This window comes from Gilliamella sp. ESL0441 (assembly GCF_019469185.1).
Taxonomy (GTDB): domain Bacteria; phylum Pseudomonadota; class Gammaproteobacteria; order Enterobacterales; family Orbaceae; genus Gilliamella.
Window position 1 is genome coordinate 748,252 of record NZ_CP048264.1, and the last position, 57,671, is coordinate 805,922.

General features: G+C 33.2%; 44 protein-coding genes and 1 pseudogene (1 of these 45 running past the window's edge). 25 read left to right on the forward strand and 20 right to left on the reverse strand.

Features of this window, described 5'->3' with window-relative positions; translation table 11 throughout:
* From GYM75_RS03315 to GYM75_RS03330, 4 genes are all read right to left on the reverse strand, one after another.
* Positions 1–622 carry the 5' portion of a glycosyltransferase family 2 protein gene (locus GYM75_RS03315; RefSeq protein ID WP_220216749.1) on the reverse strand. It extends 452 nt beyond the left edge of the window, so 622 of the gene's 1,074 nt are visible here — the first part of the coding sequence; its start codon is at positions 620–622; the stop codon falls past the left edge of the window.
* 16 nt (positions 623–638) lie between these two features.
* Positions 639–1,616: a glycosyltransferase family 8 protein gene (locus tag GYM75_RS03320; RefSeq protein WP_220216750.1), complete on the reverse strand. Its 978-nt coding sequence runs from the start codon at positions 1,614–1,616 to the stop codon at positions 639–641.
* Positions 1,617–1,698: 82 nt separating this feature from the next.
* Positions 1,699–2,634, reverse strand: a complete 936-nt coding sequence (locus GYM75_RS03325) for a capsular polysaccharide synthesis protein (protein WP_220216751.1) — start codon at positions 2,632–2,634, stop codon at positions 1,699–1,701.
* A gap of 826 nt (positions 2,635–3,460) precedes the next feature.
* Positions 3,461–4,411: a glycosyltransferase family 8 protein gene (locus GYM75_RS03330; protein WP_220216752.1), complete on the reverse strand. Its 951-nt coding sequence runs from the start codon at positions 4,409–4,411 to the stop codon at positions 3,461–3,463.
* A 169-nt stretch (positions 4,412–4,580) separates the two neighbouring features.
* Here GYM75_RS03330 and GYM75_RS03335 point away from each other — a divergent pair, with 169 nt between their 5' ends.
* From GYM75_RS03335 to tsaB, 4 genes are all read left to right on the forward strand, one after another.
* Positions 4,581–5,561: a glycosyltransferase family 8 protein gene (locus tag GYM75_RS03335; RefSeq protein WP_220216753.1), complete on the forward strand. Its 981-nt coding sequence runs from the start codon at positions 4,581–4,583 to the stop codon at positions 5,559–5,561.
* Positions 5,562–5,575: 14 nt separating this feature from the next.
* Positions 5,576–6,553, forward strand: a complete 978-nt coding sequence (locus tag GYM75_RS03340; protein ID WP_220216754.1) for a glycosyltransferase family 8 protein — start codon at positions 5,576–5,578, stop codon at positions 6,551–6,553.
* 312 nt (positions 6,554–6,865) lie between these two features.
* The gene (locus GYM75_RS03345) at positions 6,866–8,770 is read left to right on the forward strand and encodes an ATP-dependent DNA helicase (RefSeq protein WP_220216755.1); all 1,905 of its coding nucleotides are present in this window, start codon (positions 6,866–6,868) and stop codon (positions 8,768–8,770) included.
* Positions 8,771–8,800: 30 nt separating this feature from the next.
* Positions 8,801–9,484, forward strand: coding sequence for a tRNA (adenosine(37)-N6)-threonylcarbamoyltransferase complex dimerization subunit type 1 TsaB (gene tsaB / locus GYM75_RS03350; RefSeq protein WP_220216756.1), 684 nt, complete (start codon positions 8,801–8,803; stop codon positions 9,482–9,484).
* A 62-nt stretch (positions 9,485–9,546) separates the two neighbouring features.
* On the opposite strand, the gene GYM75_RS03355 is transcribed toward tsaB, so the two are convergent.
* Positions 9,547–9,813 carry a GrxA family glutaredoxin gene (locus tag GYM75_RS03355; RefSeq protein WP_220216757.1) on the reverse strand — a complete coding sequence of 89 codons (267 nt, stop codon included), beginning with the start codon at positions 9,811–9,813 and terminating at the stop codon, positions 9,547–9,549.
* 373 nt (positions 9,814–10,186) lie between these two features.
* On the opposite strand from GYM75_RS03355, the gene GYM75_RS03360 reads away from it, so the two are divergent.
* The 4 genes from GYM75_RS03360 (at position 10,187) to GYM75_RS03375 (ending at position 13,109) form a co-directional block, all read left to right on the forward strand.
* A complete protein-coding gene (locus GYM75_RS03360; protein WP_220216758.1) occupies positions 10,187–10,876 on the forward strand; it encodes a hypothetical protein in 690 nt (229 codons plus the stop codon).
* A 68-nt stretch (positions 10,877–10,944) separates the two neighbouring features.
* The gene (gene folD / locus GYM75_RS03365; protein WP_220216759.1) at positions 10,945–11,796 is read left to right on the forward strand and encodes a bifunctional methylenetetrahydrofolate dehydrogenase/methenyltetrahydrofolate cyclohydrolase FolD; all 852 of its coding nucleotides are present in this window, start codon (positions 10,945–10,947) and stop codon (positions 11,794–11,796) included.
* Between the two features lie 76 nt (positions 11,797–11,872).
* Positions 11,873–12,364 carry a peptidylprolyl isomerase B gene (ppiB, locus tag GYM75_RS03370; RefSeq protein WP_220216760.1) on the forward strand — a complete coding sequence of 164 codons (492 nt, stop codon included), beginning with the start codon at positions 11,873–11,875 and terminating at the stop codon, positions 12,362–12,364.
* Positions 12,348–13,109 carry a UDP-2,3-diacylglucosamine diphosphatase gene (locus GYM75_RS03375; RefSeq protein ID WP_220216761.1) on the forward strand — a complete coding sequence of 254 codons (762 nt, stop codon included), beginning with the start codon at positions 12,348–12,350 and terminating at the stop codon, positions 13,107–13,109. Before ppiB ends, GYM75_RS03375 begins: the two co-directional genes overlap by 17 nt.
* On the opposite strand, the gene modC is transcribed toward GYM75_RS03375, so the two are convergent.
* The 3 genes from modC to modA are packed head-to-tail and all read right to left on the reverse strand — an operon-like array spanning position 13,088 to position 15,241.
* Positions 13,088–13,768 carry a molybdenum ABC transporter ATP-binding protein gene (gene modC / locus GYM75_RS03380; protein WP_220216762.1) on the reverse strand — a complete coding sequence of 227 codons (681 nt, stop codon included), beginning with the start codon at positions 13,766–13,768 and terminating at the stop codon, positions 13,088–13,090. The genes GYM75_RS03375 and modC overlap by 22 nt on opposite strands.
* Positions 13,769–13,774: 6 nt before the next feature.
* Complete coding sequence (modB, locus tag GYM75_RS03385) at positions 13,775–14,464, reverse strand: molybdate ABC transporter permease subunit (protein ID WP_220216763.1); 690 nt, start codon at positions 14,462–14,464, stop codon at positions 13,775–13,777.
* A 12-nt stretch (positions 14,465–14,476) separates the two neighbouring features.
* Complete coding sequence (modA, locus tag GYM75_RS03390; RefSeq protein ID WP_220216764.1) at positions 14,477–15,241, reverse strand: molybdate ABC transporter substrate-binding protein; 765 nt, start codon at positions 15,239–15,241, stop codon at positions 14,477–14,479.
* Positions 15,242–15,346: 105 nt separating this feature from the next.
* On the opposite strand from modA, the gene GYM75_RS03395 reads away from it, so the two are divergent.
* From GYM75_RS03395 to amtB, 9 genes are all read left to right on the forward strand, one after another.
* Positions 15,347–16,354 carry a TOBE domain-containing protein gene (locus GYM75_RS03395; protein ID WP_220216765.1) on the forward strand — a complete coding sequence of 336 codons (1,008 nt, stop codon included), beginning with the start codon at positions 15,347–15,349 and terminating at the stop codon, positions 16,352–16,354.
* 10 nt (positions 16,355–16,364) lie between these two features.
* Complete coding sequence (gene modF / locus GYM75_RS03400) at positions 16,365–17,837, forward strand: molybdate ABC transporter ATP-binding protein ModF (RefSeq protein WP_370632139.1); 1,473 nt, start codon at positions 16,365–16,367, stop codon at positions 17,835–17,837.
* A 395-nt stretch (positions 17,838–18,232) separates the two neighbouring features.
* Positions 18,233–20,236, forward strand: coding sequence for an excinuclease ABC subunit UvrB (gene uvrB, locus GYM75_RS03405; protein WP_220216767.1), 2,004 nt, complete (start codon positions 18,233–18,235; stop codon positions 20,234–20,236).
* 25 nt (positions 20,237–20,261) lie between these two features.
* On the forward strand, positions 20,262–20,612 hold the full coding sequence (locus tag GYM75_RS03410; RefSeq protein ID WP_220217278.1) for a RidA family protein: 351 nt from the start codon (positions 20,262–20,264) through the stop codon (positions 20,610–20,612).
* A gap of 143 nt (positions 20,613–20,755) precedes the next feature.
* The gene (gene purE, locus GYM75_RS03415; protein WP_220216768.1) at positions 20,756–21,256 is read left to right on the forward strand and encodes a 5-(carboxyamino)imidazole ribonucleotide mutase; all 501 of its coding nucleotides are present in this window, start codon (positions 20,756–20,758) and stop codon (positions 21,254–21,256) included.
* 7 nt (positions 21,257–21,263) lie between these two features.
* The gene (purK, locus tag GYM75_RS03420; RefSeq protein WP_370632156.1) at positions 21,264–22,328 is read left to right on the forward strand and encodes a 5-(carboxyamino)imidazole ribonucleotide synthase; all 1,065 of its coding nucleotides are present in this window, start codon (positions 21,264–21,266) and stop codon (positions 22,326–22,328) included.
* Between the two features lie 18 nt (positions 22,329–22,346).
* A complete protein-coding gene (gene dgt / locus GYM75_RS03425; protein WP_363317410.1) occupies positions 22,347–23,840 on the forward strand; it encodes a dGTPase in 1,494 nt (497 codons plus the stop codon).
* A gap of 263 nt (positions 23,841–24,103) precedes the next feature.
* Entirely contained in the window at positions 24,104–24,442 is a 339-nt protein-coding gene (gene glnK / locus GYM75_RS03430) for a P-II family nitrogen regulator (RefSeq protein WP_220216771.1), read from the forward strand.
* A gap of 14 nt (positions 24,443–24,456) precedes the next feature.
* The gene (gene amtB, locus GYM75_RS03435) at positions 24,457–25,737 is read left to right on the forward strand and encodes an ammonium transporter AmtB (RefSeq protein WP_220216772.1); all 1,281 of its coding nucleotides are present in this window, start codon (positions 24,457–24,459) and stop codon (positions 25,735–25,737) included.
* Between the two features lie 110 nt (positions 25,738–25,847).
* Here amtB and GYM75_RS03440 read toward each other — a convergent pair whose 3' ends face one another.
* Positions 25,848–26,327 (reverse strand): hypothetical protein, encoded by a 480-nt coding sequence (locus GYM75_RS03440; RefSeq protein WP_220216773.1) that lies wholly within the window; start codon positions 26,325–26,327, stop codon positions 25,848–25,850.
* A 388-nt stretch (positions 26,328–26,715) separates the two neighbouring features.
* Positions 26,716–27,147 carry a hypothetical protein gene (locus GYM75_RS03445; RefSeq protein ID WP_220216774.1) on the reverse strand — a complete coding sequence of 144 codons (432 nt, stop codon included), beginning with the start codon at positions 27,145–27,147 and terminating at the stop codon, positions 26,716–26,718.
* 702 nt (positions 27,148–27,849) lie between these two features.
* Here GYM75_RS03445 and dsdC point away from each other — a divergent pair.
* Positions 27,850–28,785, forward strand: coding sequence for a DNA-binding transcriptional regulator DsdC (dsdC, locus tag GYM75_RS03450; protein ID WP_220216775.1), 936 nt, complete (start codon positions 27,850–27,852; stop codon positions 28,783–28,785).
* A 102-nt stretch (positions 28,786–28,887) separates the two neighbouring features.
* The gene (locus tag GYM75_RS03455) at positions 28,888–29,433 is read left to right on the forward strand and encodes a hypothetical protein (protein WP_220216776.1); all 546 of its coding nucleotides are present in this window, start codon (positions 28,888–28,890) and stop codon (positions 29,431–29,433) included.
* A 487-nt stretch (positions 29,434–29,920) separates the two neighbouring features.
* On the opposite strand, the gene GYM75_RS03460 is transcribed toward GYM75_RS03455, so the two are convergent.
* The 4 genes from GYM75_RS03460 to fdhD all read right to left on the reverse strand — a co-directional run bounded on the left by GYM75_RS03460 (position 29,921) and on the right by fdhD (position 34,174).
* Positions 29,921–30,826 carry a DMT family transporter gene (locus GYM75_RS03460; RefSeq protein WP_220216777.1) on the reverse strand — a complete coding sequence of 302 codons (906 nt, stop codon included), beginning with the start codon at positions 30,824–30,826 and terminating at the stop codon, positions 29,921–29,923.
* Positions 30,827–31,006: 180 nt separating this feature from the next.
* On the reverse strand, positions 31,007–32,248 hold the full coding sequence (locus tag GYM75_RS03465) for a nucleoside permease (RefSeq protein ID WP_220216778.1): 1,242 nt from the start codon (positions 32,246–32,248) through the stop codon (positions 31,007–31,009).
* A gap of 59 nt (positions 32,249–32,307) precedes the next feature.
* Positions 32,308–33,126, reverse strand: coding sequence for a purine-nucleoside phosphorylase (locus tag GYM75_RS03470; protein ID WP_220216779.1), 819 nt, complete (start codon positions 33,124–33,126; stop codon positions 32,308–32,310).
* Between the two features lie 238 nt (positions 33,127–33,364).
* Positions 33,365–34,174, reverse strand: coding sequence for a formate dehydrogenase accessory sulfurtransferase FdhD (gene fdhD / locus GYM75_RS03475; RefSeq protein WP_220216780.1), 810 nt, complete (start codon positions 34,172–34,174; stop codon positions 33,365–33,367).
* Positions 34,175–34,378: 204 nt separating this feature from the next.
* On the opposite strand from fdhD, the gene GYM75_RS03480 reads away from it, so the two are divergent.
* Entirely contained in the window at positions 34,379–34,909 is a 531-nt protein-coding gene (locus GYM75_RS03480; RefSeq protein ID WP_220216781.1) for a DedA family protein, read from the forward strand.
* Here GYM75_RS03480 and mscM read toward each other — a convergent pair.
* Together mscM and asd are read right to left on the reverse strand one after the other, a co-directional pair.
* Positions 34,906–37,425, reverse strand: a pseudogene (gene mscM, locus GYM75_RS03485) (miniconductance mechanosensitive channel MscM); the annotation flags it as partial. The gene GYM75_RS03480 and the pseudogene mscM sit on opposite strands and share 4 nt — an antisense overlap.
* Positions 37,426–37,519: 94 nt before the next feature.
* Positions 37,520–38,368 carry an archaetidylserine decarboxylase gene (asd, locus tag GYM75_RS03490; RefSeq protein WP_220216783.1) on the reverse strand — a complete coding sequence of 283 codons (849 nt, stop codon included), beginning with the start codon at positions 38,366–38,368 and terminating at the stop codon, positions 37,520–37,522.
* An 866-nt stretch (positions 38,369–39,234) separates the two neighbouring features.
* Here asd and GYM75_RS03495 point away from each other — a divergent pair.
* Positions 39,235–41,787, forward strand: a complete 2,553-nt coding sequence (locus GYM75_RS03495) for an autotransporter outer membrane beta-barrel domain-containing protein (protein ID WP_220216784.1) — start codon at positions 39,235–39,237, stop codon at positions 41,785–41,787.
* A gap of 629 nt (positions 41,788–42,416) precedes the next feature.
* Here the strand turns inward: GYM75_RS03495 and GYM75_RS03500 are convergent.
* Both GYM75_RS03500 and GYM75_RS03505 read right to left on the reverse strand, forming a co-directional pair.
* Positions 42,417–45,875 carry an autotransporter outer membrane beta-barrel domain-containing protein gene (locus GYM75_RS03500; RefSeq protein WP_220216785.1) on the reverse strand — a complete coding sequence of 1,153 codons (3,459 nt, stop codon included), beginning with the start codon at positions 45,873–45,875 and terminating at the stop codon, positions 42,417–42,419.
* A gap of 518 nt (positions 45,876–46,393) precedes the next feature.
* On the reverse strand, positions 46,394–47,818 hold the full coding sequence (locus tag GYM75_RS03505) for a sodium:proton antiporter (RefSeq protein WP_220216786.1): 1,425 nt from the start codon (positions 47,816–47,818) through the stop codon (positions 46,394–46,396).
* Between the two features lie 232 nt (positions 47,819–48,050).
* Between GYM75_RS03505 and rlmF the strand changes: the two genes are divergently transcribed.
* Both rlmF and dld read left to right on the forward strand, forming a co-directional pair.
* A complete protein-coding gene (gene rlmF / locus GYM75_RS03510) occupies positions 48,051–49,010 on the forward strand; it encodes a 23S rRNA (adenine(1618)-N(6))-methyltransferase RlmF (protein WP_220216787.1) in 960 nt (319 codons plus the stop codon).
* 360 nt (positions 49,011–49,370) lie between these two features.
* Positions 49,371–51,068: a D-lactate dehydrogenase gene (gene dld, locus GYM75_RS03515; protein WP_220216788.1), complete on the forward strand. Its 1,698-nt coding sequence runs from the start codon at positions 49,371–49,373 to the stop codon at positions 51,066–51,068.
* A gap of 117 nt (positions 51,069–51,185) precedes the next feature.
* Here the strand turns inward: dld and mutS are convergent, their stop codons facing one another.
* Positions 51,186–53,744, reverse strand: a complete 2,559-nt coding sequence (gene mutS / locus GYM75_RS03520; protein WP_220216789.1) for a DNA mismatch repair protein MutS — start codon at positions 53,742–53,744, stop codon at positions 51,186–51,188.
* A 659-nt stretch (positions 53,745–54,403) separates the two neighbouring features.
* Here mutS and GYM75_RS03525 point away from each other — a divergent pair.
* Both GYM75_RS03525 and gapA read left to right on the forward strand, forming a co-directional pair.
* The gene (locus tag GYM75_RS03525) at positions 54,404–55,789 is read left to right on the forward strand and encodes a hypothetical protein (RefSeq protein WP_220216790.1); all 1,386 of its coding nucleotides are present in this window, start codon (positions 54,404–54,406) and stop codon (positions 55,787–55,789) included.
* A gap of 407 nt (positions 55,790–56,196) precedes the next feature.
* Positions 56,197–57,195 carry a glyceraldehyde-3-phosphate dehydrogenase gene (gene gapA, locus GYM75_RS03530; protein WP_065559241.1) on the forward strand — a complete coding sequence of 333 codons (999 nt, stop codon included), beginning with the start codon at positions 56,197–56,199 and terminating at the stop codon, positions 57,193–57,195.
* A gap of 132 nt (positions 57,196–57,327) precedes the next feature.
* On the opposite strand, the gene GYM75_RS03535 is transcribed toward gapA, so the two are convergent.
* Positions 57,328–57,537 carry a cold shock domain-containing protein gene (locus GYM75_RS03535; protein ID WP_065559242.1) on the reverse strand — a complete coding sequence of 70 codons (210 nt, stop codon included), beginning with the start codon at positions 57,535–57,537 and terminating at the stop codon, positions 57,328–57,330.
* Between the last annotated feature and the right edge of the window lie 134 nt (positions 57,538–57,671).

Genomic DNA, 57,671 nt, shown 5'->3' on the forward strand with positions numbered 1-57,671 from the left:
TCATAAAGTAACATGAAATTTTGGCATTTTTGAGAATGGTTAAAGAAACTTTGTGATCCTCATGTATTCTTCCGGTAAATTTTTCTTTAAATAAAGATCGTTTAAAAATATATTGCCATGTTACACCAGAGTAATTTTCATTTTCTAATAAAAAATTTAGTAAGCTTATACCGCAATCAAAGTATTTTTTGGGGCTTTCAATAAGCGATTGGGTTGTCAGTGATGGTAAATATTTTTCATCTTTGAAAGATGTGTAGTTGAAATAAAAAACGTCTAACGTTGGTGAACTGTTCAGACATGTTGCAAATTCATTAATTAAGTTAATATTCACAATATCATCAGAATCCACAAACATAACATATTCTTTAGAAGCAGCTTCTATACCTTTGTTTCGAGCTACACTAACGCCCAAATTTGGTTGAGATATTATTCTAATTTGCTCATACACTGCTGCGTATTTAAGAAGTATTGCTTCAGTTTGATCTGTTGAACCATCATTTACACAAATTATTTCCTCTGGTAAAAAAGTTTGATTAACTAATGAATCTAAACAATTAGCAATATATAATTCAACATTGTAGCAGGGAATAATAACAGTTAAATTTGCTTTTTTTACAATCATTGCCAAATTATCCCTTTTATTTTTTCTTATAGAATTTATAAAACAAATACATGATATAATAATAAAAAGCTGATGTATACTTACGTTGATGGGTTAAATATTTCGAATAATTTCTAAGTGAGGAACTATTTCCACTTAAAGGCAAATCAACATCTTTCCATGGCGATTGCAGTAAATAATGTGTGAAAAGATCCGATTGGTAAACTTTATACCAAGGTTTATTTTGTGAAATATAATGCAATATTACTGTATAAGGTCTTATATTTTTTTCTTGGTGTGCATCAATCGAAATCTTTATTTTAGTATTAAATTTTATTGGTAATAATAAAGTTTTATTTTCCAATAAAATATTTAAAACATCTTGATCTGCAAATTTGTAAATATTTCCATCATTAATCAATTTTAACGCTTTTTCAGTAATGCCTGCTTCACACCAAGATTTAGTATTAATTAATAATACACCGGCATTAAAGTACTTGGTTGAATCCAAACTATACATTTTACTAATTAATTCTTGCATATCTTTAGTATCACTTATTACACCTGCGATATAATTATCAATATTATAATCAGCAAGTTGCACTAAAGATTGCAAACAAATGGTATCACTATCAAGATAAATTACTCTGTCTGTAACTGAACATAGCAATTCAGGTATAATAAAACGAAGACATGTCGAAGCCGTAGCAATATGAAGTACTAAAGTTTTAGGATTTATAACAAAATTATTGTTTATCCTATAGATAGTTATTGTAATTCTATCCCCTGCTAGCTGTTTAAATTTTTCAATATTTGATTCTGAAACTTGATCTATGAATAAGTGAAAATGTAAATTAACATCTAATGTATTATTTATCACTGAAGTAATAGTTATACCTGCAGGCAAAGCATAATTGTTATCAAAACCTAAAGCAATATGTAAAGTAGAATAATTTGAATTAGAGGCATTTATAATAGTTTCTGTTGAAGCAATAAAGCTTTGTGAATTATACATATCTATAAATTATTAATCATGATTTAGGGGTATTATATACTAAAATAAATATCTAAAAAACATGATTGAAACCAATAAATACCTAGTAAAACAAATTTTTTTCTTTAAAGAAACAATCAAGAAATGAACCAGTAAGCTTATCTTCATAACGGTATGTTAATTTATGTATAGAAGATTTGTTTTTTATTTCATTTAATTTTTCTATGCAAAATTCTTCATTAAAACATAATTGCATCTGATGAGTAGGTTCTTCAATCAAATTAATGGAGGTATTCCATTCATCTGCTAAATATTTGTACTCGTTGATAAAATAGCTGAAAATAAAATATATTAGAAAATAATCAATAATTTCATCTTCATTTTTCCAATACTCAAAAAGTGCATTTCTAACACTACACATCAAATTATTGTTGGGTTGGGAATGCATAAACCAACTGGCAAAAGTCAAATAAGAGTGGCAATCAAACCAAGAACTTTCTTTAGTAATACGAAAGGCAAAAAAGTTAGACTGCAGAATTTTTGGGGAAATTTTTTGAGTTAATAAAACAGTAGCATCAATCCAAGTGCCTCCATATTTAGATAATAAGCAAACTCTAATAATATCTGATAAATGTACAGACGAAATAGTACCTTTTTTATATTTTTCAATTATATAATCAGGTAATTCAATATAATCACTAAAATTTTTTTCTGTTAACCTAATAATTTTTCGGTTATCCGCATACTTTTCTACACTCTCAAAACATAGTTTTACAATGTTTGGCGCGTTTGTTATTCCTTGAAACCAAATTTGCCAAATAGGCAAATGCTCAGCAGGTATATGAGTTGATTCATTATTGGTCTGAACAGTGTGGTCACAGTATTTCTCAATATAATCATAAAATCCTTTTTGTCTACGATAAGGAAGATCAAACACATCATTTTTTAGGTAATTTTTGACTTTCTTTCTAACAGGAGATAGAAAAATAGGGAAAGTTATGATTTTTATTAGTTCTTTTGTAACTTTATATGATAGCATGGTATTAAATATTGCATTTTCATTCTAAAATAGTAGCACAATGTAAAAATTCTTTCTATAAATTATCAATTTATTTTTATTGATAATCTAGATTATTTAAAAATAAAATTTATCATTTATTGCATTAGCTTTGATAAAAACAATGCAATTCCTGCTTAAGCACAAATAATATTTTAGATAAAAAATAGATTTTCATATTAAGATATTTAGTTGCGGTATATTGAGTTCATTTCTATTGCAGTATTGCTTTTTTTAATTCAACAAACCTCTCTACTAAGGGCAATGGCATTCTTTATGTAGGTTATTCAAGATATAAATAATACTAATATAGATGAATTAATATCGTTCGAATAGTAATTGATGATAAATTAATGCAAGAGGGAATCAAGCAATTATATAAATTGATATGTAACTAAGTTACTTTAAATCGTTTATTGTTATATACATACGTTTATAAAGTAAATGAAAAAATATTTAACGGTTTTTCAGGTTGGGACGTTTGAAATATATTATTTAAAATAAATTATTATTACTAATAAAATATCATATTAAAAAATCATTTTACTATTTATTATACAAAAAAAGAGACTAAACACTTTAACGCAGTGTCATTATATTATCTTACAGGTCATAAAACATCGTATTTGACATTCAATAAACATTTATTTCATAGTTATTATGATCTATTACTTCGTATGATTAACGATTGACTGTTAGCATATAAAGCTTTCATAACTAAGTAATTATGTTAAATATTGCTTAAAAAAAACTATACTTCTTCTGTCTGATTTTACTAATAATATTTGATCAAAAGAAAATAGTCTGACTATTTTTTTACTAGTTTTAATTTAATATAAGTTAGAAAATACTTTAGACTTTGGAAAAATTGCTTATTTCTAAAGAGAGATTTTGCATAAATACGGTAATCATTAACCCGCATTTTATATTTATAACTCTTAAGAGGGGTGCTTGCCCATGGGGTAAAGTGTTTATAAAAATTATAAATGTCCTGCGCAAGTCCAGTGTGTTCTTGATACCACATCTTCCTTGCTCCAGTGAAATGAATGATGTATGGTAAAGATTCTTTATTGTAGAAAAATGTCTCTTTTTGATTATCATTCATCCAAGTAAATAAATAATTCCATTTTGGATCTATCCATAAAACTTGATTTTGTAACACTAGATTTAATGCATCTTGATCAGGATAAATCAAATTTCTATTTTCCGAAGATAATAATATTCTATTAGCTTTGTTTTCAGTATCTGTTTTTAACCAATTAGAAACATTAATATATAAGAAACCTGAATTGAAATAGCTTTGGGAAGTAAGACTAAGCCTTTTTTGATTTTTTAACATATTTTCTTTATTCAAAGAATCTGGAGTAACGGCACAAACGACTGAATCTATATTGATATTTAAAATTTTAGAAATATCAGAAAAGCATAAAGTATCAGCATCTAAATAGATGAACTTATCTACAATTCCTTGTAATAACCTAGGTACTGATAGTCGAATATACATTGAACGATTAATATGTGTAATTTTTTTATTTAAGGAATCGGAATATTTTACTAATTCATTTTTAGAAATATTGTAAATAGTTATCTGTTGACTTAAAGATTGTAGTTTTTGTTGTTCTTCCGTTGAAACATCATATAAAAAAACATGAAAATGAATACTATTATATATATTATTAAGTATGACCGATGTGATTGAAACGGCGACATGCTCTAAATAATTTGAATCTGTACAATATGCGATATTAATATTATTCATTTATAATATTTAACCCTTACAAAACATTAATTTAATATTAATGTCATTACTTATAGTATAAGTCAATATAAAATTGATATTTACTTTAAGGTTTAATTTAAGATGTGTTACAATGCGACATTTTCAAATTATCGAATAAAATTGGGTATATGGTGAAGGGAATTAGTATATGATGAAGGAAAATTATTTTATCAGTAAAATTACGACATTATTCAATAATGAAGTAGCATCCTTCAAAACCATACATATAGCTTTTTGTTTTGATGACAATTATGCGATGCCTGCTGGGATTGCTATATCCTCAATTATATTAAATAATTCAGATAAAAACCTAGTTTTTCATTTGTTCGCCAATAAAGTCTCCGATAAAAAAATTTCGAGATTTCATCAATTTAATCAACAGAATGTCACTCTAATATGCTACGAAGTAAGTGATGAATTTTCGGTTAATCCTGATACTCTAGTTTTACATGTGTCTGCCTCTACCTGTTTACGCTTTGTCGTCCCTCAGATATTAAATAAAGTGACTTCTCGAGTTTTATATTTAGATTGTGATGTACTTTGTAAAAATAATCTTAATGAATTAATTAATACTGATTTAAGTGACAAGTACGCAGCAGTAGTACCGGATGTTGATAAGACACAAGAAAAACAATGCTTAGCATGTGATATTCCTTATGGTGAATATTTTAATGCTGGTATGATTTATATTAATACCGATATGTGGGTAAATGACAACCTAACAGAAAAAGCATTTGAAATGATTAATAGTGGAAAAGTATACAAGTTTGCCGATCAAGATGTATTAAATATTTTAATGAAAGGGAAAACGGTATTTTTACCTAAACGTTTTAATGTGTTAACTTCTTTGACTGTTGGTGGAAAAGAAGATAGTCTTATTGATGATGCGGCGGTTATTATTCACTATGTAACAGGTAATAAACCTTGGTATCAACTCTATTTAACACCTCTCTATGAATATTATATTTCATCGTCTCCTTGGGCAAAGGATAAACTATTACTTGCTAATGAGAATGCGCCATCAACAACTAGACGATATGCAAAATTATTGGCTAATCAGCATAGATATTTTTCAGCATTAAAGTATTACTTTTTATACTTAAAACATAAAGTTTTTAAAAGACGATAAGGAAAAATTTGGTAATGGTAGAAGAAGTTAATAAATTTATTAACCAGAAAATTGATCTATTGTCTTGTGAATTTTCAAATAACGAATCTACATTGCATATTCTATTATGTTTTGATGAGAACTACTGTTTATCTGCTGGTGTTGATATTATTTCTGTAATTGAAAATAATTTAGAACAGTCACTTTATTTTCATTTGTTTACGCATAATATATCTAACGAAAGTAGGAAAAAATTAGCAGCAATTCAATCTGCAAATGTAGCAATAACAGAATATGTAATCAATGATAAATTTAAAGTTGATCAAAAAAATACAGAGCAATTTCCATTAGCTGCTTGTATGCGTTTAATAGCACCTATGATCTTAAAAGATGTTACCAATAAGTTACTTTATATCGATAGTGATACTTTATGCCTGAAAAGTTTAGGTTTTATTAATCAAATTGATCTAGATAAAACCATTGTAGCAGCGGTTGCTGATGTTACTTATATGCAAGAGTCTCAATGTGTTAAATATAACGTTTTATATGGTACTTATTTTAATTCAGGCGTGATGTTAATTAATATTCCTCTTTGGTGTCAAAATGACATAACCCAAAAAGCACTAAACTTATTAAATAGTGGGGAAAAATATCAATATCCCGATCAAGATGTTTTAAATATTGTGATTGGTAACAAGAGAATCTTGTTAGATAAAAAATATAATCAACTTTTAGCATTAAGCATAAATGGTAATGAAGATTCTAAGGTTTCTGACGATACAGTTTTGATTCATTATATAACTAAAAATAAACCTTGGCATCAACCTTATCGTTCTTTATTATTTGATGCTTATCTTAAAAAATCCCCATGGAAAAAAGATAAGTTACCTTTATATAACACTAAAAAAACCTCTTCTATAAGAGCATATTCTAAATTAATGTTAAAACAGAAAAAATATTTAGCGTCAATAAAGCACTATTTTATTTATTTAAAAATAAAATTGTTAAAATAGTAACTTAAAAGTTTTTAAACATGATAATTTTTGCTAGAACAATTAACAGTGTAGAGAATATTACTGAATTCTAATTAGCAACTTTTGACATACTGAATAACTTGATTTAGAGTTTGTCTATGGATATTTAAAATATCCAGTTTATTATTGAAAAGATGTTATTTGAATATATCTATTTTGCTTACTAATTGATATAGTATATCAATTATTTAAGTTACGTGTAGTTCAATTCTATTACAATTAGTTCATCTCTTTTTTTAAATATATAGCGTTATCTTTATATTGAATTATTTTTTATCAGGTGCATATTAAGTGATTGATGATTTTGCAGAGAACGGTTTGCTGGCGAAAGCTATTGATGGTTTTGTGGCAAGAGAACCACAACGAAATATGGCACGTAAGATTTCACAATCAATAAAAAATCAAACATCATTAGTTGTTGAGGCGGGAACAGGTACCGGAAAAACATTTGCTTATTTAGTCCCTGCGTTACGTAGTGATAAAAAAGTTATAATTTCAACAGGATCAAAAAACCTTCAAGAACAGTTATTTAGTAAAGACCTGCCTATTATCAAAAAAGCGTTAGACTATACCGGTAAAATTTCGCTATTAAAAGGACGAGCAAATTATCTTTGTTTAGAAAGATTATATCATCAGTATGCAGCAGCCGGTGACCTTGATAAAGGATTACGGGTTGATTTAGCTCGCGTTAAAAATTGGTCAATCAAAACTAAAGATGGTGATATTAGTAAATGTACGACGGTAACAGAAGACAATGCGATATGGCCTATATTAACCAGCACTAATGATAGTTGTTTAGGTAGTGATTGTGAACATTACAACGATTGTTATGTAGTTAAAGCTCGTAAAAGAGCCATGAATGCTGATGTGGTTGTTGTGAATCATCATCTATTTTTAGCCGATGTTGTTGTAAAAGATACCGGTTTTGGGGAACTCATACCTAAAGCGGAGGTAATGATTTTTGATGAGGCGCATCAATTACCTGATCTTGCCTGTCACTATTTTGGGCAACAACTAACCAGTCGACAGCTTTTTGACTTAGCAAAAGAGATTAGTCTTACCTATCGAACTGAAGTTAAAGATATGTCGCAGTTGCAGCAGTGTGCCGATAAATTGCAAAAATGCACGCAAGATCTCCGTCTAGTGATCAATCAACAAGCATCTAAAGGAAATCTACGGTTTTTGTTCAATCAAGAACCAGTCAAAAAAGAGATAGCTTACCTTTTTGATACGTTGAATTTTTGTCATGAGGTTTTATTATTAGCGGTTGGGCGTTCATCAGCCTTAGATAATTGTTTTGATCGTGTTAACCAATATAAAACGTTGCTTGATAGACTAACAGAAACACATGTAACAGGCTTTAGTTATTGGTACGAGACCAGTTATAATCATTTTGTTTTTGCTTTAACGCCATTATCTGTCTCAGATAAATTTACGGAATTACTAACTGAACGCAAAGGAAGCTGGATATTTACATCAGCAACCTTGTCTGTGAATAATCAACTTGACTATTTTACTCAGCGCTTAGGATTAACGAATGCTGATTCGTTAATATTAGAAAGTCCGTTTGATTATTTGCATCAAACGATTATGTGTGTTCCTCGTTATATGCCTTCACCGAATGAACATGGTATTGCAGAAAAATTGGTAGAACTATTGTTACCAGTGATTGAAGCGAATAATGGGCGATGTTTTTTTCTGTGTACGTCGTACGCTATGATGAATGCGTTAGCCAAACAGTTTCGTGAACTAACTGCGTTACCGGTATTAGTTCAAGGTGAAACCAGTAAAGTCAAACTTTTAGAGCAGTTTATTAATAGTGGCAATGCGTTATTGATTGCGACCAGTAGTTTCTGGGAAGGAATCGATGTTAGAGGAGATACACTTTCTTGTGTTATTATAGATAAATTACCTTTTACATCACCAGATGATCCCTTGATTAAAGCTCGCATGGAAGATTGCCAATTACAAGGCGGCGATGCTTTTAATGATGTGCAATTACCCGAAGCGGTTATCACTTTAAAGCAAGGGGTAGGGCGATTGATTCGTCATCATGATGATCGAGGGGCAATCATTATTTGTGATAATCGTTTAGTCACGAGACCTTATGGTGCAATATTTCTTAATAGCTTGCCACCATCACCACGAACACGTGATCTAGATAAGGTTATTGATTTTTTGCTAACTAAACACTAATTTGTAAAAACTGACAATATTGGAAAAAAAATGAGTACAATTTTAGCCATTGATACTTCAACTGAAGCGTGTTCAGTTGCACTATTATATCAAAATGAAATCACACATGATTTTCTTGTTTCTGCTCGGGATCATACCAAGCAGATATTACCAATGGTGGATAACATATTAAAACAGTCCGATTGTCTATTATCACAAGTTGATGCTATCGCTTTTGGACAAGGCCCTGGTAGTTTTACGGGGGTAAGAATAGGTATTGGCGTTGCTCAAGGATTAGCGTTAGGCATTGACAGACCGATGATCGGTGTTTCGACATTGCTGACGTTAGCCCAAGGCGCTTTACGTTTGAATCAAGCCAAAAACGTAATTGCCGCAATCGATGCCAGAATGAACGAAGTTTATTTAGGACAGTATCAATATGTTAATGACCAATGGCAAGCCATGATTGATGAATGCGTCATAGCCCCTGAAAAAGTCGCCGATAAAGTCAAGCGAAAATGTACAGATGATTATTATAGTGCTGGTACCGGTTGGCAAACCTATCAGGATATGTTAACGGGTATAAAAAGAAGTGAGTTATTATTACCTCATGCACAAGACCTGATTGTTATTGCTAATCAAAAATGGCAGGGGCAAGAGTTTATTAATGTTGAAGATGTTGAGCCTACTTATTTGCGTAACGAAGTCACATGGAAAAAGTTGCCTGGACGTTAAAAAAATGCCACTTCAAACAGTGGCATAGAGTTAATAACCATCAAGGAAAGATATTTAGACGACTACTCTTTAAATAATCCTAAGTGTGCTTTAGCATAAGCTTCAAAATCAGTACAACCGCCGATTGGTTTTTCATCAATAAAGATTTGAGGTACTGTTTCCACAGGCTTGCCAACACTTTTGGATAAATCTTCTTTGGTGATACCTTCTTCATTGATATCAACATAACGATAAGAAAAATCATCACGTTCTTGAGAAAGTTTTTCAGCTAATTCTTTTGCACGGACACAATAAGGACAGCCTGAACGTCCAAAAATTACAGTAAACATTGGTCACCTCGGTTTATATGTTATTTAATAATAGTTACTATACTTAACTTTTCTAGAAAAAAAAGCACTAAATCATATTTAATTTTATAGATTAAACCTATTAATTAATCATTATTGCATGTTAATATTAAAGAATATGTTGGATTTTTTATTAATTATCCGCAGTTTATAAAGATAATTATTGTTTTTGTTGTGATATGTGTGTTTTTATTAATAAATTTGTTTCTATATTTGGTGATTAATAATTATGTTTTAGCAATCCCATTGAAGTGTATAATTTAAATCATGTTATATGTTGGCAGTAAATATTTTATTATGTTTTTTATTAAAAATGTGGTTATAATTTAAGTAGTATTAATGATTAAGAGTTGATATGTTAAAAAAACTATTATTTTTATTTTTGTTTAATTCATTTGCTGTTTTTGCTGCTAACCCAGAATGTGCAGTTAAACCAAGTTATGATATTGTAATAAGCAAACAGAATGTACATATTTTTAACAATAAAAATGATTTAGTTATTTTACCTACAGGAAAGATAATTTTTAATCATGAGACTGTTTTACCTTCCTCCCAGTTAAAGAAAAATATACTAAAATTTCAGCGTGATTTACGTCAACAACTCCCACAATTAGAGTTACAAGCATTGAATTTATTAGATGAAGTGAATAAAACATTTGATAAAGCGATTACATTAAAATTAGATAATGATGATGATTTACATGGTCAGCTAAAAAAGTTATATAAACGATTGGTTAAATTGCTACAACAATCAATCATAACCCAAAATGATGAAACACAATTTAATTATAAAAATTTTAATAATTTAAAAAAAGATGGTGAAGATATTGGACAACGTATTTTTTATAATATTGTTGGTAATAGTATTCTTCATTTCAATCTTTTCAAAAATTATGGGGCAATTAAAAAGATATCGAAAGATGAATGGAAAACTCAAAAGCCAAAACTGAAAGCTTTTGATAGTAAAATTTGTACGGTAATTACACATATCGATGAACAATATCAAAAGATATTATCTGAACTTCGTCAATCAATCGATAAGTGAATAGACTTTAATTAAAACTTTTGCGAGAATAATGTAATTAGTGTTCAAAATAACAAGTATAGAAACTCATGACAGCACAAATAATCGATGGTAAAGCGTTAGCACAAAAGATACGAAGTGAAATTGCCAAGAAAGTCAAAATTCGGGTTGAAAATGGGTTATCAATTCCTGGACTTGCCGTTATTCAAGTTGGTTCAGATCCTGCATCTAAAATCTACGTGAAAAACAAGCAAAAGGCGTGTGATGATGTTGGTTTTGCTTCATTTTCTTATGATTTTCCTACATCTACGACTGATGAATTATTAGTATTAATTGATGAGTTAAATCAGCGAACTGATGTGCATGGTATTTTGGTGCAACTTCCTCTCCCTGAAAATATTGATAAAACTAAAGTGCTTGAACGAATCAATCCGCATAAAGATGTCGATGGTTTCCATCCGTACAATATTGGTCATTTGTTACAGCGTGATCCTCTTTTACGTCCATGTACTCCCTATGGTGTGGTTAAAATGCTTGAATCGACCGGAATCAATTTATCTGGATTAAATGCCACGGTTGTTGGTGCTTCAAGTATTGTTGGTCGCCCAATGGCACTAGAACTGCTTTTATTAGGTTGTACAACAACGATCACACACAGCAGAACGGTTGATTTAGCAAAGCATGTTAGTGAAGCTGATATTGTAATAGCAGGAGTAGGGATTGCCAATTATGTGAAAGGTGAATGGATTAAGCCAGGAGCGATAGTTATTGATGTTGGTATCAACCGTTTACCTGATGGTAAGCTTGTTGGTGATGTGGAGTTTGATACTGCGGTTGAAGTTGCAGGTTGGATAACACCTGTGCCAGGAGGCGTTGGACCAATGACTGTTGCTATGTTAATGAGTAACACTTTAGAAGCATGTGAAAAGTTTAGTCAATGAATGAACTGAACGATCACTATTTGATATTTGGATTAGTAGATTTAACTTTAAATAAAAATGAAAATAAGGAACACTTATGATCGTATTTCACACTACATATGGTGATATAAAAATTAATACTTTTGATGACAAAGCTCCAGAAACGGTTAAAAACTTTGTCGAGTATTGTAAAGAAGGATTTTATAATAATACTATTTTTCACCGTGTCATTGATAATTTTATGATTCAAGGTGGTGGTTTTGAACCCGGTATGAAACAAAAAAAGACTAAAGAACCGATTCAAAACGAAGCGGCAAATGGACTAAAAAATAATCGTGGTACATTGGCAATGGCACGAACTTCAGATCCGCATTCAGCCACAGCACAATTTTTTATTAATGTTGTAGATAATGATTATTTAAACTTCCGTTCAGCGGATGTTAATGGTTATGGTTATTGTGTATTTGCTGAAGTTGTTGATGGACTTGATGTCGTTGATAAGATCAAAGCGGTTAAAACGGGGCGTAATGGTATGCATTCAGATGTTCCCGTTGAAGATGTGATTATTTCGAGTGTCACTTTTGAATAATCCTGTTCGTTATTTTATTGCTGATATTCATTTATCAGATATTGAGCCTGTAGCTGATACCTTTGATATTACTGCAGGCTTTTTCTCCTTCCTTGACTCATTACCCGAATATAGTGAACTTTATATTTTAGGTGATTTATTTGATTATTGGGTGGGTGATGATGTTAATTCTAAATTGCATAATCAAGTTGCAAATGCACTAAAATTACTCTCTCAACGTCACATAAAAAAATATTTTGTTCATGGTAATCGTGATTTTTTATTAGGTAAAAGATTTGCTGAAACTTGTGATATGATCTTATTACCAGATATAAATTGCTTACCAAATCAAAACGGAAAAATTCTATTTTTACATGGCGATTTGCTCTGTACAGATGATCTTCAATATCAAAAGTTTCGCAAAGTTATGCATAACCGATGGTTGCAAAAACTTTTCTTAATGATGCCATTATTCATACGTTTGAAAATTGCTGCAAAACTAAGGCAACAAAGTCGTGAACGAAATCAAATTAAATCAGCGTATATTATGGATGTTAATCAGCAAACTGTTGACAGTATGATGAAACATTATCATGCAGATATTATGGTGCATGGTCATACACATAAACCTGCTGTTCATGATTTTTTAGTGGACAATAAACCTGTAAAAAGGCTCGTACTAGGTGCATGGCATGATGGTATTTCGTATATTAAACAAGAAAAAGATAGTGCTCAATTAAATCTTTATAACCACTCTTGTAAATAAGCGCTTTGCAAAATAGAATCGGTTTTTCCATAATCTAATAATTTTCCTTGTTCTAAAATGACCACATCGTGAGCGATACGTTTAACTTCGTTTATGTTATGAGTGACATAAATTATTGGAATGTTAAGTTCATTAACCAATTTTTCGATGTAGCTTAACATCTCTTTTTTACGCGGCATATCCAATGCTGATAAAGGTTCATCCATTAATAATAGTTTAGGATGGGTTAAGAGTGCTCGACCAATAGCGACTCGTTGTTTTTCACCGCCTGACAACATGGCTGGATAGCGTGATAATAAGGGTCGAATATTGAGTACATCGACGATTTCATCAAATCGTGACGTCGTGAATTTTTTGGCACCATAGGTTAAATTTTTTATGACTCGGTAGTGGGGAAAGAGCAAAGGATCTTGAAATACGGTGCCAATATCTCTTTTTTCAGGCAAAACAAAAATTTTTTGTTCTTCATCATATAAGCTTGTGCCATTAAGTTGGATAAAGCCATGGTCAGGTTTAATTAAACCATTAATTAAATTAATCAGTGTCGATTTACCTGCACCCGATACCCCTAATATGGCTGTCACACCTTGACAAGGAACCTGAAGTTTAAATTCAAATAAAAAACGGGAAAGTTGTTTTTTTACATCAAGATTTAACATAATTTATTAGCCTGCTATCTTCTTTTTATGCCAGCGGTTTAACATTTCAGATAAGAATAACGCCACTAACGATAAGATAATGGATATAATGCAAAGTCGAAAAGCGGCGAATTCACCATTTGGTATTTGCAATAAAGTATACATGGCTAAAGGCAAAGTGCGGGTTTCACCCTGTATATTTGAAACAAAGGTAATCGTTGCACCAAATTCACCTAAACAGCGAGCAAAACCAAGAATTATGCCCATTAAAATACCGGGAAAGGCTAATGGCAATGTTATGGTTATAAACACTCGTAACGGTTTTGCACCTAACGTGCGAGCGACTTGTTCAAGGCGGTAATCAATCGATTCTATCGCCAAGCGAATTGAACGTACCATTAAGGGAAAAGCAACAACGGCTGAAGCTAACGCGGCACCTTGCCAATTAAAACTAAAACTAATATCTAAATAACGATAAAGCCATTTACCGATTATTCCCTGTTTGCCCATGGTCAACAGTAACAAATATCCCAACACTACAGGTGGCAAAACTAAAGGAAGATGAACAAAACTATCCAAACAAGATTTTCCCCAAAATTGGCATCGAGCCAAAATCCATGCGGTGAAAATACCGATGGGTAAACTGCAAGCAATGGCTACGCCTGCAATTTTTAAACTTAGCAACAAGGTTTGCCATTCAAAGTCTGTTAGTAGCATAGTGATAATGTATTATTGCGTGATAAATCCATATTTTTCAAAAATTATTTTAGCATTGGATGATTGTAAATATTGATAGAAATCTTGTGCTTCAGGTTTCAATAAAGCGATAGGGTACTCAATCGAGGTAAATGTATTGGCAGGAAACGTCCCTACTATTTTCACTTTATTACTTACTTTAGCATCTGTGCTGTAGACAATCCCAAGTACGGCTTCGTTTCGTTCAACTAACATTAAAGCATCACGAACATTACTTGCCGGTGCAAACTGAGGGGCTAATTGATCATATACCCCTAAATTTGTTAATGACTCTTTAGCATAAAGTCCTGCTGGCACATGATCAGGATCACCAATAGCCAGTTTTTCATTTTTAGGCAAAATAGCATTCCAATTCGTTGTAGAATTAATCTCAACTTTATCAATCGAGGACTGTTTTGGTGCAATAAGTACCAAAGCATTTTTGAGTAAGTTATCTTTATGATTTACAAGATGATGATCAATCAAATAAGTCATCCATTTTTGATCGGCAGACATAAAAATATCAGCCGGTGCACCTTGTTCAATCTGTTTGGCTAACACGGATGATGAGGCAAATGAAAACACAATTTCAACATTTTTATGATCGGTTTGATATTCATTTGCAATATCTTGCATAACGTTCGTCAGTGAAGCCGCAGCAAAAACAGTTATCTTCTCAATGGCTGAAACAGAAACGCTAAATAGGGTGGTTGCTGTCAACAGTGTTACGGCTAACAATGTTTTTATGTATTTGTTCATCCTCTTCCTCGCTCGATATAGGTTGTTTTAATATGACCTATCATATTGGTTTAACTAAACTTGTCATAACAGATAGCTAATCGTTATATAAAATGTTATATAGCGATGCTATCAAAATTCGTTAATAAAGTACAATTAAACTTTTTGATATTTAGGATTGATTCGACAATCGAAAGCGTGTTTAACGGTATAGGGAAATTGCTAAGTCATTTTATTGCTAATCAATCAATTAGTAAGATCGATTCATTTTTTGGTGGATGGCTAAAAAGCGTTTACAATAATAGAAATCTTTTGGTGAATGGTCGCTTTGAAATAAGCGTAATAATGGCTGGAATCATGTTTTCTCCTGAAATTTTACTGACATTAAATCTGAATCAACACCGGTTTGTCGATCCTCGTCGAATAGCCTTACTTAAAGCGATTGAGCAAACAGGCTCATTAAGTCAGGCTGCAAAACAAGTCGGCATGAGTTACAAAACTGCATGGGATGCTATTAATGAAATGAATGCGTTAGCCCCGACTCCTTTTTTTATTACCTCAATCGGTGGTAAGAAGGGTGGTGGAACAAAGCTTAGTCCTTATGCAGTAAGATTTATTCAGCTTTATGAGTTGCTAACGCAATTACAGCAAAATGCTTTTAATATATTGAGTGATGATAAAGTTCCACTCGATGATATTTTAAAAACGACAGCAAAGTTATCTTTGCAGACCAGTGCACGTAATCAATTATATGGAAGTGTTAAGCAATTAGAGATTAATGAGGTCGCTGGGTATGTCACCGTTCTATTAAGCGATAATCAAACTGAATTGAAAGTTAACATGACTCAATCAAGCGTGCAACGATTAAAATTGAGTCTAAATAAAACTGTAATATTACTCATTAAAGCCCCTTCAATTGAATTTAATCATCTCAATGAAAACTGTTTATCAGCAAAGGTTGTACAAATTAAAAGTGATGAATATTGGAGTGAAATTCAATTATTATTGCCTTCAGGGCTTGCCATTTATGCAACCAAACTAACCCAAGAAATAGAAAAATTGGCAATAGCCCAAGACAAGCAAATTATGCTGTCTATTGATCCACAGCAGATTATTGTCGCCACCTTAATATAATATTGTATAAATGGAGGTATCCATGTTACGAATCGAAAATGCGATTTATAAGATTAGTGATTATCGTGTATTTAATATTGACTCTTTGACGCTAAACTCAGGCAGTAGTTTAGCGTGTATTGGTCGTAACGGCAGCGGTAAATCTGTTTTTGTGAAAGCTATTGCTGGAGAGTTACCCCTATTAGCTGGTATAATTGTTAACCAATTTAAATCCATTGCCCATATTTCGTTTGAGCAACTGCAAAAATTGATTGATGACGAATGGAAGCGAAACAATACTGATATGTTAAGTGAAGGTGAGCACGATACTGGATTAACGACTTCGCAAATTATTCAACAAGCCCATGCCAATGAATCTTTGTGTCAGCAATTAGCGCAACAATTTGGTATTCGCGAACTTTTAAGCCGACGATTTAAATATCTGTCAACCGGTGAAACCCGCAAAGCATTTATTTGTCGAACGTTAATGGTAAAACCTGATTTACTGATTTTAGATGAACCCTTTGACGGATTAGATGTGCAATCACGTGAAAACTTATCTCAAATCCTTGAGGGGTTGGTTAAACAAGGAATCACTATCATATTGGTTTTAAATCGATTTAATGATATTCCCCGATTTATTGAAAATATTGGGCTATTAGCCGATTGTCAACTCTTGAAAATGGGTGAAAAAGATACAATATTAAAGGATGAAACAATCCAGCAGCTGGTTAATTTGGAAAATCTACCTGAAATATCATTACCTGAAGCAGATGAATCACCTATTGAACTTGCCGATCACTTAGATCGTATCATTTTAAATAACGGATATGTTTATTATGACGATAAAGCGGTGATTAATGGATTAACTTGGCAGGTTAAAGCGAATCAAAATTGGCAAATTATCGGGCCTAATGGTGCTGGAAAATCGACATTATTAAGTTTAATCACAGGCGATCATCCTCAAGGTTACAGTAATGATTTGACACTCTTTGGGCGTAAACGTGGCTCTGGTGAAACCATTTGGGATATAAAACGTCATATAGGCTATGTTAGTAGTAGCTTCCATTTAGACTATCGAGTGAGTACCAGCGTTAAAAATGTTCTTTTGTCCGGTTATTTTGATTCTGTTGGGGTTTATCGAACAGCGAGTGATAAACAAAATAAGTTAGCGGATAAATGGCTACAACTACTTGGTTTACATTCTCAGGCTAATAACCCGTTTCAATCGCTTTCTTGGGGGCAACAGCGCTTAGTTTTGATTGCCAGAGCGTTGGTTAAACATCCTACATTATTAATATTGGATGAACCCTTACAAGGATTAGATTATTTGAATCGAGAATTAGTCAAACGTTGGATTGATTGTTTAATTGTTGATGGGCGTACACAATTGTTATTTGTGTCTCATCATGCTGAAGATGCACCTAAATGCATCACTCATCGATTAACTTTTGTGCCTACAACTGATGTTAACTATCAATATAAGGTTGAAGAGATTCATTAGGTTGTTAGTTTTTTACTATTAAAAATAGTTTAAAAATAGAAAAAAACAATTAAATAAAGGCGATTTAATCCCTAAATTTTTTGTTGAAATTTGAAAAAATTTTAAAAAGACTATACTTATGGAGTTATCCCCCAACCCTGTGGATAACTCTGTGAATAGTTTATTCAAAACAGTAAAAAACTCAGTTTCTATAAGGTTTTGTATTGAACTGTTTAGATTGTAAGCGTAATGGAATGAATTTAATAATATCAATAAGTTAGCATAAATCAAGTTGTCATTGGTAAGCGGTGATTAATTGAATTTATGATAACTGAACAAAAAATATAACATTTTAAAAGGTCAAGCCCTTTTGGGGATAATTTTTATTAATAGGTAAAATTTTAGGTTACGACGTAATGAAAAAATTCAAATTGTGTTCCGATTTTAAACCTGCCGGCGACCAGCCAGAAGCGATTAAAAGGATTAATCAAAATCTTGATGACGGAATAGCACATCAAACATTATTAGGCGTGACTGGCTCAGGTAAAACGTTTACGATGGCAAATGTCATTGCTAAACATAATCGCCCAACGATTATTTTAGCGCCAAATAAAACACTTGCTGCACAGTTATATGGCGAGATGAAAGCTTTTTTTCCTGAAAATGCTGTTGAGTACTTTGTTTCTTACTATGATTATTACCAGCCAGAATCTTATGTACCTTCAACCGATACATTTATTGAAAAAGATGCATCGATTAATGAACATATCGAACAAATGCGACTTTCGGCAACAAAATCTTTATTGGAACGCCGTGATGTCGTCATTGTCGCTTCGGTTTCGGCGATTTATGGCTTAGGTGCGCCAGAAACTTATATGTCAATGATTCTGCATTTAACTAAAGGTACGATTACCGATCAGCGCTCGATATTAACTCGTTTGGCTGAATTACAATATACGCGTAATGACCTTGGATTTAGTCGTGGTACTTTTCGAGTTCGTGGTGATGTCATCGATATTTTTCCGGCTGATTCGGATGAACTTGCGGTACGGGTAGAATTATTTGATGATGAAGTCGATCGAATCACATTATTTGACCCATTGACAGGTAATAGCGTTAATGAGGTATCACGTATTACAATTTATCCAAAAACGCACTATGTTACACCAAGAAACATTATGGAAAATGCGATTGCTCAAATTAAGCTTGAACTTAAAGAGCGTCAGAAAGTATTACTTGATAATCAACGGCTGTTAGAAGAACAACGTTTAACGCAACGTACGTTATTTGATATTGAGATGATGACCGAATTAGGCTATTGCTCGGGTATCGAAAACTATTCTCGGTTTTTATCACAACGCAAACCGGGCGATCCACCGGCAACGTTATTTGATTATCTACCGGCTGATGGATTATTGTTTATTGATGAATCCCATGTTGCTATTCCACAACTAGGTGCAATGTATAATGGCGACCGTTCACGTAAACTTAATTTGGTTGAATATGGTTTTCGTTTGCCGTCAGCGTTGGACAACCGTCCATTGAAATTTTCTGAATTTGAAAATATTATGCCGCAAACAATTTATGTATCGGCAACACCGGCAAAATATGAAATCGAAAAATCGGGTGGTGAAATCATCGAACAAGTGGTTAGACCAACAGGCTTGCTAGATCCTATTATTGAAATAAGACCGGTGGCAACGCAAGTTGATGACTTGCTTTCTGAAATTAAAATCCGCATGCAAAATGAAGAGCGCGTATTAGTTACCACCTTAACCAAAAAAATGGCAGAAAATCTAACCGATTATTTATCGGAGCATAATGTGAAAGTGAAGTATTTGCATTCTGATATTAATACGGTTGAACGTATGGAGATTATTCGGGATTTACGGTTAGGCAAGGTAGATGTGCTTGTTGGAATTAACTTATTACGTGAGGGATTAGATATTCCTGAAGTCTCGCTTATTGCGATTTTAGATGCTGACCGAGAGGGTTTTTTACGTTCTGAAAGTTCTTTAATTCAGACAGTTGGACGTGCAGCGCGTAATGTAAATGGTAAAGCGATTTTGTATGCTGATAAAATTACGCCAGCAATGCAAAAAACCATTGATGAAACCGCTCGACGTCGAAAAAAACAGGAAGATTTTAATACGGCACATGGCATTACACCTAAATCAGTACGTAAAGAGATTAAAGATATTTTAGAAGCAGGATTAAGCACTAAAAAATCAACGGCGAAAGTCCAAGCTTTTGAACCGGGTAAACCGTATCATTATGTCTCTGTTAAAGAGGTTCAAGCCAGAGTGAAAGAGCTTGAAGCAATGATGTATGAAGCAGCACAAAATCTTGAATTTGAAAAAGCAGGTGTGTTGCGTGATGAAATAAAAAAATTACGTGCAGATTTTATTAAGGTTTCTTAATTAATCATCTTATAAGGAATAAATGATGACAATAACACGAATTGATCCAGCAGAACGTTGGTCTGAAGCGGTAATACACAATGATGTAATTTATTATACCAGTGTACCGACTAATTTAATCAATGATGCTTATGCACAAACTAAAAGTGCACTGGCTGAAATAGATAATATGTTAGCCAGAGCAAATAGTGATAAAACACAGCTTTTAGATGTCACCATTTTTCTTGCCAACAAAAGTGATTTTACCGCAATGAATAAAGCATGGGATGAATGGGTAGCAAATGGCAGTGCACCCGTTCGTTGTACGGTACATTGTGCGCTGATGGTGGAAGCGTATCTGGTTGAAATAAAAGTTATTGCTGCGGTTAAAGCGTAAATTCAAATTGATGCACATGCTACCTTTGTTATGTAGGCAAGGGTGGCATGGTGTATATCCTTAACGATCCTTTTTATCCCCATTCATAAAATTTTAGTGTATACTTTATCTACTTAATCTTTTAAATATTCATACAATTTTCTATGCGTATTCAACCTAAAATTGCTATTGTTATGGGCTCCAAAAGTGATTGGGCAACGATGCAACATGCTGCTGATGTGCTTGATACACTCAGTATTCCTTATCATGTTGAAGTCGTTTCTGCTCATCGTACTCCAGATAAACTGTTTCAATTTGCTCAGGACGCTAAGCAAAAGGGCATTGATGTGATTATTGCTGGTGCTGGCGGTGCAGCTCACTTACCGGGTATGTTAGCGGCTAAAACACTTGTCCCTGTGCTGGGTGTACCCGTTCAAACCGCGGCTTTAAGTGGGGTAGATAGTCTTTATTCAATTGTGCAAATGCCTAAAGGCATTCCTGTTGGTACGCTAGCGATTGGTAAAGCTGGGGCAGCAAATGCCGCTTTACTTGCTGCGCAAATTCTTGCCCTGCATGATGCCGATATTTTCCAACGATTATCCCTTTGGCGATTAAGCCAAACGGATGATGTCCTTAATCATCCCGATCCGCGAGTTGAAGATTAACATGACAATGAAAACGGTATGTGTACTTGGTAACGGGCAATTAGGACGAATGTTAAGACAAGCGGGTGAGCCTTTAGGGATAAAAGTCTATCCTGTTGGCATAGATGTTGAACCCGATTCAATTCCTTATCAACAGTCGGTGATTACTGCTGAAATTGAACGTTGGCCTGATACGCCTTTTACCAAGCTTTTAGCTAATCACCCTCATTTTGTTAATCGCCATGTATTCCCTATTATTGCCGATCGTTTAACGCAAAAACAGTTACTCGATGGACTTGGTCTACCAACGGCGAAATGGCACTCACTTGAACATCAACAACAGTGGACAAATCTGTTTGCTCAGTTAGGACAACGTTTGATTGTCAAACGTCGAACAGGCGGATATGACGGTCGTGGTCAATGGCGGATTAACGATGAAAATAACGTCAATATACCCGATGAAGTTTATGGACATGCGATCGTTGAGCAAACCATTAAATTTGAAAAAGAAGTTTCACTAATTGGGGCTCGTAATGCTAATGGGGACAAAGTTTTTTATCCATTGACTAACAATTTACATCAAGACGGTATTCTAAAAATGAGTGTTGTCTTACCCGATGAATACAAAACATTACAGTCAAAAGCTGAACACATGTTATCGGCTATTATGGATAAACTAAATTATGTGGGTGTCATGGCGATGGAGTGTTTTGTGATGGGTAATGATTTGCTCATTAACGAACTGGCGCCTCGTGTGCATAATAGTGGGCATTGGACACAAAATGGTGCTTCAATTAGTCAATTTGAACTGCATTTAAGGGCTTTATTAGGATTGCCACTACCTAAGCCAGATGTCTTTACCCCTTCAATTATGGTGAATTTAATCGGTACAGAACTCAATAAAAAATGGTTATCGATAGATTTAGTGCATCTGCATTGGTACGAAAAAGAAGTTCGAGTTGGGCGTAAAGTAGGGCATATCAATTTAACGCATGATAATCCAGATAAATTAAAGCAAACATTAACTAATTTGATATCGTTTTTACCTATAGAATATCAATCGGCTATTGAATGGGCAGAACAGAAACTATAATAATATGAATACAAGGGATTGAGTATGATCGACTTTAATAAAAAAATTAACTATCAACGTAGCGCAAGCAAAACCCGAGAAAAGATAACCAATCTCTACTCAATAATTCGTTGTTTCGAAAGCGATCGAGGAAGGATCCTTAACTCTGCTGCGATTCGCCGTTTACAGCAAAAAACACAAGTTTTTCCATTAGAGCGTAATTCAGTTGTCAGAACACGATTAACCCACTCCATGGAAGTACAACAGGTAGGGCGTTATATTGTTAAAGAGATCATTCATCGTCTTAGCAACGCCGGAAAACTGGCACAATTGGGATTAGAACAAGTTATTATGCCGATTGAAAGTTTGGTTGAAATGGCTTGTTTAATGCATGATATTGGTAATCCTCCTTTCGGACACTTTGGTGAAAAAGCAATTAACCAATGGTTTGGCTCACGATTAAAAATTCATGCATCATCTTATTATCCTGTGCTTGAAATACAAAAAACGGATAATACTGAGCTTCAGGAGTTAAAAAGTAAAATCCGTCAAGACTTATGCAATTTTGAAGGTAATGCACAAGCCATACGATTAGTTCATACCATTTTGCGATTAAATCTCACCTATTCGCAAATTGCATCAATATTAAAATATTCCAAACCAGCCTATTGGTTGCGTGAAGTTCCTGTTAAATTCTCCTATTTGATGAAAAAACCGGGATATTACTTATCTGAAGAGCCTTTTATCAAAGAGTTATCTGAACAACTTGATATTGAACCTTTTCACCGTTATCCACTCACTTATATTATGGAAGCAGCAGATGATATCTCTTACTGTATTGCCGATCTTGAAGATGCGGTAGAAAAAAAATTATTTTCTGTACAACAACTTTATGAATATTTAAAGGACGCTTGGGGGCCAACCAAACCTGGTGATCTTTTTGATAAAGTTGTCGAGCGTTCATATGAAAATCTAAGACAAAATCAATTTAATGCGATAGCTATTGGGCAATTTTTCATGTATTTACGTGTTAACACTATCACAAAACTTGTCCCTCATGCTGCTGAGCGTTTTATTGAAAATATCGAGGAGATATACCATGGTTCATTTAATAATGCGCTCTTGGAAGGTAACGGGGCTGAATATAAATTATTAAATATCTTTAAAACGGTTGGAGTTAAATATGTTTTTAATCATGAATCTGTTGAAAATATTGAATTACAAGGTCACCGAATTATCAGTGGATTGTTAGATATCTATAGTCCTTTACTCGATATGCCAACCCATGATTTTTTAAAATTAGTAAAAGACGATAATCACAAAGAATACCCGATTGAAACACGGCTTTATCATAAACTTTCCGCTAAACATCGGGATGCTTATCAACAAGCTATTAAGAATAAAGATGAAACGAAAGACACTTTTCAAAGTTGGGAGTTCTATTATCGTTGTCGTTTGTTGCAAGATTATATTAGTGGCATGACTGATCACTTTGCTTATGATGAATACCGCAAGTTAATGGTGACCTTCTAATCAAATTAATGAATAGATTAAGAGGCACTACAAAAACGCAATAGCACCAGATTAGTGCATCAAACGCTATCAAGTCAAATTTTCTTGATAACCAATTTGAGCTTATCAGCTCAATCATTTGATATTCAATTCATGTTTTTATACCTGCATGATAACGCTTCATCATTGCTTATCTAAAATCACAACAAATTAATCTTAATCAAAGCTGGCATAACCTTTGCATTATGTTGATTACCCATAGTAAAAGATGAGGAGTTACACAGATGAAATTAGTGACTGTTGTGATTAAACCTTTCAAATTAGAAGAGGTCAGAGAATCACTTTCAAATATTGGTATCACTGGATTAACTGTTACAGAAGTAAAAGGGTTTGGGCGGCAAAAAGGTCATGCCGAACTTTATCGAGGTGCAGAATACACTGTTAATTTTTTACCTAAAGTAAAAATAGAGTTAGCGATCAGTGACGATCAGCTCGACGAAGCTATTACCACAATTTGTCAGGCGGCTTATACCGGCAAAATCGGTGATGGAAAAATTTTTGTTACGCCATTGATGCACGTTGTTCGGATCCGAACGGGTGAAACCGATGAATTAGCACTATAAATAGGGATAATATTATGTTGAAAAAAGTAATTTTAGTGTTTGGATTATTGGTTTCTGGTTCAGTATTGGCTAATGAAGTTCCTATTGCTGATAAAGCAGATAATGGTTTTATGATGACTTGTACTGCACTGGTACTATTTATGTCTGTACCGGGTATCGCACTCTTTTATGGTGGATTATTACGTTCTAAAAACGTGTTATCCATGTTGTCACAAGTATTGGTTACCTTTTCATTAATCACCGTACTTTGGATAACGTATGGCTATACCTTATCCTTTGGTCAAGGAAATTGGTTTTTTGGTAATTTCGATCATTTTTTATTGATTGGTGTGAAGATAACGGACTTGTCGGGAACGATTTATGAGTTGATTTGGATCGCTTTTCAAGGCTCTTTTGCCTGTATTACCTGCTGTTTAATACTGGGGGCTTTTGCGGAACGTATTCGATTTTCAGCAGTATTAATTTTTATGGTAATTTGGTTTACATTCGCCTATATACCGATGGCTCATATGGTTTGGGGCGGGGGGATATTAGGCGATGAAGGGTCATTAGATTTTGCTGGTGGTACGGTGGTTCATATTAATGCATCAGTTGCCGGATTAATTGGCGCCTATCTGCTCAAAAATCGTATCGGTTATAATCGTGAGCCCTTAAAACCTTTCAATTTACCTTATGTGTACTTAGGGGCAGCAATTCTTTATATTGGCTGGTTTGGTTTTAATGCGGGATCGGCAACACAAGCAGATGAGATTGCCAGTCTAGCTTTTATTAATACGGTTGCAGCAACGGCAGCGGCCGTTTTAGCGTGGACAATTGCCGAATGGGTGTTGCGAGGTAAACCATCATGTTTAGGCGCTGCTTCAGGGATCATTGCTGGATTAGTTGGCATAACGCCAGCCGCAGGATTTGTCGGCGTTGGTGGCGCAATGTTAATTGGTTTGATTTGTGGTTTTGCCGGTGTTTGGGGCGTATCTTCTCTTAAAAAAATGTTAAAAATTGATGACACCTGTGATGTATTTGGGGTACATGGCGTCTGTGGTATTGTAGGTTGTCTGCTAACTGGCATATTTACAGCAGAATCGTTAGGCGGTATTGGTTATGCTCAAGGCATGAATATGCTAAGCCAACTAGGAATCCAATTTTTGAGTGTGATTACCTGTGTTGTTTGGACAGCTATTATCGCATTCGTTGCCTATAAAATTGCCGATTTGTCGGTTGGATTACGCGTATCAGAAGAGCATGAGCGGGAAGGATTGGATATCAATAGCCATGGCGAAAGTGCCTTTAACAGTTAATTTTAATTATTCTTTATATTTATCCTAACAAACTAACTTATTAAATAAATTACAGGGTTGGTACCCTGTAATTTATTATACGTATTATTAATTATTGTTAAAACAGTTTTTTAATCATCCCAAAGCATAATGGCATTATCTTCAGTTAAGATTAAAGGTGGAGCAAACAAATGTTCTTTTATTTGTGTTGGGATCACATCAACATCACTTAGATCAAGTTCAACATCTGGGTATACTTTAGCCATTTCTTTTAATCGAGTACCAAGTAATTCCTTTACTTTATTGGACTCTTTAGCCAAAGCTATCTCATCTTTTAGCATACCGATTTGTTTTTCATGATGTTCTGATTCAAATACTTCGCCAAATATAAATGAAAACTCTTTATTGTTACGAAAAGTATTTTTTTCGTTATACTCTTTTTCTTTATACTCTGTATGATGTAATTTAAGCTCCTTGATACGTAGTGCAATAATGTCATCAACGCAATCCGGATAATTTAATTTAGAATCTAAATAGCTTAAAGTGTTTTGTTTAGTTACTGACTCACTGCTTTGTACTAATGTAAATAATGGTTTTTTATGTGTCTTCATTCTATAACTTCCTTTCTATTTCAGGACAATAATATAACAATGTATCGGACAATGAAAAAAACGATTGTTACTTGTTTTCTGTGAATACTTTTTTAAGGTATTACAACAGTATTAAATAACTAAATTTCCAAATTTTTGTTAGTTTTTCCTTCATAACAAATTGTTTAAATGCTATTTAAGTTTGATAATTCAAATGACAAAACAATAATTTTTTGCTCAATTTTCTGTAAGCTTGCGCTTACACTTTTAACGCCTCCTTCTTAATAGCTTTAATTAAGTAGCTATAATTAAAATTAAATAAAAATCAATGCTAAATAATAAAAGTCAAATTGACTAAATTACTTCTAATGAGATAGTAAATCTGGATTTTCAATGATAAATAAACAAATTATTTATCAATAAAATGATAATTTTTAGCTTGGTAAAAGCTAAAACTAATTAATAATATCATTATAAAATATTTTAAATTTCTGAGTGCCCCATTAAAAATGACTAGATTTTTGAGTAATAAACGACTCAACATGTTATATTGATAACAATTTTCAAGGGGTATTATTAATTTCGATTTGATAATATCATGTGGCTTAATAATTCCTTTTGTTACAGCCGCTTCCGGAAATGATTTATATTGATAAGGAATACATCTTACTAATCTGTGATCAAAATCCATTACGCTTAATTTATTTACTACTAATGTAATATTTAGTTCTTCTTCGACTGTTATTACATTAATTTCAAACCAATTCATTTTACCCAAATTTTTTTGGATAATACTTATATGGTGGTGTTGTAACAAATTTTCAAGGCCTGTAAATATCATATTTTGTTCCTTGTATCATTTTTAATAAAAAAACATTTCATGTAGAAACAAGAGCAAATAACTCATTATTAAACGCTTCTTAAATATTATATTCATATATTTCAGTGTATTAAGAAACAATGACTTCTAATAATGCATAAAAATAATTTGGTGAAAATAAAAGAACTGACTGCAATATAGCTTTTTAAAAAAAATATTAATTTTAGTCTTGATATTGATATTAAAAGGAAAATTTAAAAACCGATTCATTATAATTTCTATTGTTCTAATGGTTATGGTATTGATTACTTCAACACAATTAGCATTGGTTATAATTCTAGCTATATTTGCATAAAAATTATTTGATATTACTAATCTTATCCATTTACTTATAGAATAATAGATGAAAAAATAACGTTTGAAATTGATATAAACAAATAAGAATAACTCAATGATTAATAGTAATAAAATCAGTGTTAGCAAATTCATATTGTCCAATTTCAAAGCGGTTAAACATTGTTATTATTAGATGTTTTTGATTATTATTTGACAAATGATAAATAAACAACTTAACATGAATTAAATTCATCCCAAAAAGTAATTTAAAGCCAACATTACTACTTTCTTCTAATTCTACCCGACATGAATGTTTGTAAATGTAAAGATGTGGCCCTAAAACTGCTAGTAAAAGTTTTAAAAAACGAAGTACAGGAGAAGTTACAGATGTATGATGAAAATAATTATTTAACTCAAAATCGTATTATCAATCGTTACCAATTGGCAAAATTACATACCTTTGAGTCGGTAGCAAGACATCTTTCTTTTGCTTTAGCTGCTGAGGAACTTTGTATTAGTCCTAGTGCCGTTAGCCATCAAATCAATAAATTAGAAGATGAACTTGGATTTAAGTTATTCCAACGATTTCATAGACGTATTGAGTTGACCTATAACGGAAAAAATTTATTTAGTGCTGTAAAAAACTCACTACGTAATTTAAATCAAGAAATTTTGGGGATAACGAATCAAGAAGCAGCAGGGACATTAACGATTTATGCAAAACCTTCATTTACTCAGTGTTGGTTAATACCTAAATTATCGGAATTTAATCGCCAATACCCATATATTAGTTTAAATATTTTATCTGGAAATGAAGTAAGTAACTTCAATCGCCATCGTATTGATTTGGCCATCTATTTTGATGCTTTACGCTATGAGGAAATCGTTTATGATCATTTAATGAATGAGTCAATCGTTCCGGTTTGTAGTCACGCTTATGCACTGAAACAAGACTTATATGATAATGTTGAGAAATTAAATAACTGTACTATATTGCACGATAGCCAAGCATGGGGGCATGACTCAATGTTAGAAGAGTGGAAAACATGGGCGAATAATTTTTCATTATCATTTGATTTTAACGATATGCGGAAAATGATATTTGATCGTTCTGATTTAGCTGTATTGGCAGCGATTAATCATGCTGGAGTTGCAATGGGTAGAAAACAATTAATTACTAAATATTTAGAAACACAGGAACTTATCATGCCATTTCCACAAATGGAGTTTTTATGTAAACAAAGGTACTATATACTGAAACCACAAACCAAGTATAACCCTAAAGCAGATATCTTTATCCAATGGCTTAAACGCCATATTTAATGTAACCAATGATTTGAATATAAATTTCAAAAATTTCTATTGATTTCGATAGTCGTTATGAGTATTCTTTTTAAAAAAGGATTTTTAGGATAAAGGAATATAATGAACGCCAATCAAAGCCAATCTATAATTAAATTACCATTAATATTTATTGTTTTCTTAATTTTACTAGACTTTTTTGTACCCATTTCTGTATCTTTCTTCACTAATCCTGAAGGAACTATAGATTCTTATTTTCAATATATAAAAGACAGTTTTAATTATTTTATATTTTGTTTTTATTTTAATTTTGGTTTTTATATTTTATTTTTTGTCACCGCAATTTTGTGTTGTCAAACTTATCGTTTACATCTACTACGTCGAGATTTGTGGCGAGTTCTTATAATTGCGACTGTTTTATTTGGGACATCACATAAATTAATAAATTTGTTATATGAACTGAAAATTAAATGTGATGATTTTATCATCCATAATTTTTCATTTATATTTGATAAGTATAGAACTATAGGTTTAGGTGATTTTTTTAGATGGTTTATACGTTTAATCAGTTCTATTAACATATTTACAGCAATTATATTTTTTATAAATTTGGTTTTTTATGTTTTTGCAAAAAAAAAATCTAAACCTAAGACAGACTTTTCAAGCTGATCTTTTAGAAAAAAATAAAATAAATTGTTTCAACTATTCTGTTCTCATGATCATTCCAAGTGCAATGTTTGTCATTATAAACAATTTTCAGTCATTACTAGATATTTTTCCTCACAAAAATTATCAATTATTGTTTATAAATATTTTTGGCTCACTCTTAACGATCTTAATACAATACCTAGTTACCTATTTTTCCGTATATAAAACTTTTTCAAGTATTGATTCATTAATAAACATTAAAAAATTAATTATAAGTATGCTTCTTTGTGTAACAATTTCAAGCTTTTTATGTGGTGTTTTACCTATTTGCATTTATGAAATTATATTAAAAAATAAATTAAGAGCGTCCTATAAGAGTATCAATTTTGAAAATTTGAATGCAATAATCTTAGGATGTATTATATGTAGTTATTTAGTTGTGTCTTGCATCTTAAGTCGATATTTAGTTAAAAGAATATGTGTGGATAACTCTTAAAAAAAGGCGTTATCATGCGCCTTTTTTTAAATTTTTAAAATTTAATAGTGTAATAGCTGAAAGAATAATAATCACTCCAATCCATTGCATTAACAAAACGGATTCTTTTAAATAAAAATAGGAACATGTTACCGCAACTGGAAGTTCTGCGGCTGAAAGTATAGCACTTAATGAAATGCCTATTTTGGGCATACCTACGGAAAATAAGAAAGGCGGTAAAACAGTGCCTAATAATGCCAGTAAAAAGCCTAACTGATAAAGAGGATCTAAAAGATTAAGTTTGAAAAAGAATAACGGTGGAAAAATTAAGAATGTAACAATGCAAGCACCTGTGATCATTAGAGCACTTTTTTCCAATGTTGGTAAATCGTTGCCAATATTACTGCTCGTTGTAATGAATAATGAATACATCAATGCTGCTAATAAGCCGAAAAAACATCCTGCCAAATTTAAACGAAACGTTTCATTAAGAATGCCTGCTGCTAAGCAACTCCCTACGATAATAATGCCAACTGTTACAATTTGAATAGAACTAGGACGATTTTTAAATATAGCAAAATCAATAATAATGCTGATCCATAAATATTGCATTAGTAAAATGATAGCAATAGATGCCGGAACTAATTGAACGCACTGATAGTAACAAATACCGACTAAACCGGGAAAGACACCAACAATACATACTTTCCATTTTTTTGTTGATTGATGTTTTTTAGTTGATGAGTTTTTGGATTTCTTAAGGAATCTAACAATGATATGGATTCCCCATAAAATAAGCATACCCAAAAAACATTGTACACCTGTAATTTCGCCTAATGTATATCCAGCTTTATAAGAAGTTTTTACAATAGAGGAAAGTACCCCAAAGCTACATGCGCCTAAAAACACTAAAAAACCGCCTAAAAATTTTTCTTTCATAGTTATATCTCAAAACTTTTAACAACAATTTTGTCGATAATTATCGACAGACTAAAATACACAGGGTCAGACAACCCTGTGTTTCATTCTGTTCATTAAATTAATTATGATAATGAATACGAATTGATTTGATTTAGATAATAAACATTTTTTTATAATCCATTATATTAAATGATTAAGCTACTGCTTAATTTGTTTATTGCTTATATGGTGATAGTTAAAACTATAATAAAATAGGATAGCTAATATTAATGCATAAGATGCAAAAATTAGCCATATCATTTGCCAATCTTTAACTCCGTTATGAGTAAACATATCAACTACAAATCCACTTAATATTGAACCTAAGTAAGCACCAACCCCATTTACCATGGTCATAAATAGACCTTGTGCGCTTGCACGTATACTTGATTTGACTTCTTTTTCAATAAATATTGAACCGGATATATTGAAGAAGTCAAATGCACAACCATAAACTATCATTGATAGCATTAATAAAACAAAACCAAGAGGTGTTGGATCACCAAATGCAAACAGACCAAATCTTAAAGTCCAAGCTATAAGGCTTATCATTATCACTTTTTTAATCCCTAATTTTTTGAGGAAAAATGGGATAGTTAGGATAAATGCAACCTCAGCCATCTGTGATACAGAAGATAAAATAGCAGGATATTGCGAAATTAAGCTATCTTTAAATTCAGGGATTTTATTAAAATCACGTAAAAAAGTCGTACCAAAAGTATTAGTGATTTGTAAAATAGCGCCAATTAACATTGCGAATAAAAAAAACACTGCCATTGTTGGTTTTTTGAAAAGTATAAATGCGTCTAATCCTAATCGAGAATGCCATGATTGTTTTAGCATTTTATCGATAGTAATTTGGGGTAACGTTATACTGTAAATGACGAGTATAATTGATGCGATGCTAGCGACATAAAGTTGGGCATGACTCTGTTCTAATTTTAGTAGACTAATTATCCACATTGCAATAATAAAGCCTACAGTACCAAATACCCTAATTTTGGGAAATGCTTTCATTGAATCAATATTATTATTATCTAAACAGTGATAACTAATCGAATTAGATAATGCAATTGTCGGCATAAATGCAAAAGCATTAGCTAACATGACCCAAAATAGGGGAGTAGAATGTGTGATTGATGCCGCATAAAAAAGTACAACCGCACAGATTGAATGGCATAGCATATATAAGTATTTAGGTTGCAAAAATTTATCGGCAATAATGCCAATAATACATGGCATTATTAATGCTGCAAGTCCTTTTGAACTAAATACAAATCCAATTTCGGCTCCAGTAAAGTGTAACGTGTTACTCATATACGAACCAAAAGTTACTAGCCAGCTTCCCCAAATAAAATATTGGAAAAACATCATTATTTTCAATCTATTGCTTATGTTCATTACTGATACCTGATATAAAGTAAACCCTTAATACAACATCACAACAATAACAAAGTTAATTAAAAACGGGCTATAGTCTTACTAATTAATTGTAAAAAAGTTGATTTTACACGTTCTGCTGTCTCAATCACTTCTTCATGTCCAAGCGGCTGATCCAAAATACCACAAGCCATATTAGTTAAACAGGATATACCTATCGTTTTAATCCCTGAGTGATGTGCAATAATCGCTTCAGGAACCGTTGACATACCGACAGCGTCAGCACCTAATACGCGGATCATTCTGATTTCGGCTGGTGTTTCATAAGTTGGTCCTGTCCACCAAGCATAAACACCTTGGCGTAAGGTAATATTGAGTTCTTTAGCAACCTCTAAAACGGTTGAACGTAATTGTTTATTATAAAGTTCACTGATATCTAAAAAACGTACGCCTAGCTCGTCGTTATTCGGTCCAATTAACGGATTATTTGCCGTCAAATTAATATGATCAGTAATCAGCATCAAATCACCAGGATTAAAACTGGTATTCACTGCCCCACAAGCATTAGTGATAATCAGTTTTTCAACGCCCAACATTTTCATAACCCGCACAGGAAAGGTGACTTGATCTAAGGAAAATCCCTCGTAGTAATGAAAACGTCCTTTCATTGCAACCACTGTTTTATCGCCGCTTTGACCAATTACTAATTCATTAGAGTGTCCTACAGCAGCTGATTTTGCAAAATGTGGTATTGTGTCATAAGGAATATGGATTGCATCTTCAAGCGTATCGGCAAAAGGACCTAATCCTGACCCTAATATAATACCAATAGTTGGTTTTTTATTGGTTTGTTGTTGAATATAGCTAACCGCTTGTTGAATATCAGATGTTTGATGCATGGATGTATCCTTCAATTGTCTGTAGATGTTCGTGAGTATAAATTTTGATGATAATTCGTCTTTTCTGGATTACTGTACTATTCATAATTTCATTTTGAGAATGTATGGTTGCGTTATTACATATGACACGCCCCCTAAAATCGCAGTAGTATGTCATATCTTAAAAAATAATTAATCATCTTTTTTTAAAAACGAGAAAAAGATCACATAAAATTCATATTTAAATTCGTGTTTTTACTTATTCGCGTATACGATGACTACCTGAATAAATCACCCCTTTTTCATTTTTGAAAAAACCGATTAAGGTTAGATTACTTTTAACTGCCATATCTACAGCCAGCGATGTTGCAGCAGAAACAGCCATTAATATTTCAATTCCACAATTAATGGTTTTTTGTACCATTTCATAGCTGGCTCGGCTTGATACGACAACAATAGTTTCAGAAAAATTCGAATTATTCCTGAGTTGTTTAGCTCGAAAACCTAATAGTTTGTCCAGTGCAACGTGTCGTCCTATATCTTCGAAGCCAGCAATAAAATTACCTTGTAAATCAAGCAAGATTGCAGCATGGGTACACCCCGTTTGTTCACCAACGGGTTGGACACGTTTTAATGCCGACAATACCTGATTAAAATGGGATAAATTAATGGAATGATTTGAAGATAAAATAGGCAACAAGGTGCAAACTTGGTCTATCTGTTCAGTACCACAGATACCGCAACCTGTTCGACCGTTAAGGTTTCGGCGTTTTTGTTTAAGCTCAAAAAAACGTCGTGATGAGAGTTCAATATGAACTTCATAACCATTAATTACTTTGATAATTTCAATATTGTAGATTTCATCGATGGATTGAATAATACCTTCTGTTAATGAAAAACCGATAGCAAAATAGTCTAGATCTTTAGGAGTTGCCATCATAACAACATGTGATATACCGTTGTAAACCAAAGCAATGGGGGTTTCTATAGCTAAAACATCATGTTCTGAATGGATTGATTGATTACTGTTAAATTTTTTAACCGTAATATTTTCTAAACCAATTGTCATAGACTTTCTCTGGCTATCTGTTATAACTGAACGTTAAGGCTATCTAAATAGCCACTTTTTGTTATCTAAATTCGATAAAATATTGTATTAGCCTACTTAAAATTAGTTATAAGATTTTAATAATACATCTATAACTTAACGCTAATAGTTACTTATTATGATAAAATAGGCATCTATAATCAATTGATAATTTGTGATGAAATTATGTCATTAAATGAAATTACGCATACAATAATGCAATTTATTGAAAATCACCAAATCTGGGCTTTGCCAATTATATTTTTATTAGCATTTGGTGAATCGTTAGCTATTATTTCGTTAGTGGTTCCCGCAACGGCTATATTATTAGGTGCAGGCGCATTGATTGGTACAGGTACGCTTTCTTTTGTACCTGTATTAATTGCAGCTTCATTAGGCGCCGCTTTGGGGGATTTAATCTCATATTGGTTAGGTAAACATTACCATCATCAAGTCATCCATTCTTGGCCGCTTAAAAACCATCCCAAACTGGTCTTTCGAGCAGAACAGTTTTTTGAACGCTTTGGTACCTTAGGCGTTTTTATCGGTCGCTTTTTTGGACCGCTAAGAGCGATAGTGCCATTGATTGCTGGTGCTATGCATATGCCAACCACCAAATTTAATTTGGCTAACATTACCTCTGCACCAATATGGGCTTTTGTACTGTTAGCACCAGGGACTTTTGGTGTACCCTGGTTAGAAACATTTTTTGGTTAAACCGTTCCAACCATATAACTACGACGCCCACTTTTGCGACCCAAAGCTTCTAAATTGGTTTGTAACGGTGGGAAAGGGAGTGTCAGACCTTTTTCACGGTAGGCTTCTAAGATCAATTTATGGATTGCACTTCGTAACACCATGCGATGCCCCATTTCAGCAGCAAAAACACGGAGTTCAAATAATTGAATACCTTCTTGAATATCCACTAAAAAGACCTGTGGTTCAGGGTCTTTTAGAACATATTCGCATTCATCAGAGGCTTTTTGAAGTAATTCTATGACTAGATCACTATCGGCATCGATGGTAGCCGGTATCGTTAGTACAATTCGTGTAATCGAATCAGACAAAGACCAGTTAACCAGTTGTTCTGTAATAAATGCTTTATTTGGCATCACAATCTCTTTTCGATCCCAATCAACAATAGTAATGGCTCGTGTACTAATTTTTGTGATATTTCCTGTAAGATCGCGAATAGTTACGGTATCCCCGATACGAACAGGCTTTTCAAAAAGGATGATCAATCCTGAAATGAAATTAGCAAATATTTCCTGTAAACCGAAGCCTAAACCAACACCAAGTGCTGCAATTAGCCACTGTATTTTTGACCAATCTATCCCAACAAATGAAAATGCAATCGTACAGCCGATCATTAGAATGATATATTTAGAAATTGTTGATATTGCGTAACCTGTTCCTGGTGTTAAATCTAAATGTTGTAAAATACCCAATTCAAGTAAGGCGGGTAAATTTTTAACGAGTTGAACGGTTATTGTCATAACCAATATGGCAATACATAGTGATCCTAAAGTGATATATTGTTCAATTTCTGCTCCATTAACAATGGTGGTCGTCCCCCAAAGCTTTATATTATTCATGAAAGCAAAAGCAGAATGAAGTTCAGACCAGAGTAATATCATACTAATTAATGCAATTAACATAATGATTGAACGTACTAATTGCAATGATTGTGCACTTATCACATCCAAATCAATAACGGGCTCATCGACATTTTCAGACAGATCTTCTTCTGAAGTTTTCGCTCTTTGCATCCGTTCGAGACGGCGTTGTTTAGTTCGTTCAAATTCAATTCGACGTTTTTGTATCCACATCCACCGACGAATCATAAAATAAATGACTAATAATCCACCCCAAATAATGACCGAGGCTTCAAGACGACCTAATAATACTTGCGCTGTTGAGAGATAACCTAAACAGGCAGCAATAATGGCAAGCCAGGGCGCACTTAATAATATGATCCACAAAATATGACTAAGTAAATTATCCCCCATTCCCTTTTTATCAATATAAAGTGGTACGCCTGCGCGGTGAATGGAATTAGTCATGAACACTAATGCAAAACAAAGAATAATAAAAGCGGTACGTCCAATAGTTGCAGCAAATTGACGATTACTAAACTGATCAAAACTCATGACAATCATAACTAATGGTATGACTAACCATACAGATAACCGATAATATTTCATTGCGGCACGAACGCTATGTTCTGACCAACCAAAATGGGTTATAAATAGGCCATTTTGAGATGCCAAATGCGCTGAGATCATAAACACCCATAAAATGGGTGCTGCAGCATTCACACCATACCCGAGAGCAACAGCAACTGGATAATCCCAATTCAGCTGTAATGCATAACCAATAACTGCCCATAATATCGGAACCGGTAAAGCCATAACCACAGAATAAATGACAACTTCTATAGTGAGTGAATAATTATCTTGAGTAACCTTACCAACTCGAGATGCTGACTTATTTAAAAATAGATTGTATTTTAAGCGCATTTTAAAGTGCGCAAAAACTAATAAGAGTGAAATGATTAGTAAAAATAGTGATTTGGGAGTGACCAGTATTTGTATGGTTGCTTTATATAATTGTGATAAGGTATCAATAGAAAAGATAACATAATGTACATCTTTCGCTAAATTCAATGGAAAACTTAATGAAAGCGGATTAACATCGGCAACCCAGAAAAAATAACGATGTGCGGCATCATTAACTTCATCAATAGCATTAATTAATTGTTTATTGGCAATTTTTAATTTGGTTAGTTCCAATATAGTGGTATCTGTGCCTGAAATTAGTGTTTTTAATAATTCTCCTTGTTCGCGTATTAAACGTTTGTATTGCGAAGCTAGCTTGGAATTATTTAGAGAACCGACTATCACGGGATAACGGTCAAGTTCACTAAGACTATTTGAATAATTAAGTTGCTGAACTTTTGCATCGGCAATTTCAGCATCTAGCGCCAAAGATTTTGGCTTTTCAGGTAACCGTAGAAGTTGTTGGCGAAGAGTTTCACCAAGTGCGGTTGAAAAGCTTAACCACTCTCCTTGTTCATCGAGAGTGGCTAACGTATTTTGTACATGCGATATTTGCGTTGTAATATTGTTCTGTTCATTAATTATACTGGTTAAATGTGTTTTTTGATAATCCATATTTTGACGGAGATCTTCATTTTTTTCATTTAATTTTTTGATCACTTCCGAAAGTTGTTCATCATTATTAATCGTCGATAATGATTCTTCCGCCAGCGTAATTGTAGAAAAAAATATTAATAAACAATAAAAAAAACAACGCATCAACATAAACTTAGATCCTTTCGGCCAATTTTTTACCTACACGAGTTGTATCACCTAATTTAAGTTCAGAAGAAAATTCAACTGCATTTGAGGCAAAAAGTGTGATCACTGTTGAACCCAATTTAAAACAGCCCATGTCTTGACCTTTAGATAGTTTAATTTCGCCTGAATAAGTCCAGCGTTTCATGATACCTTCACGTGGCGGAGTAATAATGCCTTCCCATTCAACCTCGATACTTCCGACAATTGTTGCACCAACTAGAATTTGTGCCATAGGACCAAACTCAGTTTCAAACAAGCAGATAACACGTTCATTACGTGCAAAAATATTGGGAATGCTTTCTGTTGTGGCTTTACTTACTGAAAATAGCGAGCCAGGGACATAGATCATTTCTCGTAATATTCCATCACATGGCATGTGAAAACGGTGATAATTTTTTGGAGAAAGGTAAGTAGTTGCATAAGCGCCATTTTTAAAAAATTTGATCATATCAGGATGGCATGCAAGCAATGACTCTAATGTGTAAGTGTGTCCTTTTGCTTGTAATAATTGATTATCTTGGATATTTCCAAATTGGCTTAATATACCATCTGCGGGCATAACAACTGAATTATCAGATGTATCGATAGGACGAGCATCGTCTTTTAATTCACGAGCAAAGAAATCATTAAAAGTTTTATATTCGGTTATATTACTTATTTTAGCTTCACTTAGATCGATTTTATAAAGTTTACAAAAGCCTTTTATCAACCATGTGGTCACTTTTCCCAACGGTTTTTTTGCCAACCATCCAAAGATAACGGTAATTAACTGTTTTGGTAAAAGATACTGAATAATTGCTTTAAGCTGATTTAACATAGATAGCTCTCAAAGTTAGATAAAAAACGGGTCATTATAACAACATTTATTAGGAAAGTATCAAGTGAACTAAATTCGTTTATAGGTAGATTTGCAACTTGTTTTAAATTTCTATTATAAAATCCTGTAATAATGAAGATAAATGATTGCATGGTTTTGTAGTGAATAAAAATTTATATCTAATTACTTTTTGAGTAAAGATTAATTAATGATTGTTAATAGATGATTATCAATTTGAAAATCTTATTAAAGAAATAGATAAAACTTAACGCTCTCAAAAAAGTCATTTCCGAAGGTTTTAAGATTTAAAAAAAAACAGTTTTACTTGTCAATAATCGCTCAAAAAATCACCGTAAAATTTTGGCATAACTCCTTTTTTTAATTCACTTTTTTATATTTTATAACTAACAAATAACTCAATCTGTAAAATTTTTTTTAGCTTTAATTTTGATTAATCAAGTTCGTTAATTAGTTTTAATTTTCATTGATAAAACTTTAAAAAATAGTCATTTACAATTTTTAAAGATTAATATTAAATGCTAAGCGCAAAAAAGATATGGTTGTTATTTAAATTAATTTTTTTATTTGAAATTTAATAAAAATCAATTTTTTTTATGCGTTTTTGACTGTTAAGTGGAAATTATTTTTATACTGAAAAAAACATTAGTCTCATGATGTTATATCCGAAGTTTCTATATTGGTGATTTAAGCTAATAATTCGATATTCAGTAGTAGTAATAAGATGAAAGTTAACAAAATTAAAAACTCGAACGATTGGCAAGAATCATACAAACAATTTCGAAGCAAAATAGAAATATTGCGTTGTCCTAAATTAGATTATGGATTTAAGTGAGATTAATTAAAATATGAAAAAAAAATATAAATTAGTATGGAACGTATCACTCCAACGATGGATTGTGACTTCTGAAGTATTACGAAATGGAAAATCAAAATTAAAAAAAATATTAGTATTAACAGCATTAATGGGCACTTCCTATGTTTCTTATGCTGATTGTTATGCTGGTAACAAAGCGTATGCTAACCAAGGTTCAACATGCGAATTTTCGAACGGTGATTACTATGGTACTAATATATCTCGCATTGAAGGTGAAAATACAACTGCAATATTTACCGCTGATAAGGTAAAAATGATAAGTCCTTCTTATTCAAGTAATCACACGCTAGCGATAGGCGGCGGTAATGGGGGACCTCAAGTAGAAGGTGGGACGACAATATTTAATGGTGATTTGGAAATTATTGCGGGTAATAAAGTCTCTCGTGGTATTTATATGTACAATAAGGGTAGCTTATTAGTTAAAGGTGATTTAACGATAACTAAAAAAAACCCTACTGGCGCACCTCTGGAAGTTGTAAAAGATAACAATGTGGTAACGGTCAATGGTGTTGCAACGTTTAACACTGATGGTTCTGATGCGATACGTAATGGAGGAAATATTACGTTTAATAATGATCTAATCATTAATAATAGTCAAGTCAGTGGTATTGGAATCAGCTTAGGCAACAAGGATGGAAATGAAAAATATTCAGGAAATCTAACGTTAAATAAAAATACGACAATTACTACCGCTGGAAAGGGGCTCCATTTATGGTATGGAACCTTAACGAATAATGGAATTATCACCTTAAATTCAAATAATGATATATCAATAGTCCATGCCGCTGTCATGGGTGATGATACGACAACATTTAACAATAATGGAACATTGAAATCAGATCCGACTTCGACATCAATTGAAAATATGTTTATTCATGAAGGTACCGGTACATTTATTGTAAATAATAGCATAAATGGGGATCTTTCATTTGATAAAGGCTCATTATTTAAAAATATCACACCAGGTACCATCAATATTAATAATGCAGGAAAACTTAGCGGAACAATGGATGCTAATGTAGGTACCATCAACCTAGATAATACTGGTCAATGGTATATTAATGGTAACTCAAATTTAAATAATGTCATTAACGCCGGTGTCATTTCATTTGTTCATAATTCACCAACTGAATATCATGTTATGGATGTTAAAGGTAATTATGTTGGAAAAAACGGTACCGTGAAAATGCATACTGTATGGGACGCAGCTGATAATGAAATCGATGGAAATACTCTGTCTGATGTAATAAAAATTAACGGTTCTGCAACTGGAAATACAGTAATTGTCCCTGTTTCAGAAACTGGAAAAGAAAATATAATTGAAGGTGATATTAAAACTTTAGGAAAAATCGTAAGCTCTGTTCCTGTTGTTTATGTTTCTGATAGTAATGGTGAAACGGCTTTCACTGGGACTGCAAAAACAAATGGCGCAGTTGAAGTTCAGTTAGCAAAACATACAACCGACAATGGCGATGAATATTTTTGGACTATGTCGACAAATGCTAAGCCTAATTATGAAAATCTACGTTCAAACGCCAAGAATGCTAAGCTAATTTATGCCAATTCTGTAGCGGGTTATACACTTATGCCTCGTGTTAATTTAGAACAAGGATATTCAAGCATTGCTAGTTTGAGGGAACGCCGTGGTGATTTAACGTGTTCTGATTGTAGTAATCTTAGCGACAATCATACTTGGGGGCGTTTCTTTGGTAAACATCATAAACAAGATGGTAAACAACGGTTGAACCTTGATGCCAATATTTATGGCTTACAAATTGGGCATGATTTTTATGTAAAACAGTTAAGCAACCAAAATATAGTTATGCTTGGTGGTTATTTAGCTTACACAAATGCAAATACTGATTTTTCTGATAAATATCATGCTAAAAATGGTGTTATTGCTCATGATAAAAAAACAGGAAATGGTAAATCAGAAAACATCAGTCTAGGTTTAACCAATACCTATTTTACTAATAACGGTGGGTATTTAGATTTAGTGGGGCAATTATCCTATTTAACTAACAAATATCATGCAAAAAATAGCCATAATCCTAATAGTCAACATGGTTGGGCTACAGCATTATCAGCAGAGGTTGGTCAATCTTTTTCATTATTTGACAAAAGTTGGTCAATTGAACCACAGGCTCAATTGATTTATCAATATCTTAATTTAAGTAGTTTTAAGGATAACGTTCGCCATGTCGATCAGAATGCTCAAGATGGTTTACGTAGTCGCCTTGGATTAAAATTATCTTATCAGGATGATAGTCGAGTTACTCAACGCAAATCTTTTTATGCGATTGGTAATTTATGGCATGATTTTGTTAATCCAGAAAAAACTAAAATTGGTCGTGATAGAATAAGTGAAAAGTTTGCGCATACTTGGGCTGAATTAGGTATTGGTATGCAATTACCGATAATAACAAACATGAATATCTATAGTGATGTTCGTTATGAACATAGTTTAGGTAGTACTACGCGTCAAGGCTTTTCAGGTAATGTAGGAATGATAATTGGTTGGTAGTGATTAAGATGATCAGCTAATTAATACCAAAGGGTCGTACAGCATTTTGCAATAATGTTGTGCGATCTTTTTAAAAATAAGATTCAAAACGTTTTCCCCATCAATTTACTATTTTATCGCTTTCCTAAATCAGGAACTAATCCTAAAATATTTTTAACTCAACCTGTTAGACAATTATTTGTTTTAAGATAATATTGTTTTGTATATTTAAAAAGCAGATTAGGTATTAAGTATGTTATTCAATATCGAGTCTAAAGGAATTAAAAGGTTAATCTATATCTATTTAGATATTTGTTTAAAATCGAAAGGCGGGAGTCGTTATCTCGGTATTATTTTTGAATTATCTATCGTTAATCCAAATGCATTATGATTAATCAACATGAATTTTTACCGTTTTTAAAACTGACTAAAATAGATTTTTATTGTCTTGATTTATAAAAGATTATTTGGGAATTTTCGAAAAAAAATGCTTTCAAACTTCTGCAAAATTTTAATCTCATGAATAGATTTAGAAATAAAACAGCGGAAATTTCTATTTATTTAAAGAACTTACATCAGTAAGTTCTTTATTAATAATTAAAACTTCTACCACATAAATATCAGTTGATATTATGTGGTAGACATTATCATTACCAGTTTACTTTCAGACCAATATCACCTCGGAAGCTTTGACGTTTACTACCCCCAAAGTTATGCTCACTACGGATATCCCCATAAAGTTCGCTTTGACTGGTCACAGGTATATTTAATCCTAGACCGATTTCACCCCAAGTTTTATTAAACTTTTCGTTAATTTTGTCATGTCCAATTTTGACGTCATCTGGGCTATAGAAATCATGTAAAATATTACCGATAGCATAAATCGAAGTACTTCGGCTTTCATTATCATTGGCGTTATAAGCAATCATTAAACCAACTCGCCCACGTAACGTATCTGGATTATTCTGATCAACATGACGAACATTATCTTTAAAACTGTCAAGTTTCAGATATTGATAAATCAATTGTGTTTGAGGTTCGATAGACCAACTTGTTCCGTTTAATGGAAAAGAATGGCCAACTTCAGCCGATAGCGCAATGCCCCAACCAGTTTGAGTGGAAGGATTTTTGCCTGTAAGAGCATTATACTTATTTCGAAGGTAAGACAATTGACCAACTAAGTCAACATAGGTGCCACCACCTGTATAATAAGTATTAGTAATACCCAAGCTAAAGCTGTCTGATTCGCCTTTACCTGTTTTTTTATTACTAGTTATAATGCCATCTTTAGCACGATATTTATCAGAAAAATCGGTTTTAGCTTTGCTGTAAGAGATGTAACCACCCAATAAATTCAGACCGTTATTATCTAGAGGGGTAATTGAAAAGTCATGACCAATTTGTAAGCCGAAAATATTCGTATCAAATTTAAGGCGTTCTTTACCATCTTGTTTTTGATTTTTACCGAAAATACGAGCCCAAGTATTTTGGCTATTATCATTTGCACAATCTAAGCAATAAAGATCACCACGACGCTCTCTTAAATTAGCCAAAGTTGTGAATCCTTGTTCAAAATTAACACTTGGCATCAGCGTATAACCCGCAACTGAATCTGCATAAATAGTTTTATTTGTTTCTGCTTGGGATTTGGTTTTAGCTTTCATTGTCCAGTAATATTCATCTCGGTTATCAACGGTACGTTTAGCCAACTGGACTTCTGTCAAACCGGTAGTTTGAGCTTTACCTGTAAAGGCAATGTCTGTTCCGCTATTGGCAACATTGACGACTGAAATACTATCTAAACTTTTTTCAATTTGTTTTACATTTCCATCTATAATGCGTTCTGTACCATCTGCAGATACTTGGACGATGGTCGTTGTACCTTTGGCTGTACCAGCAATATTTAAAACATCAGAGTTGGAGCTACTACCGTTTTCGTCGTCTGAAGCATTCCATATGGTATGCATTTTCAATGTACCTTCATGACCGACATAATCCCCATCGATATCAATCGTGAAGAATTCGCTACTGCTACGATTAGCAGTTATTGGATGTTTGAAATGGATGGTACCGGCATTTGTGACATTGGTTAGCTTCGAATACTCAGTGGTTTCCCAAAGTCCTGAGTTATTTAAGTTAACAATCCCTTTTCCTGTATCTATTTTACCAGACAATTTACCGGCATTATTCGCGACGATAGTACCTGTTGATGTGTTTGTGAAAATATTACCATTGTCAGAATTCAATACACCAGTCGTTGTATTGTTGATTTCTAAAGTACCAGTTTTATCATGACTGATAATTGATTGAATATTATCAATTTTACTTGTATCTAACGTTCCTGCATTATTAAATACAGCTGTTTTGCCAGATTCAACAGTACTATGTATCGCTGCAGTATCTGTTTTAGATTCAATAGCTAATATACCTAAATTAGATAGTGAGCCACCATCAAGAATCACCGCTTTATAATTTTGTGGAGATTTAATATTTGTATTTTTTAATATTAGATTTCCCCCCGTTTGATAAATAGCGGTTGATTCAGCCGTATTTATGTCTAATTGTGAATCATCAGCGGCTATGATGTTACCTCCGCTAATATAAATTCCATTGCCCGATTGTGTAGTGATAGTTGTTTGCTTATTCAGATTAACTGTACCATCTTCTACATTTATGCCGTGAGTAGAGTGTTTAGCATTAAGTGTAGTATTTCTGGCTAAGCTGACATTACCGCTTCTGACTTTAATCAAATTACCATTATTAGCATTAGAGCTGATGGTTAATTGAACGGCTTTATCACTATTGATTGTTCCACCATTAATGTTGACACCATCGCCCTTTTCGGTGAAAATAGTGGTTTCTCGGTTTAGGTTTAATCTACCTTGTCCCCCCATGGTTATACCATTACCAGAGTCTTTTGCAGTAAGTATTGTTTTGTCCGCTAGATTAATTTCACCCTGATCTTGAAGTTTTATGACATCACCGTTACCTGTATCCGTATTATTGGCATTGGTACTATTGGTTGTTGCATTAAGTTCAGAACCAAAAGATACTTTCCCTTGTCCAGATACATATAATGAGGTTGCAGATGCATAGCGTTGATTTCCTGTACCATAGGATTCAATCTTGGTTATACCATCAACTTTTATCTCGCCACCATAGATATCTATGGAATTATGGCCAGCATTCCCCAATTTGTTTGATACGACATCCAAATCACCTTTAATAATAATTGAACCAGAAGTTTGAGCTATACCTTTCCCTTCTTTTACATCAATATTTAAATTTTCATGAAAAGTCGTCGTACCTGCACTGTTTTTTAAACCGACATAATTTGCTTGAATATCGACGTTTTTCTCAAAATTAAGGATTCCGCCCAATTGAGTACTATTCATTTCAGAACCATTACGAATACCGTCACCATTCGATTTTATAGTCGTTATCCCCCGTACAGTCAATCTTGATGAATTGGCGTTAGTGAGAGATACATCAATTGGCGCTCCAGTTTCAAATTCTGTTTGAGATTGATCATTTTTGTCGGGCCAGAAATCAGTATGATTGATGTTTAAATTTCCATTAACCAATAATTCACTGTTGTCCCCTAATAAAATACTGCTTGGTCGGTATTGTTTTTTCGTATCATCGGGTGGTAACGTTTGAGCGTTAAGATTAATCGTTAAATCACCTTCAACAGTTACTGTTCCCCCTAAATTTGGACGATTATTTATAGGGTTCTGTTTAGGATATGGTTCTGTCGTCCCAATAACTAAAGCATGATTTTGGTTTTTGCTGGTAATGGTTACATTGTTGGCAAATGGATTAAATGTAAGTTTACCACCATTATCAACAGCAATGACCTTATTATCTTTCCCTGGAATTTGTACGCCTGTATAGCTGTTCTCACTAAGTTCACATTGATTTCCATCAACAATTATTTGGAAGTTTGAATTGAATGAACAAGGGCCCGCTAAAACATTAGCAGAAAGCGAAGCCAATGCTGTTACGGCTAGAAGTTTTGTACTTTTCGTTTTTCCTTTTTTTGCCAGTTCTGAAACAACAACCCATTGTCGCTTAGATGTGTGCCAGACTAATTTGTAAATTTTATTCATATTATCATCCTATTAGATTTTATTTATAGCTAACTTTCTATTAGATTTTATTTATAGTTAACTTTGTTATTAATATTATAAGTTAACAGTAATTCCCTTAACGGCTTATGTAAAAATTAAATTTAACAATTTTTACATTCGTATAAAAATTTAATGTAAACTGTTTATTTAAATTAAATTTATTGTGATTAAAGAGTTAAGGGCGGGTAATTCTATTACTATTTTAGTAGTATGTATAGATAAAAATCTTTTATTTCTGATCAAAATATGATCGGGGTGGGTGGTGGCGAAAATCAGAAATTAAATTTTTGTTAAGGTGTGTAAGTGAGCATCTTAATCTGTGATGATGGATTAATTGCTTTACGAAAAAACATCGGGTTAGCATCAAAAATTAATGCTAACCCGATTAGAGGATATTAAGTAAAGTGTCATAGCATTAAAATATCAAATATTTAACGTTACTATCAATAAACTCTATTCATCTGATATTATTATATTTTTCAATTAAACCTTAAGGGTTAATATGTAAAAAATAATAAATTATTAACAATAAATACTGGAATTAAAATCCCTATTGACCATTTCATATACCCAAAAAAACTAGGCATCTTGATTTGATTTTGGGTTGCAATGCTTTTAACCATAAAGTTAGGTGCATTCCCAATATAACTTAAAGCACCCATAAAAACAGAACCCATGGATACGGCTAATAAGGTCTTTTCAAGCGAAGTCATTAATATTGTTGCATCACCCGATGCTAAATTAAAAAAGACGAGATAAGTTGGTGCATTGTCTAAAAATCCTGATAGTAACCCGGAAAGCCAAAAATACATACTATTAATGGGGTGCGCTTGTTGATTATTGACTAATGAAACTAGTGGCGATAACGCTCCGTCACTGCCTGCTTTTAAAATGGCCAGAACTGGTACGATTGTAATAAATATACCAATGAATAGTTTAGCTACTTCAATAATAGGTTCCCAATTAAACTCATTAGCTGCGCGAATGTTTTTCGGAGTTATGCAAATAGAAATTAGGGTGATAATGATAAAAACGCCATCTCGGACAAGGTTAGGTAAACTAAGATGAGTCCCGAATAGCGTTACCTCTATAGAGGAATGCCATATTCCAGATAATAGAACCATTGCAATAATCAGGATCAACAGCCCTCCATTTTTTAAACCATAAAACTTAATGGAATTGTCAATTTTGGGCATTGCAGCTTGTTGTAGATTACCATACTGTAGTCGGAAATAGTGGCGGTCAATAAAATAAAAAATCGTGAGTAATAATGTTGAGGTTAACAATACCGGTAATAACATATGGCTCATTGTCCAGAAAAAATCGACACCTTTCAAAAAACCGATAAATAGTGGCGGATCACCAAGTGGAGTTAATCCCCCTCCTATATTGGCCACTAAAAAAATGAAAAAAATAATGATATGAACGGCTTGTTTTCGATTGCGATTGGCTCTGATAAGTGGGCGTATCATTAGCATGGCTGCGCCGGTTGTTCCCATGATTGACGCTAATAAAGTACCGACTGCTAAAATGCAAACATTTAATTTTGGCGTACTGACTATTTCACTTTTGATTAAAATACCACCTGATACGGTAAACAGCGCCAACAATAACAGAATAAAAGGAATATATTCAGCGAATATTGCATGAGTAGTTAGCTCAAGAGTTGATTGCCACCCAAAAAAATAACATGCTGATCCCATAAAGAGCAACGTCCAAAAAATGGTGATCTTGCCATAATGGTGATGCCATATTCGGGGTATCAATAATGGTAATAACGCAATCGACAACAAAATACCAACAAATGGGATACCCCAACAGAGTGATAGATGTTGACCACTAAAATCATCAGCATACAAGTCGAAAGGGATGAATGTTAATATAAACAATGGTGTTAGTGATAATTTAATTAAATGATTCATTAGGTGTACTTTGAGTATTCTTTTATAACCTATTATAACAAATATTTTAATTGTAATTGTTATTACAGTAAGTTGTATCAAAAATCATACTAAAAAGTTTAATTATTTTATTAAGTTAATACTTAAGATGTGAAAACAATGTGTGTAAATGGCGCTTAATTAATCGTGTATGTATTTTTCTCACAGCAAAACGTCATTATAATAGATAATAGTACACATTTCTGGAACAAACATGCAAAAACGATCACCAACTGTCAACGCATCGCCTTTACATATTCGCAATAAACATCGCCATGGATATGACTTTGCACAATTAATTAAAGCCGTGCCAGATTTTTCACCTTTTGTTAAACGAAATCAATATGGAAATTTATCGATTGATTTTGCTGATCCTGACGCTGTCAGAATGTTAAATAAAGCATTGTTATTGACCTATTACCAACTTTCTTATTGGGATATTCCTAACGATTATTTGTGTCCTCCGATACCCGGACGAGCCGATTATATGCATTATTTGGCCGACTTGCTGGCAGAAGATAATCAACATATCATGATGACGGGTAAAAAAGTTCAGGTGTTGGATATCGGTATGGGAGCCAATATGATCTATCCTATTATTGGTCGGGCTGAATATGGATGGTCATTTGTAGGTAGCGATATCAATCCAACCGCGATAAAAGTTGCATCATTAATCACAAAGGCTAATTCGTTACTCAAGGGATCTGTTCAATGTCGATTGCAAAAAAATCGCTCGGCAATTTTTGATGGGATTATTCAGCCTAAAGAGTTTTATATGCTAACTCTTTGTAATCCTCCTTTTCATGCGTCAGCGCAAGCTGCCTTAGCCAGTACCCAGAAAAAACTCAAAAATCTAGGAAAATTGGGTGATTCAAAACAAAAAACAGTACTGAATTTTGGTGGGCAACATATGGAGTTATGGTGTCAAGGTGGCGAAAGTACATTTATCAGTAATATGATAAAAGAGAGTGCCAATTATAAAACACAGTGTTTATGGTTTACGACATTGGTTTCAAAAAAAGAGTCATTACCAGTAATTAGAAAACACCTAGAAGCCGTTGAAGCTATTGAGACAAAAATTGTGCCTATGGCACAAGGACAAAAAATTAGCCGTTTTGTCGCATGGACTTACTTTAATAAAGCGGAACGTCAACAGTTTCTAGCAAATTATTAATGTTTAGTAAAATATCTCAAACAGACAGGTATTTAAGTCCTACAAAGGCGAGTGATTAATCCCCCAATGTGTCCTGCAAATAGTATCCAATAATTTTTTTATTGTTAGTTGACCTTCTCTTGTTTTATCTAATCAGATGTTTAATCAACATGCTATTTTTACATAAATAAAAAATGATATGTAATCAATGTTTAATATTAAAAATGGGTATTCAATAATTATATAATTCTTTGTTATAACTAAAAATTATTATTTTTCTTATAAAAAATTAACGATAATTAAAATGCTTTGCAATAAACAGTAATGGTTATAATATAATCAATACTGAAGCGATATCCATTTAGGTATAAGGAAGATAATATGAGTAAGAATACGACGGTAGAACTGATTGAAAAGTTAGAAACTATTGTGGGCAAAAAGCACACATTAACTGATCCTTCCCGTACATTACTTTATCGTAAAGGTATTCGTTTTGGGGAAGGTGATGCTATTGCAGTGGTTTTACCCGGTACGTTAGTTGAACAGTGGCTAGTTTTAAAAGCGTGTGTTGAAGCCGATGTCATTGTGATTACTCAATCGGCAAATACAGGATTAACCGGTGGTTCTACACCTGACGGTAATGATTATGATAGGCCTGTGGTAATTGTCAGTACTCGTCGACTTGAAGGTATTCAAGTGATTGAAAATGGTGAGCAAGTGGTTTGTTTGCCAGGCAGTACGCTATTTAAACTTGAAAAAGAGTTGAAAAAATATAATCGTGGGCCGCATTCGGTAATAGGTTCATCTTGTATTGGCGCATCCGTTATGGGTGGGGTGTGTAATAATTCTGGTGGTGCCTTAATCCAGCATGGGCCTGCCTATACACAAATGGCCGTATTTGCTCAATTAGATGATCAAGGACAATTGCATCTGGTTAACCATTTAGGGATTGAATTAGGTGACGATCCAGAGACTATCTTACAAAATCTTCAAAATCATACTTATACTGAAAAGGATATTAATCATGATGCAGGTTTAGGACACGATCATCATTATTGCGATCATGTTCGTGAGATTGATGCTGATACGCCAGCGCGTTTTAATGCCGATCCAACTAGACATTACGAAGCTTCGGGTAGTGCAGGTCGGTTAATGGTATTTGCTGTACGATTAGATACGTTTCCACTCGAAAAAAATAGTGCAGTATTTTATATCGGTACTAATAATACTGATGATCTTGATGAAATCCGACGTCATATTTTAGCTCACTTTAAAAATTTGCCGGTATCGGGCGAATATATTCATCGTGATGCATTTGATATCGCTGCTGTATATGGTAAACATATCTATTTAGCCATACAAAAATTAGGGACTAATGTGATTCCTCGCTTATATGCATTTAAAAATTTCGTTGATCGTGTCAGTACAAAAATTCCATTCTTCCCCAATAATTTTTCAGATCGATTTGCGGTGTTTGTGAGTAAATTACTTCCTAACCACTTACCTAAATCTATTCGTGATTATCGTGATCGTTTTGAACATCATCTTATTTTAAAAATGGCCGATGATGGCATAGCGGAAGCTCAGGCATTTTTGCAAACATTTTTTCAAAACAAACAAAGCGACTATTTTCATTGTAATGAGAAAGAAGCAGAAGCGGCGATGTTGCATCGGTTTGCGACAGCTGGTGCTGCAACTGTTTATCGTAGTGTCCATTCGGATACGGTTGAAGATTTGGTGGCACTGGATATTGCTTTACGACGTAATGATAAAGATTGGTTTGAAACATTACCGGAAAATATAAGTCAGCATTTTATTCATAAATTATATTATGGGCATTTCTTTTGTTCTGTTTTTCACCAAGATTATATTGCCAAAAAAGGAACAGATTGCCACAAAGTGAAAGAAGAGATGTTAGCCATTTTAGATCAGCGTGGCGCACAATATCCCGCTGAACATAATGTTGGTCATTTATATCAAGCTAACGCTGATTTGAAAAAATTCTATCAGCAATTAGATCCGACTAACAGTCTCAATCCGGGTATTGGTAAGACATCGAAAAAGAAATATTGGCAGTAATTTGACTTTAAATAAAAACCGCCAGTATCGATAAACTGGCGGTGTTATGTTTATATGACTAAATAATCATATTGTTCAATAAATCGATTAATGTATTGTCTTAAAATCATTTGTATATCAAAGTAATTTTTTTAATTGATATAACATTTCTAATGCCTGTTTCGGTGTTAATGCATCAGGATCAATACGTTTTAAAACCTCTTCAACTTCAGACGGTTCTGATTCAGTTTCAAACGAAAGTTGCGAGCTATCAACATGGCTGTTCGCTGTCTGTTTTGAAATCATTTCAAGCTCTTTTAATTTCTGTTTAGCCCTTTTTAAAACCGTTTTAGGCACACCCGCTAAACCCGCAACGGCGATACCGAAACTTTTGCTTGCTGCACCTTCAGAAACTTCATGAATAAATGCAACGGTATTATCATGTTCAATAGCATCAAAATGGATGTTATAGACACCTTGCATATGTTCAGGTAGTTGAGTTAATTCAAAGTAATGAGTAGCAAATAGGGTCATCGCCTTAATGTGATTAGCTAAATTTTCTGCACATGCCCAAGCCAATGAAAGCCCATCATAGGTTGAGGTGCCTCGACCAATTTCATCCATAAGTACCAAACTTTGTTCAGTTGCGTTATGCATAATATTGGCTGTTTCAGTCATTTCAACCATAAAAGTAGAACGCCCGGATGCTAAATCATCTGATGCACCTATTCGCGTAAAGATGCGATCAACAGGCCCAATAACTGCTTTAGATGCAGGAACAAAGCTACCAATATAAGTCAGTAAAACAATCAATGCGGCCTGACGCATATAGGTGCTTTTCCCGCCCATATTTGGGCCCGTAATAATAAGCATTCTGCGGTTTGGTGATAGCAAAAGCGAGTTCGCAATAAATGGTGTTTTTAATACTTGTTCTATAACCACATGTCGACCATCTTTAATTTCAATTCCTGCACTATTAGATAATGTCGGGCACTGATAATTAAGTGTTAAAGCACGTTCAGCAAGGTTAGTTAGTACATCAAGTTCAGCTATTGCATCGGCACTCATTTGCATATTCGCTAAATCAGGCAATAGTAACTCAAAAAGTTGATCGTAAAGTTGTTTTTCTAAAGCTAATGCACGACCTTTAGAGGTTAACACTTTATCTTCATATTCTTTTAATTCTGGAATAATATAACGTTCAACATTCTTCAATGTTTGCCGTCTGGTATAGTGAATCGGCGCTAAATGGCTTTGCCCTCGACTGATTTGAATATAGTAACCATGTACCGCATTAAATCCGACTTTTAAGGTATCGATACCTAGCGTTTCACGCTCGCGAATCTCAAGTTGTTCCAGATAATTCGTTGCACCGTCAGCAAGATTACGAAGTTCATCTAATTCGGCATTATAGCCAGTTGCAATCACCCCTCCATCACGAATAATAACGGGTGGGGCTTCAACAATCGCTTGATTTAAAAGATCGGCTATCTGATCAAATTGATTGATTTTAGCTCGTAAAGCAATTAAATAAGGTGATGAGTGATGATTTAACAATTGTTGTAATTCTGGCAATACATTATAGGCATCACGTAAACGAGCAAAATCGCGTGGGCGTGCTGTTCTTAACGCTAATCTGGCTAAAATTCGTTCCAGATCACCAATTTGCTTTAAGATCGGTTGAATATCACCAAGATCTTGTTGTAATTCGCTAATGGCTTCTTGTCTATTTTGCAAAATAACCACATTACGGATAGGCGAATGCAACCAACGTTTTAACATTCGGCTTCCCATAGCGGTTTGTGTTTTGTCTAATATATCGGCAACCGTATTTTCAGTGCCACCACATAAATTTTCGGTGATTTCTAAGTTTCGGCGAGTAGCAGCATCTAAAACAACAAAATCATAGGCTGACTCTTTAATGATAGAGCGAATATGAGGCAGGGCTGTGCGCTGAGTATCTTTCACATATTGCAATAAACAACCAGCGGCAGACAATGCATAACAACAATCCTCAACCCCAAATCCGACTAAATCATTCGTTCCAAATTGTAACTTAAGCTGTTGTTTCGCTGTTTCAAGATCGAAGTCCCACAATGGGCGCCGTCTTAAGCCATTACGATTGTCAATTAATGACATCGATTCGAAATCTTCAGGATAAAGAAGTTCAACCGGATTTGTCCGCTGTAGTTCAGCTTGCATTGCTTCAACGTTATCGCATTCGAATACAAAAAAACGACCAGAACTGATATCAAGAGTTGCATAACCAAAATGATTTTTGTGCTGCCAAATGGAAGCCAACAAATTATCTTTTCGATCTTCTAAAAGTAATTCATCACTTACTGTGCCAGGGGTGACTATACGAACAACCTTACGCTCAACAGGCCCTTTACTGGTAGCAGGATCGCCAATCTGCTCACAAATTGCGACCGACTCCCCCAACGCAATGAGTTTTGCTAAATAACTTTCAACTGCATGATAAGGCACGCCTGCCATTGGAATAGGTTCACCATTTGAAGAGCCTCTTTTTGTTAACGAGATATCAAGAAGTTGCGAAGCCCGTTTGGCATCATCATAAAACATCTCATAAAAATCACCCATACGATAAAACAGTAAAATATCCGGATTTTCTGCTTTCAATTTTAGGTATTGTCGCATCATTGGTGTGTGGTCGGTGAAGTTGTCGTATTCGGTCATATTTTTCAATTCTTTTTTATCTAAAACTCAGGCGATTACTATTTCTAATATTACTCACTTTATCGCAAAATCTTTGATTTTGCTCTTAAGTAACAAGGTAACTGTCTTAAAACCCTATAAATCGGTGAAACTTATTATTGTATTAGGCATTGTTTAATATTAAATGATTGTATCACTTTATAGGCTGTATTGAAAATGAGGTGATTTGATGTGAGTAATATTAGATTATTTATAAATTAGGTTTAAAAAGACTAGTTTAATTATATTCTAAAATAGCGAATTCTTTATTTAATTAACTGATTAAATGATGGTTTTATATCTCACGGCAATATTTAGTCATTGTCATTAAAAGGGTAACACATGAACCAAAAAAATTGGATAATTTGTCTCAATCACGCTAGTTAACGATTGCAAAAGAAGCGAATATTGACAATAAAATCGACTTCTTCAATTTATAATATGACTTTTCAAAAATATTAATAATGATAAAGAATTTGCTTTAAAAGTCTTATTATTTCTTAAATTAATCATCTTTATTGTTTAAAAATTTAGCATTAAATGAAAAAAATAAGGTTAATTTTTTTCATAAGATCACTAAATCAAACTGTTTTTATTCTAACTGTCTGATAATTAATTAATAAATAGAGAAAGGAAATAATATGCGGATAGTTTTAGCGATTTTGTTGGTGTTTTGTTTAACTGCATGTCATGTTCGTACGGCTGAACAAGCTTATAACGAAGGGAAATATGTGGAAAGTATTAGCTTATTAACCGCTAACATTGGTGAAAAAGGAGCGGCAAAATTTAATGAGGAAAGTGCCGAAAAGTTACGAGTTTTGGTCAGTAATGTGATGAAACATTACGAGACAATCATTAATAGTAGTGCTAGAACTGATTATCAAGCACGTATTGATAGTTATGAATCGCTTCGAAAAATCAATTTAATGTTAGTCAATCGTTTTTATAGTCAAACTGTCGCTTTTTTTAACGATAAATATGCAGCGAGTAAATTAGATCAACTTATCGCTAAAGAATATTACGATTATGGTAATTCGATAAAGGGTACGGACAGTGAAAGTTACAAAGTAAAAGCTAACTTATATTTAAAAGGTTCAGAACGGTATAAATATAAAGATATTTTTACTTTATATAAAAATGCTAAAAAGCAACATCTGGATATTGAAGCAAAGCACCATTACGATTTAGGTAAAACATTTTCGCAACAAGGTAATTATCAGGAAGCTTCCTTGGCATACCTTAAAGCTTGGGAGGTTTATAAGCCAATAGGCGAATATAAAGATAGTTATAAACTCTATGAGGCTAATAAAAGAAAGCACGTCACTGCACTAGCAAAGGAGTATTACGAAAAAGCTGCGTTACTTGAAAAAATAGCTTATAAACGCGAAACTTATCGTGAAGCGGCTAAATATTATGAGGCAGCCAATTCAGCATATGCACAGTTCGGTTCATACCGTGATGCCAGCGCTAGAGCGAGTCGATGTAAATTACAGGGACGCGTTAATGTGTATGTTAAAGATACCGACTATCTTAGTTGGGTAAAACAAGTTTTTAACGTTGATTATATATACTTTGTTAATCATAGCTCACAAGCTAATGTCATCATAGATATTAGTGCCAAATCTGACTATATTCATATGAAACCGTATGAAACAAATGAAGTTAAAACAGAAAAATATGTAGAAAGGATGAGCGAGAAAACCGATGATAATGGTAATAAAATCAAAGTTCCAATTTATAAAGAACAAAAATTCAACTTAAAGACTATCACTAATTCGAAAAAATACATTTTTACTACTGATATCGAAATAACCGGTGATATCAATAATTCTAAACGATTGATAAGCGAAGCAATTTCTTCTAAAACGGATTATATCTATTCGGGCGATGTTCCAAGTAAATTTCATAACTCACATGAAGGCGAGTGGAAATCCAAATCAACGTTAAAACTTGAAGCACATTATTCGCAAGGTGAAGATATCAGAAACTATTTAAAACAATTTATTGATAGGATGAGTGCTTTATAATAATTGTTTATCATGACTCCAAAATATAATCCCACAAAGTTGATAATGTGGGATTTTTTATTTTAATCGTCTCTTAACATAACCTAACATTGACTATGGATTAATTGATACCTTTTAATTTATTTAATGTAATCACGTGATTATCTAATATTGGGAAAGAGGGATATTGGGCTACTTAATTATGATGAATTTAAGTCTCATAATTAAGTTAAATTATCATTGTTATTGCTTAATTCAATAACAATCTTATTTAAAATATAAGTAACCTATATCCTATGATTATTAAGATGATTTCATTTTAATTTATTCTTGCCAATTATTCTGAATCAGCTTGAATAAACCTTAAAAATTTGGTAGTTTACTGCTAATTATTTTATCATTTAACACAAATAAAGAAGGTAATTTTTATGACAATCAAAGTAGGTATTAATGGATTTGGCCGTATTGGTCGTATTGTTTTCCGTGCTGCACAAAAACGCTCTGATATTGAAATCGTTGCTATCAATGATTTATTAGACGTTGAGTATATGGCGTACATGCTTAAATATGATTCAACTCACGGTCGTTTTGACGGTACTGTTGAAGTTAAAGATGGCAAATTAATCGTTAACGGCAAAACAATTCGCGTTACAGCTGAAAGAGATCCTGCAAACTTAAAATGGAACGAAGTGGGTGTTGATGTTGTTGCTGAAGCAACAGGTTTATTCTTAGATGACGCAACTGCTCGTAAACACATCCAAGCGGGTGCTAAAAAAGTTGTTTTAACTGGTCCTTCTAAAGATAGCACGCCTATGTTTGTTATGGGTGTTAATGATAAAGATTATGCTGGTCAAGATATCGTATCTAATGCGTCATGTACCACTAACTGTTTAGCGCCTTTAGCTAAAGTAATCAATGATAACTTTGGTATCGTTGAAGGCTTAATGACAACTGTTCATGCAACTACAGCTACTCAAAAAACGGTAGATGGCCCATCTCACAAAGATTGGCGTGGTGGTCGTGGTGCAGCACAAAACATCATCCCTTCATCAACAGGTGCTGCTAAAGCAGTAGGTAAAGTTATTCCTGAGTTGAATGGTAAATTAACTGGTATGGCTTTCCGTGTACCAACTCCAGATGTTTCTGTTGTTGACTTAACTGCTCGTTTAGCAAAACCTGCTAAATATGAAGATATCTGTAAAGTAATCAAAGCGGCTTCAGAAGGTCCAATGAAAGGCGTTCTTGGTTACACTGAAGATGATGTTGTTTCAACTGATTTCTTAGGTGAAGTTTGCACTTCTGTATTTGATGCAAAAGCGGGTATCCAAATCAGCGATACGTTCGTTAAATTAGTTTCTTGGTATGACAACGAAGTTGGTTATTCAAATAAAGTTTTAGATTTAATTGCTGTTGTATCTAAAAAATAATAACTAATTTTTAGTTACCATAAAAGTGACCATTTGGTCACTTTTTTTATGCTCAAATTTTATTATTATTACAAAAATAAAAACGCTCATTTAAAAAATGAGCGTTTTCACTAATATTTACTACGATATTAATTAGATAACGACAACTTCTGATGCCGCAGGTCCGCGAGGGCTATCTTGAATAGCAAATTCCACTTGTTGACCTTCAGCTAGGGTTTTAAAACCTTCACCCGAAATTGCTGAAAAGTGAACAAATACGTCTTTGCTCCCATCGGTTGGTGTGATAAATCCAAAACCTTTACTCTCGTTAAACCATTTTACTTGGCCTGTTTTCTTATTCATTTACTAGATATCCTAACAATAATTAATATTTTGCCTTTAAGGCACGTATAGACTTTTACACAATATTCATTAATCAACAAATAAAACTAAAATAATGAGTCAAAAACTACATCATAATTGTTAAACGTTTTCAT

What these genes read in the sequence shown, in the direction of transcription:
- GYM75_RS03340 (WP_220216754.1), top strand. Translation starts at nt 5,576, where the DNA reads ATGGTAGAAGAAGTTAATAAATTTATTAACCAGAAAATTGATCTATTG.
- GYM75_RS03455 (WP_220216776.1), top strand. Translation starts at nt 28,888, where the DNA reads ATGAACGCCAATCAAAGCCAATCTATAATTAAATTACCATTAATATTT.
- GYM75_RS03355 (WP_220216757.1), bottom strand. Translation starts at nt 9,813, where the DNA reads ATGTTTACTGTAATTTTTGGACGTTCAGGCTGTCCTTATTGTGTCCGT.
- GYM75_RS03395 (WP_220216765.1), top strand. Translation starts at nt 15,347, where the DNA reads ATGCTATCAAAATTCGTTAATAAAGTACAATTAAACTTTTTGATATTT.
- GYM75_RS03535 (WP_065559242.1), bottom strand. Translation starts at nt 57,537, where the DNA reads ATGAATAAGAAAACAGGCCAAGTAAAATGGTTTAACGAGAGTAAAGGT.
- GYM75_RS03495 (WP_220216784.1), top strand. Translation starts at nt 39,235, where the DNA reads ATGAAAAAAAAATATAAATTAGTATGGAACGTATCACTCCAACGATGG.
- GYM75_RS03465 (WP_220216778.1), bottom strand. Translation starts at nt 32,248, where the DNA reads ATGAACATAAGCAATAGATTGAAAATAATGATGTTTTTCCAATATTTT.
- asd (WP_220216783.1), bottom strand. Translation starts at nt 38,368, where the DNA reads ATGTTAAATCAGCTTAAAGCAATTATTCAGTATCTTTTACCAAAACAG.
- GYM75_RS03525 (WP_220216790.1), top strand. Translation starts at nt 54,404, where the DNA reads ATGCGGATAGTTTTAGCGATTTTGTTGGTGTTTTGTTTAACTGCATGT.
- dsdC (WP_220216775.1), top strand. Translation starts at nt 27,850, where the DNA reads ATGTATGATGAAAATAATTATTTAACTCAAAATCGTATTATCAATCGT.
- ppiB (WP_220216760.1), top strand. Translation starts at nt 11,873, where the DNA reads ATGATCGTATTTCACACTACATATGGTGATATAAAAATTAATACTTTT.
- rlmF (WP_220216787.1), top strand. Translation starts at nt 48,051, where the DNA reads ATGCAAAAACGATCACCAACTGTCAACGCATCGCCTTTACATATTCGC.
- purK (WP_370632156.1), top strand. Translation starts at nt 21,264, where the DNA reads ATGAAAACGGTATGTGTACTTGGTAACGGGCAATTAGGACGAATGTTA.
- modC (WP_220216762.1), bottom strand. Translation starts at nt 13,768, where the DNA reads ATGTTAAATCTTGATGTAAAAAAACAACTTTCCCGTTTTTTATTTGAA.
- GYM75_RS03460 (WP_220216777.1), bottom strand. Translation starts at nt 30,826, where the DNA reads ATGAAAGAAAAATTTTTAGGCGGTTTTTTAGTGTTTTTAGGCGCATGT.
- dld (WP_220216788.1), top strand. Translation starts at nt 49,371, where the DNA reads ATGAGTAAGAATACGACGGTAGAACTGATTGAAAAGTTAGAAACTATT.
- GYM75_RS03500 (WP_220216785.1), bottom strand. Translation starts at nt 45,875, where the DNA reads ATGAATAAAATTTACAAATTAGTCTGGCACACATCTAAGCGACAATGG.
- tsaB (WP_220216756.1), top strand. Translation starts at nt 8,801, where the DNA reads ATGAGTACAATTTTAGCCATTGATACTTCAACTGAAGCGTGTTCAGTT.
- gapA (WP_065559241.1), top strand. Translation starts at nt 56,197, where the DNA reads ATGACAATCAAAGTAGGTATTAATGGATTTGGCCGTATTGGTCGTATT.
- amtB (WP_220216772.1), top strand. Translation starts at nt 24,457, where the DNA reads ATGTTGAAAAAAGTAATTTTAGTGTTTGGATTATTGGTTTCTGGTTCA.
- modF (WP_370632139.1), top strand. Translation starts at nt 16,365, where the DNA reads ATGGAGGTATCCATGTTACGAATCGAAAATGCGATTTATAAGATTAGT.
- GYM75_RS03410 (WP_220217278.1), top strand. Translation starts at nt 20,262, where the DNA reads ATGACAATAACACGAATTGATCCAGCAGAACGTTGGTCTGAAGCGGTA.
- GYM75_RS03360 (WP_220216758.1), top strand. Translation starts at nt 10,187, where the DNA reads ATGTTAAAAAAACTATTATTTTTATTTTTGTTTAATTCATTTGCTGTT.
- GYM75_RS03335 (WP_220216753.1), top strand. Translation starts at nt 4,581, where the DNA reads ATGATGAAGGAAAATTATTTTATCAGTAAAATTACGACATTATTCAAT.
- mutS (WP_220216789.1), bottom strand. Translation starts at nt 53,744, where the DNA reads ATGACCGAATACGACAACTTCACCGACCACACACCAATGATGCGACAA.
- modB (WP_220216763.1), bottom strand. Translation starts at nt 14,464, where the DNA reads ATGCTACTAACAGACTTTGAATGGCAAACCTTGTTGCTAAGTTTAAAA.
- purE (WP_220216768.1), top strand. Translation starts at nt 20,756, where the DNA reads ATGCGTATTCAACCTAAAATTGCTATTGTTATGGGCTCCAAAAGTGAT.
- GYM75_RS03505 (WP_220216786.1), bottom strand. Translation starts at nt 47,818, where the DNA reads ATGAATCATTTAATTAAATTATCACTAACACCATTGTTTATATTAACA.
- GYM75_RS03445 (WP_220216774.1), bottom strand. Translation starts at nt 27,147, where the DNA reads ATGATATTTACAGGCCTTGAAAATTTGTTACAACACCACCATATAAGT.
- GYM75_RS03330 (WP_220216752.1), bottom strand. Translation starts at nt 4,411, where the DNA reads ATGAATAATATTAATATCGCATATTGTACAGATTCAAATTATTTAGAG.
- GYM75_RS03470 (WP_220216779.1), bottom strand. Translation starts at nt 33,126, where the DNA reads ATGCATCAAACATCTGATATTCAACAAGCGGTTAGCTATATTCAACAA.
- modA (WP_220216764.1), bottom strand. Translation starts at nt 15,241, where the DNA reads ATGAACAAATACATAAAAACATTGTTAGCCGTAACACTGTTGACAGCA.
- uvrB (WP_220216767.1), top strand. Translation starts at nt 18,233, where the DNA reads ATGAAAAAATTCAAATTGTGTTCCGATTTTAAACCTGCCGGCGACCAG.
- GYM75_RS03325 (WP_220216751.1), bottom strand. Translation starts at nt 2,634, where the DNA reads ATGCTATCATATAAAGTTACAAAAGAACTAATAAAAATCATAACTTTC.
- GYM75_RS03480 (WP_220216781.1), top strand. Translation starts at nt 34,379, where the DNA reads ATGTCATTAAATGAAATTACGCATACAATAATGCAATTTATTGAAAAT.
- GYM75_RS03440 (WP_220216773.1), bottom strand. Translation starts at nt 26,327, where the DNA reads ATGAAGACACATAAAAAACCATTATTTACATTAGTACAAAGCAGTGAG.
- folD (WP_220216759.1), top strand. Translation starts at nt 10,945, where the DNA reads ATGACAGCACAAATAATCGATGGTAAAGCGTTAGCACAAAAGATACGA.
- glnK (WP_220216771.1), top strand. Translation starts at nt 24,104, where the DNA reads ATGAAATTAGTGACTGTTGTGATTAAACCTTTCAAATTAGAAGAGGTC.
- GYM75_RS03320 (WP_220216750.1), bottom strand. Translation starts at nt 1,616, where the DNA reads ATGTATAATTCACAAAGCTTTATTGCTTCAACAGAAACTATTATAAAT.
- fdhD (WP_220216780.1), bottom strand. Translation starts at nt 34,174, where the DNA reads ATGACAATTGGTTTAGAAAATATTACGGTTAAAAAATTTAACAGTAAT.